Source organism: Pseudocoprococcus catus (assembly GCF_019734885.1).
Taxonomy (GTDB): Bacteria; Bacillota; Clostridia; order Lachnospirales; family Lachnospiraceae; genus Coprococcus_A; species Coprococcus_A catus.
This window is the reverse complement of the sequence record NZ_JAAXCM010000064.1, coordinates 57,672-115,342: the sequence shown is the minus strand read 5'-3', so window position 1 is coordinate 115,342 and position 57,671 is coordinate 57,672. Positions and strand designations below refer to the sequence as shown.

The following is a 57,671-nucleotide window of genomic DNA, read 5'->3' as shown; positions in this document are numbered from 1 at the left end:
AGAATATTGCCGAGCAGCTGCCGGATGGTGTTGTTTTCACTGATAAGGAAGCAACGGTGGCATTAGTTGTTGATATACAGAAGATTACAGAAACATCTTTTGAATTGCCTTTAAGTAAAGTTTCGTTGAAGGGGAGCAGTACAGATTATACTTACGAGAAAAGTGTAACCGGTTCTTCTGATAAAGCAGTTACACTTAAGGTCAAAGGTATTGCCAGTGAAGTCAATGCACTTACTGCAGATAACCTGACGGCATTGATCGATGTCAGTGATTACGGAGAAGGTGAGTATAATTTGCCATTAACGGTTATTTTTGATGATAATCTGGAATTGGCTGAAGATGCATATGTACACGTTGTGATTTCAAAGAGCAGCGGGGAATAGAGAATAAAGTATTCGGGGGGTACTAAAAATGGTAAGTGTAGAGATTGAATTACATAATCCATCAGGACTTCATCTGAGACCGGCAGGCATATTATGCAAAGCGGCAACAAAATTTCAGTCACATGTGGCAATTAGAACAGCTGATGGAACGGAGGTTAATGCCAAGAGTGTTTTAAGTGTTTTGTCGGCATGTATCAAAAACGGAGATGTGATCACGATGATTTGTGATGGAAGCGATGAGGCAGAAGCATTAGAAGATTTACGGCAGGTCATTCAGGAGGGACTCGGAGAGCTTTAGCAAATGGGCAGGGAAAAGATTCTTTTCCCTGCTTTTGTCGTTCCTGTAAAGCACATGCTTGACAGGAAAACTTTTTTCTGCTAAAGTAGTACATGGACAACTTTTGTCGTGGAATTAGGAATGAAAAGGAATGAAAGACATGGGGTTAGTATTTTAAGTCCGACACTGTTTAAATTAATTGTATATGGAGTGGTTCTTCGACTCCGTCACTCATAGATCGAGAGATAGAATTCGGAGGAAACTGCTGACTTATATAAAGCTGATGGAATTCTTTGGCTTTATTTTCATACAATGATTCAGATTTAAACGGAGGAAAGAATAATGTTAAATTATAAAAGATATAAAAGAGTACCTGTATTGAATTATCCTGAGAGACAGTGGCCGAATAAGGAAATCCAGAAGGCCCCGATCTGGTGCAGCGTTGACTTGAGAGATGGCAATCAGGCGCTGATTGAGCCGATGGTTGTAGAAGAAAAGATTGAGTTCTTCAAGCTGCTTGTAAAACTGGGATTTAAGGAAATCGAAGTCGGTTTTCCGGCTGCTTCCCAGATTGAATATGATTTTCTGAGAACACTGGTTGAACAGAATCTGATTCCGGACGATGTGAAGGTGCAGGTACTGATTCAGTGCAGAGAGCATCTGATCAAGAGAACATTTGAAGCTATTCAGGGCTGCAAGAATGTGATTATCCATATTTATAATTCAACATCTACGCTTCAGAGAGATGTTGTATTCGATATGAATCGTGAAGAAATCAAGCAGATTGCCATTGATGGTACAGAGATGGTCAAGAAATATATGAAGGGATTTGACGGCAATATCCAGTTGCAGTATTCACCAGAGAGCTTTACAGGAACTGAGATGGATTTTGCGCTTGAAATCTGTGAAGCTGTTAAGGATGTATGGCAGCCAACTGTTGAGAATCCGATTATTTTTAATCTGCCGGCAACCGTTGAGATGACGACACCGAATGTATATGCAGATCAGATTGAATGGATGTCTACACACTTTACAGATCGTGATAAGATTATCCTGAGTATTCATCCGCACAATGACAGAGGCTGCGGTGTAGCTGCATCAGAACTTGCTTTACTTGCAGGTGCCGATCGAATTGAAGGTACACTGTTCGGCAATGGTGAGCGTACAGGCAATGTCGATGTGCTGAATATTGCTTACAATATGTTTTCACAGGGAATCAATCCGGAACTGGATATTGAGAATGTGAATGAGATTATCGAAGTTTACGAGAGATGTACAAAGATGGATATTGATCCTCGCCATCCATATGCGGGTAAGCTTGTCTTTACTGCATTTTCCGGTTCACATCAGGATGCCATCAACAAAGGTGTCCATGCATTGGAGCAGAGAAAGTCCCCATACTGGGAAGTTCCGTATCTGCCGATCGATCCATCCGATCTCGGAAGGAAGTACGAGCCGATTGTTCGAATCAACAGTCAGTCCGGCAAGGGCGGTGTGGCATTCGTTATGGATCACTACTATGGCTTCAAGCTTCCAAAGGTGATGCACAAAGAGCTGTCTGATGAGATTCAGGCAATTTCGGAACGTCAGGGAGAAGTATCACCATCACAGATTATGGACAAGTTCAGAGAGATGTATATCAATGCCAAGTATCCTCTGCATTTCAGAAAGATGAGAACAGAAGATATCTCCGAAACAGTAGAAGGTTACGATACAAAGGTTGTTCTGACTTATACATTTAAGGACGAATTAAAGACAATCGAAGGTTTCGGCAACGGACCGATCGATGCTGTGAAGCATGCACTGTGCAATCAGGGTGGTTTCAAAACAAAACTGACGATGTATGAAGAACATGCACTGACGACAGGTTCAGACTCACAGGCAGCATCTTATATTGAATTGATGAATTCAGAGACTGGTGAGAGAGCTTTTGGTGTTGGTATTAGTTCCAATATTACACGTTCATCCGTTCGTGCGATTTTCAGTGCCATGAACAGACTTTTCTTCAGAAAGAAATAAATGAGATGAAACACGTTTTGCGAGTTTCACTCGTTATCGCGATATTCGGCAAGGATTCATGCAAGCATGGCTTTGCCTCATTATCCGCGTAAATAATAAAAACAGCTGTGGTGCTGCTGCATCACAGCTGTTTTTTACAGCTTTTCTGATAAAAATTAAATTTTTGTTACAAATCGACTTTTAAAATGTTAAATTTTATGATAGAATAAGTGCAGTTATGCGGATATATAGATAAATTCTTTATGTCGGTGAGAAAGATTTCAAAAAGACAAGAGAAAGGCAAGTGAGAAGAAGAAATATGAAAAAGAAAATACTGGCAATGTTAATGATTATGATTATGTGTGTACCTTTTGTGACACCGATTCAGGCAAATGCAGCCAGTCAGGCTTACAGGGAATGGTCACAGGCAGATCCGGAATGGGGAAGCATTCATTTGGGAGCCAGTCAGTACACGATGAAATCATCGGGATGTCTGGTTACAGCGATTGCAATGCTGATCTGTCATACCGGCAGTGCAGATGCATCCAGTTTTACACCGAAAACACTTGTTAATTATCTGAACAATAATGGTGGTTTTACTTCCGGCGGTGCATTGTATTGGGCGAAGGTTAATGGCGCTGCGGATGGCTTTACGCTTTATGAGAGTAAGGTCAGTATGGCGAATATGACAAAGGCCCAAAAGATTTCTACAATGGCCAAATATATTAAAGATGGTTATGGTGTTATTATTTCCGTACGCAATGGCGGACATTGGGTGACTCTTGACAGAATTGAAGGTGATACAGTTTATATGTTGGATCCGGGTGTCAGCAGCACAAATCTGTTTGATACATACAGCGAGTCATCCATTGACAGATTGGCTATTTACAAAGGAAAGAAGAGCGGCGGAACTGTTTCCGGAAATCCTTCCAACGGATCTTCTGATAATAATTCCTCAGAAGATTCAGACAAGGTTATTGCGACAGGTACAGTGAACTGTTCAAGTCTTTATGTAAGAAGCGGTGCCGGTACAGGCAACAGTATCATTACATCTATCAGCAAGGGTACAAAGGTAGATATTCTTGGTGAGGCAAAGGACAGCAAAGGTACAAAGTGGTACAAAGTGAAAGTCAGCGGCAAGACAGGCTATGCCTGTGCAGAATATATTACAGTTAGTTCTTCGAATGGCTCTGACAGCGGCAATGATACAACAGCTGCTTCGGGTACAGGTAAGGTTAATTGTTCTTCATTGAATGTGAGAAGCGGTGCCGGTACAAAGTACGATGTAGTGACAACTGTATCAAGAAACCAGGCTGTAACGATTACAGGAACCACTAAGGACAGCAGTGGCGACAAATGGTACAGTGTGACATTTTCTAAGAGCGGCAAGAGTTATAAGGGATATGTTTATGCAGAATATATTACCGTGACAAAGAATGACAGTAATAGCAACAATAGCAATAACAACAGCAATGACAATACAAATCAGGATACAATGTCAATTGCGGCAGTTGTTAACTGTGATGCTTTGAATATGCGTTCCGGCGCAGGCACAAACTATTCGGTTGTCACAACATTGACTAAGAATACTGCGGTTACAATTACTGCTGAGGCAAAAGACAGCAATGGTACGTTATGGTACAAGATTACAGCAGGAAATAAGAAGGGCTATGTGCATTCTTCTTATTTGACGAAGAAGAATGCAGGCAATTCCGGAAATAACGGCAGCAGTTCCGACACAGATTCAGATGTATCCGGCAAGACAATGAAGGTTGCATATGATGCTGTGAATGTGAGAAGCGGTGCAAGTACTTCAAAGGGTGTTGTGTGCGTTGTTTACCAGAATGAGACAGTGACTGTAACTGGTCAGACAAAAGACAGCAGCGGCAGCATCTGGTATAAGGTCAAGACTTCTGCGGGTAAGACAGGCTATATCCGTTCTGACCTTTTGAAGGATGCCACTACATCAGGCGGCAATAATTCAAAGAAAGATGATACAACGGATACGACTTCAGATATGAAGGGCCAGAAGATGCAGGTAGTGGATGATGGCGTGAATATGAGAAGCGGTGCAGGATTATCCAAGAGTGTTGTAGAAGTCATCTATATGGAAGATACCTTAACAGTACTTGGTGAGGCGAAAGACAGCAATGGTACGGTATGGTACAAAGTCAAAGCACAGTCCGGCAATTCAGGCTATATTCGTTCAGATATGCTGAAAAAGGCAAGTACTTCTTCAGACGGCAACAAGTCAGATGACGGCTCAGAAAGCAGTCAGACATCAACAGGTTATGTTATTGATGGTTCACTGAATGTGAGAAGCGGCGCTGGTACATCATATAAGGTTCTGGTTGTTCTTGATGAGGGAACAAAAGTTAATATAACTGGAAATGTACAGGATGAAGATGACGACAAATGGTACCATATCAATGTAAAATACAGTGGTACGAATTATGACGGCTATGTCTATGCACAGTACATTGAGATCAGGTAAATATTCAACAATTAAAGCTTCAAAACCTGTGGTAAATCTTGCATTTACCACAGGTTTTCATTGTTATTTTGACAAAATAAGATTATAATTAGAGTGCAGGAATTCGAATAATAAATGTGTCTGAGGAGCGGACACAGATTCTGTACTGAATTCACGGGCGAATTCTGAATTGTATTTTAAGGAGAAGAAGTAGTGGAAAACAGAGAACAATACAAACGCCTGATTATGTTTTTTGCATCAATGCTGATTTTGCTTGTGCAGGTTGCGATTTTCTATTATATCTGGCATCGATATTACAATTACAGGTCAGTTATTGGTGCACTGTATTGGAGACGAGGCAACTGGGCATTGATGGGGGTCTATGCATTTATTAATTTCTTTTTTTCAAAAATTTATGGCGCATATAAAGTAGGCTATCTGAAGGTATCAGATGTCATTGCCTCTCAGATACTTGCTGTTTTGTGCTGCAACGGTGTCACATATGTGCAGCTGGCATTGATTGGCCGCTGGCGTTTCAGCGCTTATCTTGAGCCGATTATCCAGATGACTATTTACGATATTGCGGCAGTGCTTATATGGGTCATTTTTATGAGATGGATCTATGTTAAAATTTATCCGCCGAGACAGCTGCTTTTGGTGTATGGAGATATTAATCCAAAGGCACTGATCAATAAGATGACATCCAGAACAGATAAATACAGTATTGTAGACATGATTAATATTTCTGAGGGTTATGATGCAGTTATTGAGCGGATCAGTTGCTATGAAGCGATTGTTATCGGAGATATTCCTTCAGTATACCGCAATAAATTTTTAAAGTTCTGCTATGCACATTCGATTCGATGTTATAGCATTCCTAAGATTTCAGATATTATGATTAAGAGCTCGACAACCATCAACCTGTTTGATACAGAACTCATGCTTTTCAGAAACCGTGGATTAACCGCGGAGCAGAAATTAATAAAGCGTATATCAGATATTGTCTTTTCATTGATCATATTGGTTGTCTTTTCACCAATACTGATCTTGGTAGCTGTTTTAATCAAAGTGTATGACGGTGGACCGATTTTCTACAAACAGGAGAGATTAACTTATGATCATAAAGTTTTTATGATTTATAAATTCAGGAGCATGAAAGTTGACTCTGAGAAGACAGGTGCACAGTTGGCGAAGAAAGATGATGACAGAATCACACCAGTAGGACATGTTATACGTGCCCTGCATATAGATGAATTACCGCAGCTTTTCAACATCCTGAAAGGCGATATGGCTTTTGTAGGGCCGCGTCCGGAACGTCCTGAAATTGCAGAATTGTACAAAAAGAGTATTCCGGAATTTGATTTCAGACTGAAGATGAAAGCCGGTCTTACAGGATATGCGCAGGTGTTTGGCAAATATAGCACAACACCGTATGATAAGTTGAAATTGGATTTAACGTATATTGAGAACTATACATTTGCATTGGATTTGATGATTATTATACAGACCGTCAAGATTCTGTTCCAAAAAGAGAATTCCGAAGGTGTGGATGGTGGACAGAAGACGGCACTGCGTACGGAGGATAAGAAGAATTGACACCAATTGTATCTGTGATTATGCCGGTTTATAATGGATCGGCATATATAGGGAAGGCAATAGAATCAGCACTTTTGCAGGGGGTTCCTCTGGAAATTATTGTGATAGACGATGGTTCTACAGATAATCTGGATGATGTATTGAAAAAGTATGCAGACACGGATGTGATTCGTGTCATACATAATAAACACAATATAGGTGTAGCCAGAAGCCGAAACAGAGGCGTTAGAGCTGCAAAGGGTGAATATATTGCATTTCTGGATTGTGATGACTGGTGGGAGCCGGGAAAGCTTAAAGCACAGCTTCATTTGATGAAAAAAACAGGCTGCGTTCTTTGCGCGACAGGTCGGAAGCTTGTCACTCCGGATGGACATTCAACAGAAAAATTTATTAGGGTAAAGGAACATTTGACTTACAGAGATTTGCTTGTTCAGAATCCGATTAATTGTTCATCCGTGGTTATTCGTAAGGATGTGGCAGCTGAATTTCCGATGGTACATGATGAGTGCCATGAAGATTACATTATGTGGCTTCAGATATTAAAGAAATATCGAAAGGCATGTGCAATCAACAAACCGCTGCTGAATTACCGACTAAGTAATACCGGCAAATCAGGGAGTAAGTTACAGTCAGCAAGAATGACATTTAAAGTCTATCGATATATGAATTTTGGGTATTTTAAATCTTTGATGTGTTTTGTGGGATACGCCTTTAATGGTGTGAAGAAGTATTATTTGCATACATAAAGTGATTAAATCATAAAAATTAAAATTTTTTTCTTTTTTTTCATTGTTTATGTCACAATCCGTCGAAAAGAACAGTATATATAGTATAAGAGCTCTGCAGGAGGCGAAACCATGACGGATGATTCGGGGACTAGGTATGATCAAAAGAATGAAGAAAAATTTACATTGTTGTTTGAGATGTATGGGAAGGCAATGAGAAGAAAAGCCTATGCCATTCTGAGAGACAGAGATTGGGCGGAAGATGCTGTTCAGATAGCATTTGAGAAAGTTTACCGCCACATCAACAACATTGAGGATCCATATAGTCATCGTACAAAAAGCTATTTGATTACGATTGTATCACATGACTGTTATGAGATGCTCAAGAAGAATCAGAAGTATTATCTGATGGACGATTGCACAATGCAGGCTGATTTCGGAACGCGTATGGTTAAAAATGACAATTCATCAGACAATCTCTATTATGAATCTCTTGTTAAAGAGATTTATAAGATGCCGGAGATTTATGCTGATTTGTTGATTATGCATGCGGTGCACCACTATACATTGCAGGAAATCAGTGAGATGATGGAATTGAAACCGGCAACGGTCAGAAAAAGAATGCAGAGAGGAAGAGAGCTTCTCTGGAAAATCGTGTATGGGGACAAGTAAACATCCCAATAAAAAACAGACCTTTTTAGGTCTGTTTTTTATTGACGTGAGTAATGAGCCAAAGTCTGTACTTACACGAGAACTTGGCGTTGCTAAGCGCCACTGGCGCTTAGCAACGACCGAAACGGAGTGTAGAGGCTGCGATAACCTGAGAAACTCGCGGAGCGTGTTTCTCTAGTTGAAAATATTAATAACCGGCTTCGTTATAAAGCTCATTACTGATTTCGTTAACTGTAGAAGATGGTGAATACTCCTCGTTATTGAAAAGATATGCATGAAGTTCCTTGACATTCTGTTCAAGACCTTCTGCAAAGACATAGCTGAGATCCTGATAGGAACTGGTTGTCTTCTCAAACGGCCAGCCGCTCTGATCCACAATATTGTAGCTGAATATATCCTTAGCCAGTGAGATAAGATCTGTGCTGGACATATTAGTATAAACTTCAGGAAGAATCGTATCAATGACGTTCAGTAAAGTTCCGATGTTGGCTGTTTTGGCCTGTTCAAATACTTTGGATAAAACAATACGCTGACGCTCAGCACGTTTGAAGTCGCTGTCGATCTTTCGGATACGGGCATAAGCGGTTGCCTGTGTACCGTTGACATGCTGAGTTCCGGGACCGTCCAGATAAGGTGAATCTGAACCGGTAACTCGATTCTGTTCTTTGATCAGAGGGTTGATCAGACTGAATTCTGCATCGCTGATATCAAGATCAATACCGCCGATGGCATCGATAATCTTGGCAAGTACGCCAAAATCAACAGTTGCAAATTCAGTGATATCCAAGTCAAGATTGGTGTTCAGCATACTCATTGCCAGTTCGGCACCGCCGTAGGCATAAGCATGGGTGGCCTTGGTGAAGCCATATCCGGGTACTTTCAGACATGTGTCTCGATAGATGCTGGTAATCTTCACATCCTTTGTTTCCTGATTAATACTGATTACCATGATACTGTCAGAACGTGCACCGGTCTGAAGTGAACCGTCACGGGAGTCAACACCGAAAAAGGCAATGTTGCGGTAGCCCTTTAAAGCTTTCTGAGTTGTGACGTCTACGTCGTTGTTGATGACGATATTAGCCTTGTTGACTTCATCTGCTGTTGCAGTTTTGACAAGAGAGAGCTTGGCATAAACAAACACAACAGGAATCAGGATCAGAATCAGAATCAGTTCAACGGCAAAAATAATGCCCCAACGCTTGGCTTTGGATGACTTCCTTTTCTTTCTTCGTTTACTCATTGTAGAAATCCTCACTTTGTAATCGTTATGTACTTTCGATTGGTTAAAATAAATCTGTATTTATTTTGTAAATTGTATGGCTTAAAAAGCATAAACAATCTTAATAATACTCTAAAAATGCTGATATGACAAGCTTTTTCTCTATATCTAAATAAATCTTATAACATAAATTTTTCATTTTTGGTTCACAATCTTAACACAATTAGGTGTTAGTATTAAGCCATAAAAAGAAATTAAGACGAAAGGGGTTTTCTATTATGGCATTTGATGATCAGGATAGAGTTAATCATACAGATACAGAGAATCGTTCAGAAGAACATACGACAGTGGAAGGAACACAGCAGAAGAATGAGGAAGCAGAGTCTTCGGGGTTATACAGAATGACAAGAGAGGATCTTAAAAATTCTACACTGTATACAGAGCCGGTCCACAGCAGCACGACAGCTTCAGAAAACGTGGGTGAAACCGGACGTTCAGCCGGACATACAGGCAGCTCTTATGCAACAGGCAATGACTACAGTTATTATCATGCACCTCAGAACAGCAGCAACAGCGGTAATGGCGGTAATGGCGGCAACGGAGGATATAACGGAGGCGGAGCGGGTTCCCATGGCGGTCCGGAGAAGAAACATACACATAAGAAAGGCGGATTTGGTAAGACAGTGGCTAAGGCAGCTTGTCTGGGTGTTGTCTTCGGGCTGGCAGCATCAGCCGTTATGTTTGGTGTGAACAAGGCTACCGGTATATCTTCATCAGCCAATAACAGCAGTACAGCAGCTTATAATGTCAATATAGTGAAGACATCTGCAGCTGGTGTGGAAACAACAGATTCAAAGGATGTATCAGATATTGTGTCTAATGTTATGCCGGGAATTGTTGCAGTGAATACAACGGTTGAATCGACTTCAACAGACTGGTTCGGCAGACAGTATACGCAGGAATCCAAGGGTGCCGGTTCCGGTATGATCATCAGTGAAGAGAATAATACTTTATATGTGATGACCAATTATCATGTTGTTGAAGGTGCCAAAGAAGTATCTGTTCAGTTTAATGATGGCAATTCAGCAACAGCAACCGTTAAGGGATATGATGAAGACAAAGATGTCGCAGTATTGACAATTGATATGTCTCAGTTATCAGAAGATACAAAGAATGCCATTGCAGTGATGGTAATGGGTGATTCAGATCAGCTGAAAGCCGGAGAAAGTGCCATTGCCATTGGTAATGCATTGGGTTATGGACAGTCTGTAACAACCGGTGTCATCAGTGCGGTCAGCAGAGAAGTATCATTAACAGATAAGACAATGACACTGGTTCAGACAAGTGCAGCAATCAACCCAGGCAACAGCGGCGGCGCATTATTGAACGGCAAAGGTGAAGTCATTGGTATGAATACTGTAAAGTATTCCGATACATCTGTTGAAGGTATGGGCTATGCAATTCCTATCAATACAGCTTTGGAGACAGCAAAGGGTATCATTGATGGTACAATCGTTGCAAAGACAGATGAGACAACGGCATTCCTTGGTATTACAGGCGGTACATTGGATGAGGATACAGCTTCTGCTTATAACGCACCGGCCGGTATCTATGTCAGCAATGTAGCATCCGGTTCAGCGGCACAGCGTGCAGGTTTGCAGGCAGGATGCATCATTACAGGCTTCAATGGTGAAGACGTTTCAACAATGGAAGATCTGCAGAAACTGATCCAGAATTGTGCACCTGGTGACAGTGTAACAATTACAGCACAGTTCCCGGACAGTAACGGCAATTATTCAGAACAGACACTGACAACGATTATGGGTTCAAAGGCTGATGCAGAAGACAGCAGCCAGAGCACACAGCAGAACGGGCAGAATCAGCAGAATGGCCAGTATGGTCAGGGTCAGCAGTATGGTCAGTAATTAATAAAATGATCAATATAAGAATAAAATAAATAAATGAAAGCTGCGCAGAATGTATAATTGCATTCTGTGCGGCTTTTTGGCATGGAAAAAAGAAAATGATGACTGAAATAGCGTCTATTTAATCGACAAAATTAAGAAAAATGTAAATTGAACGCTGGCATAGATTAGGCTATAATAGATGTTAATACAGGAGGATGATCAAATTTCATGAGTGATTACAATAAAGATGATATAAAGAACACAGAAGATGAACCAAAATACGAGGATGTCTGCTATATGTGCCGACGTCCTGAGAGTAAGACAGGACGTATGCTGCATATTCCGAATATGAACAATATGTGTATCTGTATTGACTGCATGGAACGCAGTTTCAGAGTAATGGATGGCAGCAACTATGCGGATCTGATGCAGGGAATGAATATTCAGGATCTTTTTCCCGGCGGTATGAATATGGATGACATGATGAATGTCCAGAACCAGATTCCAAAGAGGCAGAAATTGAAGAAGAAGGCCAAAGACGATGAGAAGGTGCAGCCTGAATTTGATATTAAGAATATTCCGGCACCTCATATCCTGAAAGCAAAACTGGATGAGTATGTGATCGGGCAGGATCGGGCGAAGAAAGCTATTGCTGTTGCTGTTTATAATCACTATAAGCGTGTGGCAACCAATACGATGGATGATATAGAAATTGAGAAGTCCAACATTCTCATGATCGGCCCAACAGGATGCGGCAAGACATATCTGGTCAAGACACTGGCAAGACTCCTGGATGTGCCGCTGGCCATTACAGATGCCACATCACTGACAGAAGCCGGATATATCGGCGATGATATTGAAAGTGTTGTATCGAAGCTTCTGGCAGCTGCTGACAATGATACAGAACGCGCAGAGCGCGGCATTATTTTTATTGACGAGATTGACAAGATTGCCAAGAAGAAGAACACTACGGCCAGGGATGTCAGCGGTGAATCTGTACAGCAGGGACTCTTGAAGCTGTTGGAAGGCAGTGAGGTGGAGGTACCTGTAGGCGCTACAAGCAAGAATGCCATGGTACCCCTTGTAACCATTGATACAAGGAATATATTATTTATCTGCGGCGGTGCATTTCCGGATCTTGAGAATATTGTCAAAGAGCGTCTGACAAGTCATAGTTCCATTGGGTTCAGTGCTGAGCTGAAAGATAAGTACGATCAGGACAGGAATATTGTCAGCAAAGTGACCATTGATGACCTCAGAGCATTTGGCATGATCCCTGAATTTATCGGACGTCTGCCGATCACAGTGACTCTGGAAGGTTTGAACCGCGATATGATGGTACGAATTTTGAAGGAGCCGAAGAATGCAATCCTCAGACAGTATCAGAAACTGCTGGCACTGGATGAGGTAGACCTGAGATTTGATGATGAGGCCCTTGGTGTGATCGCAGATAAGGCCATCGCCAAGAAAACCGGAGCCAGAGCACTTCGTTCCATTATCGAAGAATTTATGCTGGATATCATGTACGAGATTCCGAAGGATGACAACATCGGTACTGTTACAATCACCAAGGCTTATATTGAAGGCAAAGGCAGTCCGATGATCACCATGCGCGGAACACCGGCGCTTCCGGATAGCCCGTTGGCCAATAACTAGGAGAGGAACACCGCTGGTCATAATCGTGAAGGAACATGCATATAGTCTGATAAAACAAGCAGGTGGGAAATGTTATGCCGGAAGATCAGGATACTGTGTTTTGTGAAGATGTGATCTACAGTGAAGATTACAGAGACTATATTAAAGAATATTTTCAGGATTTTTCCAGTATTATCCGTACATACCAACCGGTGTGTATTGAAGCTGTCGGAGGAAGGTATGCAGTGATGCACCTGGCAGGTGAGACTTCTATGCAGACGATTCTGGAAGATTATAATATCAGCATGATACCGGCACTGTATGGTTTGCTGGATACAGCTGGTCTGGAAGATACCGGTATTTTATATATGCACAGAAACCCTTATCTGAATCTGAGGGGATCCGGTGTGATGATCGGGATCATAGATACAGGGATAGATTATACACATCCGGCTTTTGTCTATGAAGACCGTTCAACGAAGATTTATGCTATATGGGATCAGACAGTCCGGGAGGGACAGAAGCCGGAAGGATTTTTGTACGGGACAGAGTATACAGAAGAACAGATCAATCAGGCACTGGCGTCGGAGGAAAAACTTGCGGTGATCCCTTCGGTGGATGAGAATGGTCATGGGACATTCCTGGCAGGTGTGGCAGCCGGAAGAGTCGCTGAAACGGAAGCATTTTCGGGAGCTGCTCCCAATGCCTCACTGTGCGTTGTGAAGTTAAAACCATGTAAGCAGTATCTGAGACAGTTCTATGGTTTGATGACGGGGGTACCGGCCTATCAGGAGAATGATATTATGGCGGGCATCAGCTATTGCGTCGGGAAAGCCCGTCAGGCAGAAATGCCTTTGATCATTTTGCTCGGGGTCGGAACCAGCAGCGGAGGACATACAGGACAGTCTTATTTGAGTCAGATGGTGAATGATGTGTCCGGGTTCAGCGGTGTCTGTGTTGTCACAGCGGCCGGCAATGAGGCCAATACAAGGCATCATTTTGCAGGTATACTTCCGCAGGGGCAGGACCGTGCAGAAGCGGAGATCAGAGTGGATGAGAAGGAGAAATCTTTTTCCCTGGAGCTGTGGGCGCAGTATCCGGATATTTATAACATTGGCATTGAATCTCCGGCTGGTGAGCGGATCGATCGTGTGACTCCGGCTGGCGGGAAAAGTCAGACAATTCGTCTGATATTTGATCAGACAGAAATATTCGTATACAATCAGCAGGTTGAGTCTCAGTCAGGACAACAGGTGATTTTTCTGAGATTTCGTGCGCCGACAGCGGGTATATGGAAAGTATATATATACGGTGCAGCGGCTGTGAACAGGCGCTTCCATATATGGCTGCCTATGCAACAGTTTATTTCAGAGGGAACGTATTTCCTGAGATCGGATCCGGATGTGACACTTTCGGATGCAGCCTGTGCGGATGACGGTATTTCCGTGGGTGCCTTCAATAATGTGAACAATAGTCTGTATGCCGCATCAGGCAGAGGATTTACGGTTGACAGCCGTATCAAACCGGATCTTGTGGCTCCGGGGGTCAATTTGTCTGGACCGGTTCCCGGTGGGAGATACGGCATACGGACAGGTACAAGTGTATCAGCGGCTCTGGCAGCAGGAGCAGCCGCTATGTTGATGGAATGGGGCCTTTTAAAGGGCAATGACCTGCAGTTGAACAGTCATAAGATGATCAAATATCTGACACTTGGGGCCATGCGCAGCGAAGATATGGTTTACCCGGATAAAGCATGGGGATATGGTCGGCTGAATCTTCTGAAAACTTTTCATGAACTGGTGACAGGACGCAGATAAAGGGTTATAATAAGAAATGAAGACAAAAAGTTTTCGACTATATAGAGTGATAGTTGGGAATAGTATACATAATTTATACAGGAGGGCAAAATTATGGCATTTTTTGATGAACTTAAGAAAAATTTATCAGGCGTAACAGACACAGTAGCAAAAACTTCAGAAAGTGTAATGAAGAAATCAAGTACTGCCATTGAGATTCAGAAGGCAAAATTGAAGAAAGTTTCTTTGGAAGGGGATATGAAATCTTTATATGAATCTCTGGGACAATTATATTTTGAAAAGTATGCAGATGGTGATATGCCAAAAGAAATGGCAGAACTTTGTGAGAAGATTACATCCTGCCAGCATGCAATCAACGAAGCTGAACAGAGAGCCGCTCTCTTAAAAGGTGTTGTCATCTGTTCTAACTGCCAGGCGGAAGTAGATAAGGATGCATCCTATTGCCCGAAATGCGGTGCAGAGATTATCCATGTGGTTGAGGAGGATGAAGATGACAGCGTAGATGCTGAAGATGAGAATGAAGAAAGTGCAGATGAAGCATCTGATACAGCAGCTGAGGAACCGGAAGCAGCTGAGGATGCCGGGGAATCAGAAGAAGAATCTGCATCGGATGCTGCAGCTGAAGAAACTCATAAAGAAGAGGGAGAAACTTCAGACGAATGCACAGAATAAATGAAACAAATGATGAAGACAGCTGTTTTGTAAATCACAGCAATAAGAAGGAGAAGAATATGAAAGGGCTGAAAAGGCTGGCAGGCGTTCTCGGAGTGATCGTCCTGTTGTGCGGTATGCTGACGGGATGTTCAGGTAAGAAATTATACTCCGAAGAAGAATTAACACAGATCCATGATGTGATCGGTACAGTTGAGCAGATGACAAAGGAGTTTCAAAATGTTATCACCGACAGCCTGCCGACTTTATTAGGCGATATGTCTTCATCCAGTGATGAGCTGATGGATTTTATTTCCACCAGAAAATATGACCCAAACAAGAAGATCATTGCATTAACCTTTGATGATGGTCCGAGTACAGATGAGACAAATGGTACCAGTGATCTGTTGGATCTTCTTGAACAGTATGACAGCAAAGCAACATTTTTTTGCTTGGGCAACAGACTCAATGATGAATCTGCGCCTTTGCTGAAAAGAATGGTTGAACTTGGCTGTGAGATCGGCAATCATAGTTATGACCATACACAGCTGACAAGATTGGATGCACAGGGCGTTCGTGATCAGATAGATAAGACGAATGAACTGATCAAGCAGTACTCCGGCAAGGCCTGCCGTTTGGTCAGACCGCCGTATGGTGATGCAAACAATGATATTGTACCGGCCAATGTATCACAGCCTTTTATTATGTGGGATGTGGATACATTAGATTGGAAGAATAAGAATACAGCCAGTGTCATTTCACTTGTGGAAAAGTATAAGGAGCAGGACTGGGATGGCGCTGTTATACTGATGCATGATATCCATTCGACAACAATTGAAGCCTGTAAGACAATAATACCTGAACTGGTGAATGACGGATATCAGTTGGTTACGATATCAGAGTTGGCTTACCTGAAGGGTGTTAAACTGGAGCCAGGCAAGAGCTACTGGGGCATTGCAGAAAAATCAACAGTAACAGACTATTAGCAGAGCGAGTTCAATCTGCATAATTAAGAAAGAGACCGCTATATAAAAAGTGAAAGCTCCCTGAAAACGTTTCGTGCGGGTGCACGTTGTTTTCAGGGAGCTTTCACTTTTTATCACCAGCGGCCGAACTCGGAAAGTTCAAGACCTTTATTCTTATCTAATACAGACTGTACTGCCCATTCATGAACAAAGAGCAGCAGTGGGTTGCCTTTCAGATCCTTGATGCGCTTCATATCGGATGTACCGATAATCTTATTCGTATCAAAGTCCTCTTTATTGGCAATCCAGCGGATGTATTCATGAGGCATTGTCTCAAGTCGGATCTCAACGCCGTATTCATTGAGCAGACGGTGCTTCAGAACGTCGAACTGAAGGACACCGACAACGCCCACGATGATCTCTTCCATACCGGTGTTATATTCCTGGAAGATCTGGATGGCACCTTCCTGGGCAATCTGGGAGATACCTTTGATGAACTGCTTACGCTTCATGGTATCTACCTGACGAACCTTGGCAAAATGCTCAGGTGCGAAAGTCGGAATACCTTCAAAGGCGAATTTCTTGCCGGGTGTACAGACGGTATCTCCGATGGAGAAAATACCCGGGTCAAAGACACCGATGATATCCCCGGCATAGGCTTCGCTGATAACCTTACGTTCCTGAGCCATCAGCTGCTGCGGCTGGGAAAGACGGAGCTTCTTCTTGCCCTGCACATGATAAACTTCCTTGTCAGCGTCAAACTTGCCGGAACAGATACGCATGAAAGCAATTCGGTCGCGGTGTGCCTTGTTCATATTGGCCTGGATCTTGAATACAAAAGCTGAGAAGTCCGGGCTGAAGGTATCGATGAGACCGGAGTCAGACATTCTCGGCAACGGAGAGCTTGTCATCTCCAGAAAGTAATTCAGGAAAAGCTCAATACCGAAGTTATTCAGGGCAGAACCGAAGAAGACAGGAGAGAGCTGACCTTTGGAGACAAGATCCATATCCAGTTCATCGCTGGCACCATCTAAAAGTTCAATATCATCTACAAGTCTTTCATAAAGTTCGGATCCAAGTTCCTGCTCAAGTTCAGGAGAATCCATGGTCAGATCCCTGTCGGATGCAGCTTTCATACCGTTGTTATTCTCAGTGAAAGCATGGATATGATGTGTCTGACGGTCGTAGACACCCTTAAATTCCTTACCGCTGCCGATAGGCCAGTTGATCGGGCATGTATGGATACCGAGGACGGATTCGATATCTTCCATCAGGTCAAAAGGATCCTGGGCTTCACGGTCCAGCTTGTTAATAAATGTAAAAATCGGAATATGGCGCAGCACACAAACCTTGAAAAGCTTGATGGTCTGTGCCTCAACACCCTTGGAAGCATCAATGACCATGACAGCGGAGTCAGCGGCCATCAGTGTACGATAGGTATCTTCAGAGAAATCCTGATGTCCCGGTGTGTCCAGAATGTTGATACAATAATCTTTATAGTTAAACTGCATAACGGAAGAGGTAACAGAAATACCTCTTTCCTTCTCAATTTCCATCCAGTCGGAGACAGCATGCTTTGCTGTTTTCTTTCCCTTTACGGAGCCGGCCAGATTGATGGCACCGCCATAGAGCAGGAATTTCTCAGTCAATGTCGTCTTACCGGCATCGGGATGAGAAATAATTGCAAATGTACGGCGTCTTTCTATTTCCTTTTTAAAATCAGCCATTTTAAATCCTCCATTCAATCTCTGATATTTTAGCGTGAACAGGGCCACCTTGTCAAGAAAAAGGCGGATATCCTTGCAAAATAGCGATTTTTACGGTATATTAGACAAGTAAACTGCTTTTGATTTGGTCTGAGATTGAACTCTGGCCGGAATGGAAGCAATGCTGCGCAGACTTGCGTAAGTGTGTAAAAGGAATAAAAATAAGGAGGATTAGCCAATGGCAAAAATCGCTATTGTGACAGACAGTAACAGCGGCATCACCCAGGCAGAAGGAAAGCAGCTAGGTGTTTATGTATTACCGATGCCTTTTGATATAGATGGACAGCAGTATTTTGAGGATATTAATCTGACACAGGAACAATTTTATGAGAAGCTGACGGGAGATGCAGATGTATCCACATCACAGCCTTCACCGGATGCAGTCATGTCTCTGTGGGATGACCTTTTGAAGAATAAAGGGTATGATGAGATCGTCCACATTCCGATGTCAAGCGGGCTCAGCAGTTCCTGTGCTACAGCCATGATGCTGGCTCAAGACTATGACGGCAAGGTTCAGGTTGTGGACAACCAGAGAATTTCCGTGACCATGAAGCTTTCTGCACTGGATGCCATGAAGATGGCGGAAGACGGTTTTTCAGCAGCAGAGATCAAGCGGATACTGGAGGAGCAGAAGTTTAATTCCAGCATTTATATTATGGTAGATACATTGAAGTATCTGAAGAAAGGCGGACGTATCACACCGGCAGCAGCAGCCCTTGGTACATTGCTCAGACTGAAGCCGGTTCTGCAGATCCAGGGCGAGAAGCTGGATGCTTTTGCAAAGGCCAGAACCGTGAAGCAGGCCAAGAGAATTATGCTTGATGCGATTCACAAGGACATCGAGACACGTATGGGCGGCGAGGCGAATATGGATAATCTCCACATTGCAGCTGCTTATACACCGGGTGAAGGTGTTGAACAGTGGCTTGAAGAAATCCGCAGGGAATTCCCGGACAAGGAGATTATAGTAGATCCGCTTTCATTAAGTATATCCTGTCATATCGGACCGGGTGCTCTGGCTGTAACAGTGACAAAGAAGACGGAATATTAGAAATGCGTACATATACTCATGTGGTACATGATCTGACACCCGTTTATGATGAGCATTCGCGGATATTGATACTTGGATCGCTGCCTTCGGTGAAATCCCGGGGGCAGTTTTTTTATAATCATCCGCAGAATCGTTTCTGGAAAGTGCTGGCAGCGGTGACAGATCATGCGCCGTTAGAAAATGTGGAACAAAAGAAACAATTTTTGCTGGAACATCAGATTGCCCTGTGGGATGTGATTGCCAGTTGTGATATTATCGGCTCCAGCGACAGTAGTATAAAAAATGTTGTAGCCAATGATATCGGCAGGGTTCTCTCGATAGCACCAATCCGGCAGATATTTGTCAATGGCCAGACAGCGTTTAAACTCTATAAGAAATATGTTCTTCCGGAAACCGGAGTGATGCCGGTGTGTCTGCCTTCCACCAGTCCGGCCAATGCGGCCTGGAATATGGAGAAACTGACAGAGGCATGGCAGGTGATTGTTAGAGAATCGTAAGGCTTCCTCCGTTGTTTTCATGCATCAGGTATGTTATAATCTGAATATAAGATGCATGAAAATGGGGACAAGGACTGGGCTTTGGGGCACAGGGAGAAAGGAAAAGGGGAAGTATGAAGAAGCGATTCTTGGGCATGGTGACGGCAGGAATTTTGGCAGCAGTTATGTTGGCGGGCTGCGGAGCATCCGCATCAAAGGTAACTGCAGAATCTTTATTGCAGGAAGTCAAGAGTAAATGTGATGCAATGAAGTCTTTGGAGACACACACAACAGCGGAGATCACACTTGAGGCAGAAGCCCTTGGCGGAACCATGGATCTGACCATGGACATGACCATGCAGACAACCACAGAGCCGGTTGCTAACTACTTGAAGGAAAATATCAGTATTCCGAGGCTGGGTACAGCGATGGATATGGAGAATTACACAGTGGTCCAGGATGACCAGATTCTTTCTTATGCCGGTATGGCGGGCCAATGGATGGTGTCGAAGATGGCCTATGACAAGGATTCTGTAGAGAGAATCAATGCTGCAGCAGAAGATCTGCTTAAGAGCAAGAATTCTCTGAAGTTAGCAGACGAGACAGAAGATGTCAATGGAACAGAAGCTTACATCATTACAGGCAGTATTTCAGGTGAAGATGTGAAGAACCTGATGGGTTCCATGGAGCGCACCCTCGGCAATCTGACGGGGAATACAGATATGGATTTGGAAGATATTTCTGTTGATTTTACTTACGCCATCAGCAAGGCAGATAAGAATCCGTTGTATATGGATATGACTTTCAATGGAATGACAGCCGGCGAAGGCGATGAACAGGTGACATTCAGCAAGTTCAATATGAAGATGGAATATACAAACTTTGACACAGTGGATGCCATCACAGTTCCTCAGGATGTTGTTGATTCTGCAATCGATGTGACAGATTATCTGAATGATCTTCAGAATGAGACATCTACAGAAACAGAGACTCAGACTGAGAGTGAATCAGCAGCATAAATTGAATCTGAAGACTTGAAGAAGACTTTATATGATGAAAATAACCGGGCAGTTTAATCTGTCTGGTTATTTTTGCGTTTGCGTTTCAGATCATCTGTCCGATGAATAAATTTATTGACACTGCCACATACTACCTGTATAAGATGTGTGGGAATTCAGATGAAAATGATGTCTGTGCAGCAGACCGGAATTCCGTATCGGGACCCATGGGCGGGTCACGGATGAAAATAGACAGTAAACAGGAGGAATGGCATTATGAAGGCGACAGGAATTGTAAGACGTATCGATGATCTGGGGCGGGTGGTTGTGCCGAAAGAAATCAGAAGAACGCTGAGAATCCGGGAGGGCGACCCGTTGGAAATTTATACAGACAGGGAAGGCGGTATTATTCTCCGAAAATATTCACCGATCGGTGAATTGAGCCAGTTTTCAAAACAATATGCGGAAGCACTGGCTCAAAATACAGGATATATCGTCAGTATTACAGATAGAGATCAGCACATTGCTGTGGCTGGTGCAGGGAAAAAGGATCTGGCCAAGAAGGCGATCAGCCGGCAGATGGATACATTGATGAACCAGCGAGAAAGCCTGTTGGCTGTCAAAGGAGAACGGAAGTTTATTCCCATCACAGAGGATGGCGGAGAAAATTATACAGCACAGGTCATCTATCCGATTATCGCAGAGGGGGATGCCATTGGCACCGTTATTCTGACGACAAAGGATGACAAAGTACGGATGGGTGAGATGGAGATGAAACTGGCTGCTTCAGCTGCCAGCTTTCTCGGAAGACAGTTGGAACAATAAGACGGGCGGCGGGGTACAAGCGGCACAGGCAAAGTTGCAGAGAACATAATTTTCTTGATTTTAGCCTGTGCCATTGTTATAATCAGAAAAGAAATTTCTTGAACAGAGGAAAAAGGCAATGAGTGAGAACCAATTATATTTTGCACCCATGGAGGGGATTACAGGCAGCATTTACCGAAGAGCCCATCATCGGATATTCGGCGGTGTGGACAGATATTATGCACCGTTTATATTTACCAATCCAAAAGGAAAAATCAGCAAAAAGGATTTATTGGAAATTGCGCCGGAGTACAATGAGGGATGTTGGGTTGTTCCACAGCTTTTGTCAAATTGTGCAGAGGATTTTATAGCCACAGCCCATACATTAAAAAGGATGGGGTATGATGAAGTGAACCTGAATCTGGGGTGCCCATCGAGTACAGTGGCATCAAAGGGGCGCGGCTCAGGATTCCTTGGAGAAAAGGAGGCGCTGAAAGCTTTCTTGGCAGATATTTTTGAAAAAACAGATATGAAGATTTCTTTGAAGACAAGGATCGGGCTGAACCGTGCGGATGAGTTTGATGACATCCTTGACATTTATGAAGCCTTTCCGGTGGAAATGCTGATCGTGCATCCGAGAATCAGAATGGACTATTACAGCGGTAAGCCGGATATGGAAGCCTTTGAGAAAGCGAGTGCCAGGATGCCTTTTCCTGTTTGCTATAATGGGGATATATTTACAGCAGCAGCTTATGGATGTGTCAGTGAAAAATATTCAGATATCCGTCACTGGATGATGGGCCGGGGACTTTTGTCTAATCCGGCATTGTGCCGTGAAATTCGAGGCGGGGATTGTGCGTCCCGGGAAGAACTGGCGGATTATTATCATACAATGCGGGATGAATATGAAGTACGCCTGCAGGGAAATAAGAAAGTCGTTTTTCTGATGAAGGAATTCTGGCATTATATCAGCTGGATCCTTTCAGAGGAGGACCGACAGGAGATTGATGTGCTGATGCATCTGAGAGATGGGGCGGAATTCTTCAGGAAAGCGGAAGAAATTGCGTCAAACTGTACAGTAGTGAAAGGACAGGGGTTTCATTCTGAGATGGAAGTACATAAGTTTTAGGGTAAATGGCAGTATAATAAAAGGACGGTGGAAGCCGTCCTTTTATTTGTTGACATCAATATAGCTGTAAAGTGTATATTTGGAGATGCCGAAAAAGTTTGAAATTTTGTCTCCGGATTTTGTAATGAGAAATGCACCGGCATCATTCAGAAATTGAATGGCACGCACTTTATCATCCTTGGTCATCATGGCCACCGGTTTGCCGACCAGGGTAACAGACTGGCGAATCAGATCTTCCAACAGATCATTCACATTCTGAGGGATACTTTCAGGTTCCTTCTTATCATCCTCATTGGCAACCAGGGATTTCAGCGCCTGTTCAGCCAACAGCATGCTTGTAATATCGTAATTGATAGACAGAATACCGGTAATCTTCTGCTCGGTGTCATCATGAATATAGATTGTACTGGCGCCTGTTTTGGTCAGGTATGCCAGGTGATCTGGTGGAGTAGAACCCTGAGCTCCCATTGCTTTCATGGCTTCCAGAACAACGTGTGAAGGACCGTCTCCGACTGCACGATGCGTCACATGTCCGTTTTCAACAAGGACAACGGAATGCTCAATATCTGTAGATGTCAGGTCGTGGAGAACGACTTCGCAGTTATCACCAAACTGTTTGGCAAGCGCTTTTGCTAACTGCCTGAAAAATGGCAGATTGAGTGTCATAAAATTGTGTCTCCTTCCTGCAAATATGATTAAAATGAACATTAATATTATAATAATATATCAATTTTTGTTAAAAATTGCAAGGGATAAGACAAAAAAGTTTTTGGAAGCAACAATTTTTTTGTTATGTTGATTCAGCAGAAGGCGAGATGGAGAAGGAACAGTTTCACACAGAGATACAGGGAGAGACTATGCATGGTGTGGATGTATCGCTGCAAACCCTCAATTAAATAAAAATTGCTTGAGAGTTTATGGAAAAAGCTTGATATTGCCTATAAAATATGCTATCTTTTTTTCATAGCAAAGGGCAAAGGCGTCTACTACAGGCGTGTTTTGTCCTTTTTTTGTTACCATATTTTGGAAATGATAATTTTATACATAGAAGAAAGGTAGTGAGTGATAATGGAACAGCAGAAGAAACCGGCTTTATATGATCCGTCTTTTGAACATGATGCATGTGGTATCGGTGCAGTTGTGAATATTAAGGGTATCAAGACACATAAGACTGTTGAGGATGCACTGACCATCGTAGAAACACTGGAACATCGTGCAGGTAAGGATGCCGAGGGCAAGACCGGTGATGGTGTTGGTATTATGCTTCAGATTTCTCACAGATTTTTTAAGAAAGTGACTGAGGAACTGGGTTTTGATATTGGTGAAGAACGGGAATACGGTGTTGGTATGTTTTTCTTCCCGCATGATGAGCTGAGAAAGAATCAGGCCAAGAAGATGTTTGAGATCATTGTGGCAAAGGAAGGTCTTGAATTCCTCGGATGGCGTACAGTACCGACGAATCCATCCGTACTGGGACAGAAAGCATTGGACAAGATGCCATATATTATGCAGGGCTTTGTAAAGAAACCGGCAGATGTGGTCAAGGGCATTGATTTTGATCGTAAGCTGTACATTGCAAGACGTGTTTTTGAACAGAGTAATGATAATACCTATGTCTGTTCTTTATCCAGCCGTACTATTGTCTATAAAGGTATGTTCCTGGTAGGCGAGCTGAGAAAGTTCTTTGATGATCTTCAGGATGAGGATTATGAATCAGCCATTGCAACGGTACATTCACGTTTCAGTACGAATACGAATCCAAGCTGGATGCGTGCGCATCCAAACCGTTTGATTGTCCATAACGGCGAGATCAATACAATCCGTGGCAATGCAGATACCATGTTGGCCCGTGAGGAAACGATGTCTTCCGGTGTCCTGAAGGGTGAGATGCATAAGGTACTGCCGGTGATCAATTCTTCAGGTTCTGATTCCGCGATGCTGGATAATACGTTGGAATTTCTGATGATGAGCGGTATGCCGCTGCCGAAGGCTGTCATGATCACAATCCCTGAACCATGGGAGAATGACAAGAGCATGAGCCAGACAAAGAGAGATTTCTATCAGTACTATGCAACGATGCTGGAGCCATGGGATGGCCCTGCTTCTATCGTCTTTTCAGATGGTGATCTTCTTGGTGCGGTGCTTGACCGAAACGGTCTGCGTCCGTCCAGATATTATGTGACAGATGATGATTACATGATTCTGTCTTCAGAAGTTGGTGCACTGCCTGTACCGGAAGAACATATTGTTTTAAAGGATCGTCTGCGTCCGGGAAAGATGCTGCTGGTAGATACTGTTCAGGGCCGTTTGATCTCTGATGATGAGCTGAAGGAGACATATGCTCAGAGCCAGCCTTATGGTGAATGGGTGGATGCCAACCTTGTTAAGCTTGAAGATTTGAAGATCCCAAATGAACGTGTGCCGGAATATACAAGGGATGAGCGTATCAGACTGCAGAAGGCATTCGGCTATACATATGAAGAGTTAAAGGATACCATCCTTCCGATGGCCAAGAATGGTGCAGAGCCAATTGCTGCCATGGGTGTGGATACACCGCTTTCTGTTCTGAGCAATCAGCCGAAGCCACTGTTTTCTTATTTTAAACAGATGTTTGCACAGGTAACCAATCCGCCAATCGATGCTATCCGTGAGGAAATTGTGACATCTACAACGGTTTATATCGGACCGGACGGCAATCTTCTGGAAGAAGAAGCAGAAAACTGCAAGATGGTACAGATCCACAATCCGATTCTGACGAACACAGATCTGCTGAAGATCAAATCCATGAATATAGAAGGATTCAAAGTAGCGACAATTCCAATCACCTACTATGTCAATACACCCCTTGAACGTGCATTGGATCATCTGTTTGTGGAAGTAGACAGAGCTTACAGAGACGGTGTGAATATTCTGATCCTTTCCGACAGAGGCATCGATGAGAACCATGTGGCGATTCCTTCCCTGCTGGCTGTATCTGCCCTTGAGCATTATCTTGTCAGAACAAAGAAGAGAACAGCGGTTGCTGTGATCCTTGAGAGTGCAGAGCCAAGAGAAGTACATCATTTTGCAACGCTGCTGGGGTATGGTGCCTGCGCCATCAACCCATATCTGGCTCAGGAATCCATCAAAGAACTGATCGACCTGCATATGCTTGACAAGGATTATTATGCAGCTGTCAGTGATTACAATTCAGCGGTTCTTCACGGCATTGTCAAGATTGCTTCCAAAATGGGTATTTCAACGATCCAGTCTTATCAGGGCTCTCAGATCTTTGAAGCCATTGGTATCAGCAAAGAAGTCATTGATACATATTTTACGAATACAGTTAGCCGTATCGGCGGCATAACATTAAAAGACATTGAGCGCGCTATGAATACATGGCATATGCGTGCATTTGATCCGCTGGGGTTGGATGTGGATCTGTCTCTGGACAGCATCGGCGGTCATAAGATGCGAAGCGGCAAAGAGGAACATCTTTATAATGCGAGAACCATTCATTTGCTTCAGGAATCCACAAAACGCGGAGATTATGAGATGTTTAAAGAGTATTCTCATAATATTAATGAAGAAACACGCCTGATGAACCTGAGAGGTCTTCTGGAGTTCAAGTTTGACGAAGAAGGCGGTATTCCGATTGAAGAAGTAGAGAGTGTAGATGAGATTGTGAAGCGCTTCAAGACAGGTGCCATGTCCTATGGCTCCATTTCTCAGGAAGCTCATGAGACACTGGCTATTGCCATGAATATGATCCATGGCAAATCCAATTCCGGTGAAGGCGGCGAGAGTCTTGAACGTCTCACCATCGGACCGGATGGACTTAACCGGTGTTCTGCTATCAAACAGGTGGCTTCGGGTCGATTTGGTGTGACTTCCAGATACCTTGTCAGCGCCAACGAGATCCAGATTAAAATGGCTCAGGGTGCAAAACCGGGTGAAGGCGGTCATCTTCCGGGCGGAAAAGTTTATCCGTGGATTGCAAAGACAAGACTTTCCACACCGGGTGTGGCATTGATCTCACCACCGCCGCATCATGATATTTATTCCATCGAGGATCTGGCACAGCTGATCTACGATTTAAAGAATGCGAATCGTTCGGCAAGAATTTCTGTCAAACTGGTATCTGAAGCTGGTGTTGGTACTGTTGCAGCCGGTGTTGCCAAAGCAGGTGCACAGGTTATCCTGATTTCCGGTTATGACGGCGGTACAGGTGCAGCACCTCGAACATCTATCCACAATGCAGGTCTTCCATGGGAGATTGGTCTGGCAGAAACACATCAGACACTGATCATGAATGGTCTTCGTTCAAGAGTCCGTCTTGAAACGGACGGCAAGCTGATGACAGGCCGTGATGTAGCAATGGCAGCGATCCTTGGTGCAGAGGAATTTGGTTTTGCTACAGCACCCCTTGTGACAATGGGATGCGTCATGATGCGTGTATGTAATCTGGATACATGTCCGGTGGGTATTGCTACACAGAACCCTGAACTGCGCAAACGTTTCAGAGGCAAACCAGAATATGTGGTCAACTTTATGAAATTTGTTGCCCAGGAACTGCGTGAGATCATGGCAAAACTGGGTGTGCATAACCTGGATGAATTAGTGGGACGTTCTGATCTGATCAAAGTCAGAGAAGATGTGGATCCTCAGATTTACGGTAAATTGGATCTTTCAGCCATTGTTGAGAATCCGTATCTGCATGAAGAAAAACATCTGTTTATGCCGCAGGATGTCTATGATTTTGGTCTTCAGAAGACCATTGATGAGAAAGTCTTCCTGAAAGAATTTAAGTCTGCACTGGCAGGCAAGAAGAAAAAGAAGATTGAGATTAATGTACGCAATACAGACCGCACACTGGGTACAATTTTCGGTTCCGAGATCACCAAGAAGTATGGCGATACATTGCCGGAAGATCAGTACATTGTGAAGTGCAACGGCAGCGGCGGACAGAGCTTTGGTGCTTTCATCCCTAAGGGACTGACACTGGAACTGTGCGGCGACAGCAATGATTATTTCGGCAAAGGTCTTTCAGGGGGTAAACTGGTGCTTTATCCACCAAAGAATATCAAGTTTGAGTCCAATGAAAATATCATCGTCGGTAATGTTGCCCTTTACGGTGCCACAAGCGGCAAGGCTTATATCAGCGGTGTGGCAGGCGAACGTTTCTGCGTTCGTAATTCAGGTGCTACAGCGGTTGTTGAAGGCGTCGGTGACCATGGCTGTGAATATATGACAGGCGGCCGTGTGGTTGTTCTCGGACGCACAGGCAAGAATTTTGCAGCCGGTATGAGCGGCGGTATTGCCTATGTTCTGGATGAAAACAGAGATTTATATAAACGTGTCAATAAAGAATTAGTTTCCATTGATACGGTGACATCCAAATATGACGTTATGGAGCTGAGAGATATGATCCAGGCGCATGTGGATAATACAGGCTCTGCCATCGGTAAAGAGATTCTTGACAACTTCTCTGAATATTTGCCGAAGTTCAAGAAGATTATTCCGCATGATTACAGCCATATGCAGACAGCCATTGTCCATATGGAAGAAAAAGGTCTGACATTTGACCAGGCACAGATTGAAGCATTTTACGCAAGCAAGAGAGGATAGGAGGGGATAACAATGGGAAAACCAACCGGATTTTTAGAATATGAGAGAGAAACAGGGTGTGTCATTTCACCTGAGGAACGTATTCAGAATTTTAACGAATTCCATATCCCTCTGAGCAGTGAAATGCAGCAGAAGCAGGGCGCAAGGTGTATGGACTGCGGTGTACCGTTTTGTCAGTCAGGTATGATGATCGGCGGTATGGTATCTGGCTGTCCGCTGAATAACCTTGTACCGGAATGGAATGATCTGATTTATAACGGCAACTGGGAACAGGCATGGCGCCGTTTGATGAAGACAAACAGCTTTCCTGAATTCACATCACGTGTCTGCCCGGCTTTGTGCGAGGCAGCGTGTACTTGCAATTTAAACGGAGCCCCGGTTTCTGTTAAGGAAAATGAACACGGTATTATTGAATACGGTTATGAACATGGTTTGATGAAAGCAGATCCGCCGAAGGTAAGAACCGGCAAGCGAATCGCAGTTGTGGGTTCCGGCCCTTCCGGACTGGCAGCCGCAGATCAGCTGAACAAACGTGGCCATCAGGTGACAGTTTTCGAGAGAAGTGACCGTATAGGCGGTCTTCTGATGTACGGTATTCCGAATATGAAACTGGACAAAGCGGTCATCGAACGCCGTATTGACATTATGAAAGAAGAAGGCATCGAATTCGTAACAGGTGCGGATATCGGCAATAATTATAAGGCTTCCAGACTGCTCAAAGAGTATGACAGCGTGATCCTGGCCTGTGGTGCATCGAATCCGAGAGATATCAATGTGCCGGGTCGTGAAGCAAAAGGTATCTATTTTGCCGTTGATTTCCTGAAGAAGACAACAAAGAGTCTTTTGGATTCAAATTTTGAGGACGGCAATTTCATTTCCGCCAAAGGCAAAAATGTGCTTGTTATCGGCGGCGGTGATACAGGCAATGACTGTGTGGGCACATCTATCCGTCTGGGGGCTCAGAATGTCATTCAGCTGGAAATGATGCCGAAGGCACCGGATCAGCGTGCAGAGAGCAATCCATGGCCGGAATGGCCGAAAATCTGCAAGACAGATTACGGCCAGGAGGAAGCCATTGCATTATATGGTCACGATCCTCGAATTTATGAGACAACGGTGAAATCCTTTATCGCCAATGATAATGGTGAAGTCTGTGCTGCAGAATTAGTGAAACTGTCATGGCAGAAAGACCCTGAGTCAGGACGTATGGTGATGCATGAAATCGAAGGCAGCAATGAGATTATTCCAGTGGATCTGGTGCTTATTGCAGCAGGTTTTCTTGGCAGCCAGAGTTATGTCACAGATGCTTTTGGTGTAGAGGTGGACGGCAGAACCAATGTCAAAACAGAACCGGGACATTATCATACAAGCGAAGAGAAGGTCTATGTGGCCGGAGATATGCATAGAGGGCAGTCACTGGTCGTATGGGCGATCAGAGAAGGCAGAGAAGCTGCAAAATGCGTGGACATTAATCTGATGGGGTATACGAACCTTGATTAGGCGATACGCAGATTGACGGTGGTTGACGGCGGTTAACGGCGTGCAGTTGAAGATTATAATACGAAATGAAGAATGAGCCTATTCAACACAGGTACACTCGTGTTGCCCGAAACTGGCAGCGGTACATAAGATGCTAAAGGACAGCATCTAAGTACCGGCCGTTTCGGAAGCACCTGTGTTTGAATAGGTTCATTCTTCATTTCTTTTTTAGATTTTGACTGCACGCCTGTTTAATTGGTCAGCGAAAGGTTTTGAGCATCGATTAAAATCAAATGGTTCATATGATTTATTTTGAAGTATAAGGCTGTTTTTATTTAATGATGGCATATTTTTATATACGTGGACAGAGATGGCTTTTGGATAAGGGGTATGGTAGAATAGTTGATAGTACAGGTATTTTGAGGAAGTTGGAGAGAAGATAGGAGTATAGGCATGACTTTTGAAAAAACAGTTACATTAAAGGATGGCAGAAACTGCCTTTTGAGGAATGGCGTTACCAGTGATGGGAAGGCAGTTCTGGATGTTTTTAATCGGACTCATGAGGAGACGGATTATCTGCTGACTTATTCGGATGAGAATCGTTTTACGGCTTCTCAGGAAGCAGATTTTCTGCAGAGGAAAACGGATAGTACGAATACCGTTGAGATTATTGCGGTTGTGGATGGTGTTGTTGCCGGGACTGCAGGGATTGATACTTTGGGAATGATGGATAAAATCAAGCATCGTGCGGTTTTTGGCATTGCCATTACAAAGAAATTCTGGGGACTGGGTATCGGAAAGTTTCTGATGGAGGCCTGCATTGAGTGTGCCAGAGAAGCCGGGTATCTTCAGCTGGAACTGGAAGTTGTTGCTGGGAATGAGAGAGCAGTCGAAATGTATAAGAGAGCAGGTTTCATTGAATATGGAAGAAATCCGAAGGCTTTTCGTCTGAGAACAGGGGAATATCAGGAATTGATTGACATGCGTCTGGAATTAAAATAAAATGAATCTTGATATTTCCATGTTAAAAAAGCAACGATATTTGCAAATTTTTAATACTTTTTTATAATAATTTAATGGTAACGGTTGACTTTCCTAAAAAAATCGGATAATATTTAAGGCATGACTAGTATGCAGATTGTATGATTACATCTGCATAATTTATGCTCAAAATTAAACGTTTAAGAAAGAGAAAGGAGTTTAATTATGAATCTCATGTATGTCGCAGTTATCTGCGCACTCATCGGTCTGGTATTCGCCTTTGTTTTGACAAAGAGAGTTAATTCTGTAGATGCCGGTACAGACCGTATGAAAGAAATCGCTTCTGCTATCGCAGAAGGTGCAAGAGCATTCCTTTTTGCTGAATACAGAATTCTTGCAATCTTTATCGTAGTGCTCTTCGTTGTTCTTTGCTTCTTAAGAAATCCACTTACAGCAGTTTGCTTCCTTTGCGGTGCTGTTCTTTCTATCATCGCCGGTTATTGTGGTATGACAGTAGCTACTAAGGCGAATGTCAGAACAGCCAATGCAGCAAGAACAAGTGGTATGAACAAAGCACTTAATGTTGCATTCTCCGGTGGTGCCGTTATGGGTATGTGTGTTGCAGGCCTTGGTCTTCTTGGTGTAGCTGGTCTGTATGTAATCACAGGTGATGCAGATGTTCTTTTCGGTTTCTCCCTTGGTGCATCTTCTATCGCTCTTTTTGCCCGTGTTGGTGGTGGTATTTATACAAAAGCTGCTGACGTTGGTGCTGACCTTGTAGGTAAGGTAGAAGCTGGTATCCCTGAGGATGACCCTCGTAATCCTGCTACAATCGCCGATAACGTAGGTGATAACGTAGGTGACGTTGCCGGTATGGGTGCTGACCTTTTCGAGTCTTATGCAGGTTCTCTTATTTCTGCTATCACTCTTGGCCTTGCAGGTTCTTTCGGTGCAATCACACTGGATACAGCGAAAGCTGCAATCTTCCCTGCAATCTTATCTGCTCTGGGTATCATTGCTTCTGTTATCGGTACATTCATGGTACAGGGTAAAGAAGGCGGTAACCCACAGAAAGCCCTTAACAGAGGTGAATATACAGCTGATGCCATCGTTGTTATCGGTGCCATTGCATTGTCTGTATATTATCTTGGTTCTATCATGCCTGCTGTTGCTATTATCGCCGGTCTGATCGTTGGTCTGATCATCGGTATTATCACAGAGGTTTATACATCCGGTGATTATGGCTCAGTTAAGAAGATTGCTGAACAGTCTGAAACTGGTGCTGCTACAACAATTATTTCCGGTCTTGCTGTAGGTATGCAGTCCACAGCTATTCCGCTTGTACTGATCTGTGTAGGTATCTTTGTTGCTTACAAGTGCTGCGGCCTTTACGGTATCGCACTTGCAGCTGTAGGTATGCTTTCTACAACAGGTATCACAGTTGCTGTTGACGCTTATGGTCCTATCGCTGATAATGCCGGTGGTATCGCAGAAATGTCTTACCTCGATGAGTCCGTTCGTGAAATCACAGACTCCCTTGATGCTGTAGGTAACACAACAGCTGCTATGGGTAAAGGTTTCGCTATCGGTTCTGCTGCACTGACAGCTATGGCACTTTTCATGTCCTACGCTCAGCAGGTTAACCTTTCAGCAATCAACATTCTTTCTTATACAACAATTATCGGTCTTCTGATCGGTGGTATGCTGCCATTCCTTTTCTCAGCTTTCACAATGGAATCTGTATCTAAGGCTGCATATTCTATGATCGAGGAAGTTCGTAGACAGTTCAGAGAAATTCCTGGTATCATGGAAGGTAAGAGCAAACCTGATTATACAAAGTGTGTAGATATTTCTACAAAGGCTGCCCTTCGTGAAATGATTATTCCTGGCGTTATGGCAGTTGTTGCTCCAATCATCATTGGTTTCCTTCTTGGTACAGAAGCTGTAGGCGGTATGCTTGCAGGTTCCCTTGTAACAGGTGTTATGATGGCAATCTTCATGTCAAACGCAGGTGGTGCTTGGGATAATGCTAAGAAATACATTGAGAACGGCAATCACGGCGGCAAGGGTTCTGAAGCTCATAAAGCTGCAGTTGTTGGTGATACAGTCGGTGACCCATTCAAGGATACATCAGGCCCTGCTATCAACATCCTGATCAAACTGATGACAATCGTTGCATTAGTATTCTCTTCAGTATTTATCGGTATTCTTAACTAATTATGAATCATCACTACATAGAATCTATGTAGACAACATAAAAGCGGTATCGTTTATTTGAACGGTATCGCTTTTTTTTGTTTTTTGGTGTATACTTAATAACAGCGGCCCGGAGATTTGGATGAACACTATGTCTGCGGAGCAGACCCGGGTTTCATACGAAAATGCGCGGGTAAATCTTGAATTATCATGGAGGTTCTATCAAATGAGCGAAGTTATCAATAATATGAAGACAAGAAGAAGTATCAGAAAATATAAACCGGATATGATTCCGGAGGATGTGCTCAATCGGATTATCGAAGCGGGCACCTATGTAGCAACGGGTATGGGCAAGCAGTCACCCATCATTATTGCGGTGACGAATAAAGAAATCCGTGACAAGTTTTCGAAGATGAATGCCGAGATCATGGGTGTGGATTCTGATCCATTTTATGGTGCACCGGTTGTGCTGATTGTTCTGGCAGATAAAGCAAGGCCAACCTATGTTTATGACGGCAGTCTGGTGATGGGCAACCTCATGCTTGCTGCTCACGCAGAAGGTATCGGCAGCTGCTGGATCCACAGAGCCAAAGAAGAATTTGAATCCGCAGAAGGCAAGGCATTCCTGAAATCCCTTGGCATCGAAGGTGACTATGAAGGTATCGGCCACTGTGTCCTCGGCTATGTAGACGGCGAAGAACCAAAAGCCATGCCTAGAAAAGAGAATTACGTTTACTGCGTCAAATAAAAAGGAAGCGGGGAAATAGAGAATGAGAGCTTATGAACGTTTATTAAATTATGTCGTTGTCCACACAGCCAGTGATGAATTCAGTGAGACAACACCGACCACACAGCGTCAGTTTGATCTGGCGAACATGCTGGTTCCTGAAATGAAGGCACTTGGCATTGAAGATGCACGTGTCAGTGATTTATGCTGTGTGTACGGCACATTGCCGGCCACACCGGGATGCGAAGATGCAGCTGCCATCGGTCTGATCGCCCATCTGGATACAGTGCCGGATTTCTGTGGTGAGCATGTGAAACCGAGAATTATTGAGAATTATGACGGTGGGGACATCGTGCTGGGAGACAGTGGAAGAACACTGAGCCCGGCACAGTTTCCACATCTGCCGTCTTTAAAGGGCAGAACTCTGATTGTAACAGATGGTACAACAGTGCTTGGTGCGGATGACAAAGCCGGTATTGCGGAAATCATGACAGTTGTTGAACATCTGATCAAAGAAAACATTCCGCACGGCAAGATCTGTATTGCTTTTACACCGGATGAAGAAGTGGGAAGCGGTGCCTCAGCCCTTGATCTGGAGACATTTGGTGCGGATTATGCCTATACCATAGACGGCGGCGAAGAAGGAGAGATCACCTATGAGAATTTCAATGCCTGTGCAGCTAAATTTGTGATCAACGGTTTCAATGTCCATCCGGGAAGTGCCAAAGATACGATGGTCAATGCATTGAACGTGGCATGGGAGCTGCATCAGATGCTGCCGGCAGCGGACAGACCGGAACATACGGAAGGCTATGAAGGCTTCTATCATCTGACAGATATGAGCGGTAATGTAGAAAAGGCCGAGATGCAGTATATTGTCAGAGATCATGATCTGGCGGTCTTTGAACTGCGCAAAAAAGAACTGCAGCATATCCAGGCTATCTTAAATGGCCGTTATGGTGAGGGAACTGTGGAACTGACCATTACAGAGCAGTACCGCAATATGTCCGAGAAGATTATGCCGCATTTCCATCTGATCGAGAATGCGAAAGCAGCTGCTGAGGAAATTGGCCTGAAACCGCTGATCGTGCCTGTCAGAGGCGGTACAGACGGTGCACAGCTCAGTTTCAGGGGACTGCCTTGTCCGGATATCGGTACAGGTGGTTATGCTTATCATGGTCCTTATGAGCATATCACAGCAGAGGGCATGGATCTGTCTGTTGATCTGATCCTCGGCGTTTTGAAGCGCTACGCATCTTTTAAGGCTGGTGAATAAGTTGAAACAGGAAGTTTCATTTCGAATGGAAAGACCGGATCTTCTGAAGGCTGGTGATGAAGTGGAGATGAGCGAATCCAAGCTGAACACTCTGGCAGGCACCATGTATTATTATACAATTGAACCGGCACTGGCCATGAGCGACAATATTCCGGCACTTCGGAGATTGACAAGCCTGCATGCCACAGTCAAGGAAGTCAAGTATGAAAACAGTGTCTATACGGTGGTTGCATATTGTGAGTAGACCGACCGGAATGCTGTTTTGGGAATGTGTCGGACCATTGAAGAAAATGGCGAAAAAAGGGCATTTCTGCGATATTTTTAAGCCTTTTGGTATTCAAGAATATAGGAATTCCTTTGACTTTTGAAGTTAAGTATGGTATGCTGAACATGCTGCAAGAATAACCTGCAGTAAGACCCATTTTTAATTTTTGGAGGACTTTGGAATGAACAAAGGTACAGTAAAGTGGTTCAACAATCAGAAGGGATTCGGTTTTATTTCCGATGAGCAGGGCAATGATGTATTCGTACATTATTCAGGCATCCAGTCCAATGGCTTTAAGTCACTGGAAGAAGGTCAGGAAGTAGAATTCGAAGTCATCGAAGGCCAGAAGGGACCACAGGCAGTGAATGTCGTTAAGTTATAATCCTTCATGCAGTGTGCCTTTTCTAAGATATATTATATTGATTACGAAGTTTGTATTTTTTATTTTAAATGTTAGAATAAGCAGTTGTTTAGAGCGATTATCAGAGAGGGCTATCCGGTTGGATAGCCCTTTTTGCAATGATGCACAGGCAGATTCGCTGAGATGGGCGAAAACCTTTGTGCAGCGCAGGGGTGCATCCATTCTGTATTGACTTTTTTTGAAACTCCATATATGATGATAAGAGGAATTTAAGCGATATTTTAAGATGAAAAAGAGAGGATTAAATGTTTAGAAATTATCTTGATAAAATAGAACGTGATGAGGATGTGCGTAAGAATCTGATCGAGCTGCGCAAACTTTTAAAAACAGAACCTGGCAGTGCAGCCTGGCAGCGTGATCGCCAGAGATGCCTGTCTCTGATGCTGAAGCTTTTGAAGCATGAAGATGCCAAAGTCAGGAAGAATGCGGCATTGATTCTTGGCGAGATGGGATGTCAGGATGCATTGGATGCCCTGTTTTATGCTTATGAATGCGAGGAGAAGCTTTTTGTAAAGAGTGCTTATCTGACAGCCATGAGTCAGTTGGATTACAGGACGTATTTAAACGCTTTCAGGGAGCGGATGGAAGAACTGATGCAGATGGAGATGACGCCAGAGAATCAGAAGCATCTGAATGAGGAATTGAAGCTTTTAAGGGATATGCTGTTGATTGTGGAGAAGCCGGTGAAGCATACATTTACAGGCTATTCGGTGCCTTCAGAGATGATTTTGCTGACCAGTCCCGGGATGGAGCAGCTGACCATTGATGTGATGCCGAGAAATGTGAGAGATGCGGCCAAGGCAATGAGAGGCGGTGTGCGCATTCTGGCAGAACGTCCGGGAGAACTTTTCGGTATCCGTACAGTGAAGGGCTTTATGTTCCGCTTCTGTGCCAATCCGTTGAAGGCAACAGACTATCAGGCTGTTGCAGCAGCCATTTACAGTGCCGGACTGACGGACTATCTGAAGAAGCGCCATGAAGGTGACGGACCCTTTTATTTCAGAATTGATTTGCGGACGAAGCTGGTTTTGAATGAAAAGAGTCAGTATGTGAAGCGTCTGGGGGCAGAACTGGAACGTTTGTCCGGACATCATCTGCAGAATTCCGCGTCCAATTATGAATGTGAACTGCGGATCACAGAGAATAAGCAGGGACAGTACAGTGTTTATTTGATTTTACATACGATAGCAGACAGTAGGTTCAGCTATCGCCGCAATGCTATTGCCACATCGATGCACCCGGTGAAAGCAGCGGAAGTTGTTTCAATTGCCTCTGAATATCTGGCGGATGATGCGGATGTGTTGGACCCATTCTGTGGTACAGCGACACTTCTGATTGAACGTTATCGCAGAAAGAAAGCTGCCCATCTTTATGGTGTGGATATTTTTGGTGAAGCCATAGAAGGTGCCAGAGAGAATGCAGGAAAGGCCAATGTGCCGAGCTATTTTATCAATAAAGACTTTGTGGAATTTTCCCACAGCTATACCTTTGATGAAGTCATTACAGAACTGCCGGCGGGAAGTGACAAGATGACACCGGATGTGCTGATGACTTTATATAAGAACTTTGTCCGGAAGCTGAACCAGTGGATGACTCCGGGAGGCTATGTGATTGTTGTGACAACAGAGAAGGAATATCTCTTATCTCTGGCTGCAAGGTCCGGCTATCTGAAAGCAGAGAAAGAGTGGGCATTGTCCGGCAAGAAAGAACAGTATGTGGTTGTTTTAAGATACAGAGGTTAATGGGATGGACAGGCTGTATTCAATCGGTGATGTGCATGAGATGACGGGGATTTCGGTATCGGCCCTGCGTTATTATGCTGATATGAAGATTGTCTGTCCGGCAAAAATCGACAGACAGACCGGATACCGCTATTATGATTTTGATGATATTCAGCGCCTGAAAACAGTGGGATATCTGAAGAAAGCCGGATTTTCCCTGGCGGAAATTACAGCGGTGATGGAGGCAGCTTCGGAGGAAGAACGGCGGAGTCTGATGTCGGAGCGGATGGAACAGACCAAAAAGCAGATGAATCGTCTGAAAGAACGTATGTCCATGATGGAGTGGCTGACAAGTCAGAATCCGGTGCCGGAAGAAGGGCAGGAGGGCTACAGAATTCATCAGAAACAGATGGATTCGCGAAGAGTTTGGATGACGGAAACGCCAAAGGCCTGCCGGGTGGAGGATTTTTACCGTCAGACAGGTGAATTGATGGCTGAAGAAATGACGGATTTTGGAAAAATGCGAGGATATCTGTTGGATGAGTGTGATTTTATGAAGCACAGACAGCTGTCCATAGAAGGTAGTTTTATTGCGCATGAGGAATCACAGCCAACAGGAGACAATAGTCTGTCAATTCTGCCGAAGGGGAATTACATCTGCATGACCACGGCTATTTTCAGGGATGATAAGTGGATTCGCGCCCTTTCGAGATATTTTATGGAAAAAGACATGCCTCCCCGGATCATCCTGGCTGTTTTAAAGCACAAAGATTTTTATAACTGGAGGCATTCTCTGTACGAAGTGCAGATACTGGTATAACAGGCGGTGTATCATTTCTAATTGCCGTATGCCGGGCAGCTTTGTTACAGAGAGATAAATCAATGAATATACAATTATTAGGCATTAGCCACAAAACAGCGCCTGTACAGATACGGGCTCTGTTTGCGTTTACAGATGAAAATAAAAAAGAACTGATGATGCGCATCTGCACTCAGGAGGGAATTCGGGAATGTGTACTGCTCTCAACTTGCAATCGGACAGAGTTGTATACCGTTAGCGAAGAAAAAATTTCTGTGCGCAGCGTAATGACTGCAATGCAGCGGATCCTGCTAGATATGGCGGGAATCGGAGATGCCAGCCAGGTGTCGGAGCATTTGCGGTTTTATCAGGGAACACAGGCAGTACGGCATTTATTTTATGTGGCAGCAGGCCTGGATTCCATGGTTTTGGGTGAGGATCAGATTCTGGGGCAGGTCAAAGAGGCTCATAAGGCAGCCATGGAGGAAGGTTTCAGCGGCACTTGGAGCAACAGTCTTTTCAGGATGGCAGTGACGGCGGCCAAGAGAGTCAAAACCGAAACGAATCTATCGGGAATTTCAGTCTCAACAGCTACGCTGGCGGTGAAAGCGGCGGAGATGTATTTCGGCAGTCTGAAGGATAAGAAGATTCTTATTATTGGTGCTACAGGCAAAATCGGTCAGATTATGATGAAAAATATCGCTGCGGATCATCAGGTGCAGTTATATGCTGCTTCCAGACAGATGAAATCGGGAGAGCGGGCTGTTGCGGGAACGGATACGTTGTCTGATGGTCATGGTACAAGGCATCAGCAGACACAAAGTTATACACAGATAGCCTATACAGACCGGTATCACCTGGCCAATGAGATGGATGTGGTTATCAGTGCCACAGCCAGTCCCCATTATACTTTGACAAAAGAAGCATGGCAGTCTAATATTACCAGGAAGCGCAGAAGAATCCTCATTGATATGGCAGTGCCTATGGATATTGAGGAAGGTCTTGGGGATGCGGATAACTATGTCTGTCATCTGGATGAGCTGACAACGCTGTCTGAGAAGAATCAGCATCTGCGGTTTGAAGCGGCCGACCAGGCCAGGGAAATGTTGGAGGAGGATATTGCTGATTTTAGGCGGTGGGCGCTGTTTCAGCAGAATCGGCCTTTGATGGCTGCATTTAGGGAACACTTGCTGGAAGATATGTTGTCAGATCCGGAAAAGGGACTTAACAAATTCCTTTACCGGGCCAGAGAAGCGGCGGAGCCGGAACAGCTGGAAATGTTTTTCGAGGTTTTGAGACGGTCTGAGGAGGAACGGGGAAATGGCTGATTTTCCGTTGTTTATTAACATGGAGGGGCGAAATGTTATCGTTATCGGCGGCGGTTCGGTAGCCCTTCGGAAAATCCGTATTTTGATAGAATATGGTGCAGATATACGGATGATTTCATCAAAGATCACGGATGAGTTAAAACTTCTGGCAGATAAGAAATATATAGTCTGGACAAATGAAAATCTGACAGAACACAATCTGGACTATCTGGCCGAAGCATTTCTGGTAATCTGTGCCTCTGATGATAAGGCATTGAATAAGATGGCAGTGGATTATTGCCAGATGAGGCATATACTGGTGGATTGTGCCAATCCGGGGGAGGTCTCGGACTGTGTGTTTCCATCGGTGGTCAGACGGGGCAATGTGGTCATTGGTATCAGTACATCCGGCGGTGTGCCTGCACTGACCAGATATTTGCGGGGGAAAATCGAAGCATTGATACCGGAATGGTACGGTGAACTGGAAATAGAGCTTCGCCAGAAGCGCAGAGAGTTGAAAATGTCCGGGCTCGGTCAGTCAGACAGAAAAAAATATCTGAGACAGTGGATTGCAAAAGAAGAGAAAATCAGAGAGGAGGGCAAGGGCCAATATGAAAATCGGAACGAGGAAGAGCCGTCTGGCCATGGTGCAGACGGAAATGGCGGCGGAGGCCATTAAGAAGGTTTTTCCATCCATAGAGATAGAGATTGCCGGATTTGAGACAAAGGGTGATCTGCATCTGGATAAATCCCTGTCAGCTTTCGGCAGCAAAGGGGCTTTTACAAAGGAGCTTGAAGGGGCTATGATGGATGGCCGGATCGATCTGGCCGTTCATAGTGCCAAGGATCTTCCTGTTGAATTGCCGGAAGGACTGACAGTGGGAGCTGTGCTTAAAAGAGGTGACAGCCGGGATGTATGGGTGAGTCTTCGGCGGGAATTTTCTATCATAGAAGAATGCAAAGAAAAGACAGTTGTAGGAACAGGCAGTTTAAGACGTGCTCTTCAGATTCAGCAGATATGTCCCGGTGTTGATATCAGAGATATCAGAGGCAATGTGCCAACACGGCTGAAAAAACTGTCAGATGGCATGTATGACGGTATTATTCTGGCAGCGGCGGGATTAAAACGTTTAGGATATCTTTCAGAGGATTGTGAAACAGAAGGCAGTTTCGAAGCGGAAGAACAGACATTTTTTTATGAAATCCTGTCTAAGGAGCAATTTCTTCCGGCAGCAGGTCAGGGAATCATTGCACTTGAAACAAGACAGAAGGACTGTGAGGACTGCATGCAGGCCATTCATGATGAGGATACCTGGCAGATGTTTCTGACAGAGCGCAGCTTTCTGAGAGCCATTGGCGGCGGCTGCAATGAGGCAGCGGCGGTGGATGTCAGGATGGATGGACAGAAGGTATCTGTGCGGGCCAGATATGCAGGGGATGGCCTCCATATGAAAGAAAAGACGGTGACAGGTACACGATGCGGTAATATAGAAGAAGACCGCAAACTGGCAGTTTCACTGGGAGAACAGATAGCGGCAAGGCTTCAGAACGGCAAAGTTTATCTGATCGGTGCAGGACCGGGAGATATAGGCCTGATAACAATGAAAGGCATGGAAGCCCTGAAAGAAGCCGATGTGATTGTCTATGACCATCTGGCATCCCCATCTCTTCTAAATACAACCAAAGATGAGGCTGAATGGATAGATGCGAGCAAGTTTGCAGGGCATCACCGGATGAAACAGGCAGAAATCGAAGAACTGCTGATTGAAAAAGCCATGGAAGGTCAGACTGTTGCCAGACTAAAGGGCGGGGATCCTTTTATATTCGGCCGGGGCGGTGAAGAAGCACTGGCGTTGACAGCGGCGGGAATTGAATATGAAGTGATACCTGGGGTGTCATCGGCCTACAGTGCACCGGCTTATGCGGGCATCCCCATCACCCACCGGGGAAAAGCATCGTCTTTTCATGTGATCACCGGTCATGAGGATCCGACAAAAGAAAATAGTTCGCTGGATTATGAGATTTTGGCCAGAGAGGAAGGCACTCTTGTTTTTCTTATGGGGCTTTCCAGACTGCACCAGATTAGTGAGCGGTTGATAGCCAATGGCAAAGATGCCCATACCCCGGCGGCGGTGATTGCATCGGGAACAACAGCCAGACAGCGCTGTGTAACGGGGGAACTCGGCAGAATTGCTGCGATATCAGAAAAAGCGGACATTCAGCCTCCGGCGATCCTGGTTGTGGGGGATGTGGTCAGCCTGAAGAAAGAAATTGACTGGCAGCAGGCGGGGTCCCTTTCCGGGAAGAAAATTCTTGTGACGGCAACGGAAATTATTGCTGAACCATTGGCTGAGAAAATCAGGAAGCTTGGCGGTGAACCGGTGGTGATGAGCCTGATTTCTGTGAGAGCCGAGAAAATGTATGGACTCAAAGAAGTGTTGGTTCGTCCGGGAAAACGCTGGCTTGTATTTACCAGCAGAAACGGTGTACGATTCTTTTTTGAGCAGATGAAAAAGGAACGGATAGATATTAGAATCCTTGGCATCTGCAGGATTGCGGTGATGGGGGCAGGAACCCGCAGAGAACTGGAAAATTGGGGATGTTACGCAGATTTGTTGCCGGAGCAGTCCTGCAGTGAATCCTTGGCAAAAGCCTTGTGTGAGAATGTTCAGTATGATGAAGAAATTTGTCTGTTCAGAGCCGAAGAGGCCTCAGATGTACTGATAAAACGCCTGCGGGAAAAAGGATTTTTTGTGGTGGATACACCAATGTATCATACAGAAAAAATGTGGAAAAAAGCATCACTTTTAAAGGAAGTGCTGGAGGATATGGATGCAGTGACATTCTGCAGTGCTTCAGCCGTCAGGGCTTTTGCACAGATGACAGAAGGACAGCGTTTTGCGGCAAAGAATGTCTGCATCGGGCCGGTGACAGCAGAAGCGGCTGAAAAAGCAGATATTTCTATAGATAAAATTGCGGGACAGTATGATTTGGAGGGACTGACAGCGGCACTTTGTGATATACTGTGTAGGAACGAGTCTTGAATGTGAGAATTCAGCAAAATGTTCGGAGCTGCATCGGCACTGAACGATGACATAAAATGAGGTGAAGGAAAGATGAATTTAACCAGAAGACCAAGACGTTTAAGAAGAACAGCCCAGATCAGAGATATGGTTCATGAGGTAGATGTCAGATGTGATGATCTGATTTATCCGATTTTTGTGACGGAGGGTGAGAATGTCCAGTCACCTATTGAATCCATGCCGGGAATTTATCATTATTCCCTGGACAGACTGGCCATTCATATGAAAGAAGTGTGGGATAAAGGTGTGCGTGCCGTTATCTTTTTCGGTGTACCGGATCATAAGGATGCCTGCGGAAGCGGTGCTTACGACCCGGATGGGATTGTACAGCGTGCCTTGAGAATAACAAAGGAGCTTCATCCGGAGATGATCTGTATTGCGGATATCTGCCTTTGTGAATACACCGACCATGGCCACTGCGGCGTCATTAAAGACGGAGAAGTACTAAATGACGAGACACTGGAACTTTTGTCAAAGGCGGCAGTCAGCTGTGCAGCAGCAGGTGCAGATATTGTGGCTCCATCGGATATGATGGACGGCAGAATCGGGCATATGCGGCATGCATTGGATGAGGCAGGATATGAGCATACATTGATCATGGCTTACAGTGTCAAATATGCCTCTGCTTTTTATGGTCCCTTCAGGGAAGCCGCAGACTCTGCACCGGCTTTTGGCGACAGAAAGAGCTATCAGATGGATTTCAGAAACCGGAAGGAAGCCCTTGTGGAAACGGAACTGGATGTGGAGGAAGGTGCAGATATCCTCATGGTGAAGCCGGCTCTGGCTTATCTGGATATTGTCCATATGGTGAATGAGACCTTTGATCAGCCTTTGTGCACCTATAGTGTCAGCGGTGAATATGCCATGATGAAAGCTGCGGCTATGAATGGATGGATTGACGAGAAACGTGTGGTCATGGAAAGCATGATTGCTATGAAACGTGCCGGCGCGAAGATGATTATTACTTATTATGCGCCGCAGATTGCAGAGTGGCTGCGGGAAGATGAGGAACAGAGATAATGAACAGTCAGGAAATATTTTCAAAGGCATGCGAGTTGATGCCGGGGGGCGTCAACAGCCCTGTACGGGCCTACAGAGCGGTGGGAATGACACCGCCTTTTATCGAGAGAGCAGAAGAATCACACATCTTTGATGTAGACGGCAATAAATACGTAGATTATGTGGGATCATGGGGACCGATGATTCTGGGACATGCCAGAGAGGAAGTTGTCCGTGCAGTGATAACAGCGGCAGTTCGTGGAACCAGTTTTGGAGCACCTACCAATGGGGAAGTTGAACTGGCACAGATGATCCGGAATGCAGTTCCATCCATGGAAATGATGCGTATGGTCAATTCCGGCACAGAGGCAGTGATGAGCGCAATACGTGCAGCAAGAGGCTATACAGGCAGGGATTATATAGTGAAATTTGAAGGCTGCTACCACGGTCATTCGGATGGACTGCTGGTGAAAGCAGGTTCAGGCCTTCTGACAGAGAATGTGCCGGACAGTGCCGGCGTGCCGAAGGCTTTTACAGATACAACACTTATTGCCAGATACAATGATTTGGAAAGTGTACAGCGGTTATTTGACCAGTATGGTGAAAAGATTGCAGCATTGATCGTTGAGCCTGTAGCTGCCAATATGGGAGTTGTACCGCCGGAAGAAGGATTTCTGCAGGGACTGCGTGATATTACCAAACAGTATGGAACCGTTTTGATTTTTGATGAAGTGATTACAGGATTTCGTCTGGCCTTGGGGGGTGCACAGGACTATTACGGTGTTACACCGGATATGACCACCTTCGGCAAAATTGTCGGCGGCGGTATGCCAATGGCTGTTTACGGCGGGCGGAGAGAGATTATGGATTGTATTTCACCGACGGGACCGGTTTATCAGGCAGGAACTCTTTCAGGTAATCCTGTGGCTGTGGCTGCAGGAACTGCCATGCTGAAACTTCTGATGGGTGATACCGCCGTTTATGAGCGTCTGGAAGAAAAATCTGCCAGAATTGAGAATGCTTTCAGAACAGCTGTGGAAAAATATCATATAAAGGCTCAGGTGAACAGAGTCGGTTCACTGATGAGTATTTTCTTCACCGACAGACCGGTAAAGAGTTTTGATGATGTACAGACTTCTGATTTGGCACAGTTTGCAAAATATTTCAGAGTAATGAAAGCACACAGTATGTATATTGCGCCGTCTCAGTATGAAGCGTTTTTTGTCAATGATGCTCTTTCAGAGGCTGATCTTCAGATGACGGAAAGAGCCATTGATGCAGCATTGTCCAAATTATTTGATGCATGAAGATAATCAGAGAATGAGTCAGACACTGATAGGGTGTTTGACTCATTTGAAATATTCCAAAAGGAACAGGTAGAATTTATGAAAAGAATATTGTTGATGGTCATTAAACTACTGGGGCATGTTCCTGTCTGGTTCTGGCGTATCTGCTCTTTTGCGAAGGATACAGAAGAACAGCGGTATAGCATAGAGGAAAAATATAACTATATCCGGGAAATTGCCATCAAAGCCAATAAAGCGGGAAGAGTGACCATTGTCAGCAGCGGAGAAGAAAATCTGCCGGAAGAGGACGGTTATATTCTCTATCCGAATCATCAGGGAATGTTTGATGTGCTGGCTTTTCTGGAAACCATGAAACGGCCTTTTTCCCTGGTGTTTAAACAGGAAGTGAAGGATATTATTCTATTGAAGCAGATTAGAGAGGCACTTCACTATATTCCTATGGACAGAAGTGATCTGAAACAGTCAATGAAGGTGATTCTGGAAGCAGCCAAACGTGTGAAAGCAGGAGAAAACTTCCTGATTTTTGCTGAAGGGACAAGAAGCCGGAATGGCAATGAAATCCTTCCTTTTAAGGCGGGGGCTTTTAAAGCTGCCACAAAGGCGAAAGCGCCGATTGTACCGGTGGCGCTGCTTGACAGCTATGCACCATTTGATACAAATTCCACAGCACCGGCAGAGGTTCAGATTCATTATCTGAAGCCGATGTATTATGAAGAATATGTGGATATGAAGACAACAGAGATAGCACTGGAAGTAGAGAAGCGTATAAGAGAAGAAATTTATAAACATATGAAGGCAGAATAGTTGTTCAGAGCTGAACATCCGTAATATAAAATGATATTTGGCTCTGAATAAAAAAACAGTGCAGCTTTTAGCTGCACTGTTAAAAAATCAATTTTTAATTGTTGATGAAATTCTGTTCAAATTAGATCAGACCTACTACAACGAATGTTGCACAAACAATGATACCTGTTAAGATAAGGTCAACAACACAGAATCCCATGATATCTCTTGCACCAAGACCTGCGATACCAAGAGCTGGCAGAGCCCAGAATGGCTGAAGAAGGTTTGTCCAAGCATCGCCCCAGGCAATAGCCATACAGGAAACTGCAGGGTCAAGACCCATTTTAACAGTTGCAGGTAATACGATAGGAGCCTGTACTGCCCACTGGCCGCCGCCTGATGGTACGAAGAAGTTTACAATACCGGCGCTCAGGAATGTAAGCAGAGGGAATGTGATGTTATTGGAAATATCAACGAAGAAGTTACTGATAACACCGGCCAGTGAAGGACCGCCTTCTGTAACTGCACCTGTCATGATACCCATGATACCAGCGTAGAATGGGAACTGAAGAACGATACCGCCGGCGCCCTTAACAGCGTCATTAACAGCCTTAACGTAGTTCAGAGGTGTACCATTCAGTAAAACACCGAGTACAAGGAAGATCAGGTTAACGATGTTCAGGTTCAGTGCGTTCAGAGGATTGCCTGCTGCTGCGAAATACTGAACAAGGTAAACAACACCGATGATAACAACGAGCCATGATAATAGTTTGCAATCTTCAAGTTTTTCAGCCGGAGTAGAAGCTTTTCTAACTGTGACTTCTTCTTCAACAAGTAACTTAGGATCAACTGTAACAACTTCATCTGCTGCCGGATGCATCTTAGCATTCAGTAAAGGCATAAGAATCAGGATAACCAGGCAGGCAATTAAGTTCCATGGAGAAAGAACTGTTCTGTCCATACCGATGGATTCTGTCAGAGCACCACCTGTAGCAGCTGTAACAGCTTCTGTAACTTCTGTGATTGTCAGAGGAATAGAACCTGACAGACCAGCATGCCATACAACGAAGCCTGAGTATGCAGAAGCGATCAACAGACGGTAGTCAACGCCTTTAACCTTCTTGGCAATAGATTTTGCAAGAAGAGCACCAACAACCAGACCGAAGCCCCAGTTTAACCATGATGCAACAGTACCAACTACAGTTACAAGAACGATAGCTGAGAAAGGTGTCTTAGCAATGCCTGCAATCTTGTCAAGGAGTCTCTTGACAGGAGGTGCAGTAGCCATAGCTGTACCAAGTACGAGTACGAGAGCCATCTGCATTGAGAATGCTAACAGACTCCAGATGCTCGTGCCCCAGAAGCCTACAACCTGAAGTGGTGTAGCGCCTGCAGCAGGAATTGCTGCGATGAATACAACGATTGTTAATAAGATACAGAAGATAAATGGATCAGGCAAGTATCTCTGTACGATATGTACACAACCATTAGAAATTTTCTTGAGCATAAAAAATTCCTCCCTTTAATTTGAATTGTGCTCTTTGTTATTTTGCAAACAATCTGGTATTATTATAAAACTTTTCTAAACAAATTGAAACTCTAAAAATATGTAATACTATAAAAATATTGAACTTAAAAGGTAAAAAAAGAGATGAAAAAAACCAAATTAACAGAAAAGAATGACAATTTCAGAAAATTAAGTATATATATTGATAACATTATACGCAAAATGGAGAGTTGTGACCGCCAGACACGCTTATTTTTTGATTGTTATGCAATTGTCATTGTGCGCAGCGGAAAACTGCATATTGAAGAGAACGGACAGCAAATTTTGCTGAGACAACATGAGGCGGTCATTTTTGAAAAGGGAAGAATGGCTGTGGGAAAAGCCCTTCAGGATGAAGAATGCTGGATCACATTGATTTTGTTTAATGGTTTAGGGGTGCCGGCCATGCTTGAATATCTTGAAATTGGCGACAGAGAGCGATTTAATATTAACGGGAATGTTTTGTCGGCAGAACTGGATGCCATGATCCAAACCTGGGAGGCCGGAGAGTATTTTCGGTCATCTGTGATGCTTCAGTCGCTGCTTCTGACGGTGAAGAATACTGAAAAGGCCAATTATCAGGATTCGAATCTGAACGAAATTTATCAATATATCCAGGAACATTATGCGGATCCGATGGATCTTAACAGCCTGGCTCAGTTGTATGGTGCCAGTGTCAGCTATTTTTCCAGAGCTTTTAGGCAGCATTTCGGGACATCTCCTATGACATTTGTGAATGAAGTGCGGATGCATTATGCCAGACTGTTTCTGACAGCCACAGAGATGAAGATCCAGGAAATTGCCGGACACTGCGGTTTTGAAAAAATGGAATATTTCTGCTATGTATTCAAGAAAACAGAAGGATGTACACCGTCGCAATATCGCATGAATCGCCGACACGCGGACAAAATTCATCAGGTGGAAGATATTGAACCGGAAGACCGGGTGGATGTGAAGCTCTAAAATTTCGCGACGTGCATGCATAATTTTATAAAGATTTTAGAAATAACTATAGACTTTAATCCTCTAAAATGATAAAATGTGTTTGTGTGTCTCGGACAAGGTTATTGAAGTCCGAACAAATAGAATGAATGATTATTATATAATGAAGGGGATTTGTGACGACATGAACAAAAAAATTAAAACGCCGGAAGTTGAGCAGTTATTCAAAGGCATGCTTTGTCTGAAGAGCGTGGAAGAGTGCTATGAATTCTTCGAGGATATCTGTACGATCAATGAACTGCTGTCATTGTCACAGCGCTTTGAAGTGGCCAGAATGCTTCGCGAGAAGAAGACATACCTTGAGATTGCGGAAAAGACAGGTGCTTCTACTGCAACGATCAGCCGTGTCAACCGTTCACTGAATTATGGCAATGACGGTTATGATATGGTTTTGAATCGTCTGAATGAAGAATAAATATCCAAAATAAAAGGAATGCATAAGCATTCCTTTTATTTTGTTTTCGGGCGTTTGTCCAGAATGGCTTCTATGACCTGCTTTTTGATATAGATATCAAGACAAAGCATACAGATAAAGGTAAATTCACGGAGAGATTCCTGATCTTCCTTCGGTGCATCAGGAAAGAGATCTTCTGACATATGAAATTGAGCCATGACATCCTCAAGTATTTCATGTACAAATATGTCTTCCTTGGAAAACAGTGTTGTGTAAATGGACTCTAGATTTAACTCCGTGTCCTTGTGAAAGTATTTGTCTGTCAGGGGTCCGAGAATCGTCTGTATATCGCTGATCGGCAGGAAATTCTTAAAATAATAGATAAAGATCATGAGCAGAATGTGATCCCTGGAATATTTCTTCCGGTCAGGAGGCGGGAGCAGGTGGTTTTTGGTGTAATTGTTGATCATTGTCTTGGTCATAATCTTGTCATCTTCAAAACGGGTTGTTTTGGAAAGATGCCGTGTAAGAAATGTGGTGATCTGGTCTACATAGAGATCAAGGTCCGGCAGCATGGAGGCTTTAATATAACTGCCGTCGGTGTAGCGGCTGAACACTTCTTCAATGATTGTCTGAATCGCGTTATCTTTTTCCATGATAGAGCTGGGTCCTTTCATAATGTTCGAAATTAAGTATAGCAGCAGGAAAATCCTGAAAATTATCGGGTATCTCTATATAGTATAGTCTATGAAGTGGCTAAAGGTCAATTAAAAAATGTAGGATGTAGTAATGGAAACCATATAGAGGAAGGACTTGCATTCATTGCGTACAGATGGTATGCTAAAAGATGTAATATCCGGTCTTTGAAAGGCAGGACAAGAGGAATGAACAGGAGGTATACAACAATGGTTAAACGTGCGGAAGATATGGTGAAATTATATAATGAGCATATGCGCGGCGGTGATGGAACAGTGGAGATCATCCGTTATCTTGAACCGGAAGAATTCAATGGCAATGCGAAAATGATCGCAAAACTGGTGTTTAAGCCTGGATGTTCCATTGGTGAACATATACATGAAGGAGAAGAAGAGATTATCTGTATTGCAAAGGGAACAGCAATCTACAATGACAACGGTACAATGACAACACTGCATGAAGGGGATTCCTGTGTTTGTCTTGGTGGACAGACACATGGTATCAGAAATGCATCTGAGACAGAGGATCTGGAAGCCTTTGCAGTAATACTTCTGTATTAGGTTATGCAGGATATGAAGAGAATGAAGACTGGAAGAACACGGACTCTTCTGATCGTTCTGACACTGATTGTTATTCTGGCCGGGTGCGGTAAGGATAACAGTCAGGCAACAGAAGTTCCGGTAGATCTGGTTTCTGAGATTGCAGGGGAGATCAGCAGCGAAGCCGAGACTATGGCCATGGATGAGACTGTTCAGAATAATTACAGGGTTCTTCTGGATGGTGCGTCAGATACGGATGCGGTGTATTATCTTGTGGACATTACCGGTGATGGTTCACCGGAGTTGATTGTCGGTACAGAGATGATGAATGTGTACTCATGCAATCAGGGAGCAGTAACGACAATTGGTTCTATGACGATCAATACGGCTTATTTGTCACAGCAGTATGGTTTTCTTGCCTTCATCAAGAAAGATGATCAGTACGAACTGGTACAGTATAAGTATAACGGAGAGATGATTACAGAAAACATCCTTGTTTCTGCTGTCTCTGAGTCAGATTACAGGGATCAGGCATCCCGGTATCTGTCCGATGCCAGAGAAATGAAAGCGTATGCGTTGGATGACAGAACGCCTTTCGGTGATGAAGCTGCCGAATAGACCGCAGTGCTTGAAGATAATAAACAGAGCATTTATCAATACAAAAAATTATTGACAAATGCTCTGAAAGTATGTATGATAAATTTAAATGAATACGGAGCTTGTCTCGGCAAACGAATAATGAAGGCTATAGATTTCTACTGTTTCTGAACATAACAGTTAAGTCTATAGTTTTTTTTATGCAGATAATGAGTGCGATTGGTTAAGAGCAGATTGTTTTCGTTTGTTTTAGTATCCGTACAGAAAGAGGTTATAGCAATGGGAAGAATGGGATGGATAAAAAAGATAATGATTATTGTGCTGGGATCGATGCTTGCAGCATATGGCATCACGTTGGCCTTGTATGCAGGATTTGGAGGGGCGACCCTCGCAATCGTATGGCAGGGCATGTCAAAAACATTTCATATAAGTATTGGTATGGCTTCTTTGATAGTGGCTTTGATAATGATAGTTTTTGTATTTTTTTATGATCGTTCACAGCTGAATATCGGCACAATCTTGTATCAGTTTGTGTACAGTTTTTGTGTAGATTTATTTGCAGATGCCCATGTATATAGTTCACATTTATGGCTAAATGCAATCATTATGATATTAGGAGTTATGTTGTTTGCTGTCGGTACCGGATTTTATGCATCAGCGTCTATGGGGCGGGGCTCGTATGAGGCTCTAACTTTTTCGCTTGCCGAGAAGAATCACTGGCAGGTGAAAGGTGTGCGGATGGTACTGGATGTTTTGATGGTGATTGTCGGTGTTGTATTAGGCGGAAAGTTTGGTATATGTGCAATAGCCACTATTCTGTTTTCTGGTCCGGTTATTCAGTTTACAACTGCAAAAACAAAAAAGTTATTAGCAATATAACACGAGGTACTTTAAAGTGAATTTTGAGAAAATAAATAACAGTCAGTGGGATATGAATTATGCGAGTGTATCATTTGTTATTCAGTGGATAAATAGTACAGGACATTTGGATATTGTTGATATGGGGTGGTCGAAAAATCTGATATTACGTCGTTTGACTGCTGTGATAAAAACGCAGTTTATAAGCCCGACAAATCAAATATATGAAAAATATCTTGTAAAAAATACAACGGTAAAAGAAAGAAAAAGATATGTTGAGAAGCTGAACGGAAGATGGTATTCAATAACAGCACCTTTTAATGGATATATTAAGGGAAAATGTGAAATTGATGAAGGATTTAAGCTGATTTGGAGAGAATTTCTGCGGGAAGAGAAGAAAAAACTTGAAATATCGGATGTCAGACGACAAAGCAGAGTATCCAGGGCGTTTGATGAGATAGGAGAGATACTTGCAGCAATGACAGAAAATTGCAAAGGCCAGGAGAAGGACAGTCAAAATAGCTGTGATGAGTTTGCAGAAAGGATACGTGCAGTCAGTGCAGGAAAATCAGAAGAAGCGTTTGTGGACAGACTGATTTCTTTTTACTGTTATGAAATAGAGAAAGCCTGTGCAAACCGAGATATGGCATTACTGGAAGAACTGACTATGGACTGGTGTCCGAATGGGCTGCTGCATGATTATGTGTGGCAAAAAATAAAAGTTGCGGGTCAGTAATTTTGGCATCAAAATAACCTCAAAATCCAAAATCAGTTTTTGAATAGGATGGATTTTGGATTTTGAGGTTACTGCTGTTTAAAAGAGATATTTATCTCGGAGATTTAGTGTTATTTCATTCTTGAACAGCTTTTTCAGCAAATTCTGTTGTAATAAGAGTATCATAATCTATCCGCTTAGTCAGTTCACCGGCCTGGTCAAGGATGTTCTGTAGCAGTGTAAAGGATTTTTCAGTGAAAACACAGTCTTCTTTCCAGGTATCCTGTGCAGCATAGCGGTCGATGATAGCAACAAGCTTGTTATTATCGGTTTCTGCAAACTGAGGCTGGATGATATCAGCGATTTCTGCAGGAGTGTGGCTGCTAACGTAATCAAGACCTTTTTGGATGGCATTGGTAAATGCCTGGATGATGTCAGGATGAGTCTTAATATAGCTTTCAAGGGCCGAGAAACAGGTATATGGGACATAGCCGGAGTCTTCACCGAGAGAAGCAATGACATGACCATTGTCGTTCATTTCCAGAGAAGTGGCGAATGGTTCAAATTCAACAGTATAATCAGCGGTGCCACTGGCGAATGCTTCAGCAGTCAGGCCGAAATCCACATTCTGGATGATGGTTAGGTCAGTTTTCGGGTCAATATTGTTCAGGGTTAAAACATATTCAAAAATCATTTCTGGCATGCCACCTGCCCTGCCACCCAGAACGGTTTTGCCTTTTAAATCCTGCCATGTGAAGTCTGGTTCTTTATCCCTTGCAACAAGGAAGTTGCCGGCACGTTGGGTCAGCTGGGCAAAATTGACAGCATAGTTCTGTGCCCCTTGGTTATAGACATAGATAGTGGCTTCGGGCCCCATAAAGCCAATATCCGCGTCGCCGGATATGAGAGATGTCATTACATTATCTGCACCGGAACCGTTCACCAGAGTAATATCCAGGCCTTCATCGGCAAAGTAGCCTTTTTCGATAGCCACATACATGGGAGCATAGAAGATGGAATGGGCCACTTCATTGAGGGTGACCGGTGTCAGGTCAGAGTTTTTTTGTGAGCAGCTTGTAAAGACCATGGTGAGGCAGCCAAGCAGTGCAGCCACGGAGAAGAATTTTTTTAAATGCATACGGAAGATACCTCTAGGAAATTCTACTTTAATAGTATGACTTTCGAATAAAAGAGTGAAACCAATGATTTTATAAAATTTTTACTTGTGAAATGCCCTGCGGTAGTGTACTCTTAGAAGAAGACATCATGTCGAATAGTAAATGGATAAATGGAGGATTTTTCAATCATGGAAAATACAATGACAGGACGCAACGTAGGTAAAACATGCCGTACCCATTATAGAGGTACTTTTAACGACGGCACACAGTTTGATTCATCTTATGATCGTGGTGAACCGCTGGAATTCGTATGCGGTGCGGGACAGATGATCAAAGGCTTTGATGCAGCAGTGGCAGATATGGAAGTCGGTGAGATCAAAGAAATCCATCTGATGCCGGAAGAAGCTTATGGTATGCCGGATCCTAATGCAATTATTGAAGTTGAGATTGCACAGCTGCCTGGTTCAGAGGACCTGGAAGTTGGCCAGCAGGTTTATCTGACAAATCAGTATGGCCAGCCTTTCCTTGTAAAGGTAACTGGCAAGGACGAAAAGATGATTACTTTTGATGCTAATCATGAGATGGCAGGCAAAGAACTGAATTTCAAAATCGAACTTGTAGAAGTGAAATAAGAAAGTTAAATAGAATACAGGTTTGATCTGTATAAGATACGAATGTGAAAAAGTGCCCTGAAGGTAGATTCAGGACACTTTTTTTCCATAGGTATTATTGCCTGTAAGATATAAAGGATAGATAAAAAATGAAAAGAAGTGGGCTTATTTAAAGTGTCATCGGTTCCATATGTTCTGTCTGTTCTTCTTTGATAAACATCATAAGAAATCCGATTAGAAGAAGCATACAGGAAATCCATATGGTTCGCATGCCGAAAATTGTAATGCCGTAACCGCCGATACCTGCACCGATGGCAAAGAGTAAAATGATTCCCCAGTAGCACAGGGATTTGCGCAGAGTGTTTTTATCACGGGTACGGATAAAAGCACATAAGGCATCTGTGCCGCTTCGGATGTTGCCGATGCACATGGTGCTGGCGAAAGCATATCCGTTGACTTTACGAAAGCTCTGAACCTGCATGGCACATGAGAATGAAACCATGGCATTGGCTAGCAGATTCAGTCTTGTCGGCAGAAATCCAACAACCAGCAAAAGAAGAATCTCAAGTACGAGAACCAGTTGGCGCCAATGGATATGTTGGATACGCTGAAATTTGACGTGGATACATTCAGCGATGGCGATGCCCAGGGCAAAAAACAAGAGAGGCACAAGGTAATGGATGGCCCGGCCAAAGTCTTTATCGATAATGCTTTGGCTCAGCAGGACAATATTGCCTGTCTGGGCATTGGCAAAGACTTTTCCACGAAAAATATAAGTATAAGCGTCCTGCAATCCTCCTGACACTGACAAAAAGGCAGCAGTCAGGAAAGATTCGGACATTTGTTTGTGGTGCTTGAAACTCATTGATGATTCCTCCAGTAAAAATTATCAGTTATTGTCTTAGTACTTGCCGGGTTAAGTACAATAACGGAATGTGCGGTCAGTCAGGATTCTTGCGAAGATTAGGCCAAGGGGGAGAGCGGCTATGATCATAATCGCTGCTGCAAACCACGAAACGGATTCGTTCAGGGACATAATGCCAAGATTATAGATGGCACGATAAAGGTAAAGCCCCGGAACCATGATCACAATGGAAGGAACAGTGATAGATATTCTTGGATAACCATGATTTCGTTTAATAATGGATGCAAGTAAACCTGCTGTCAGTGCGCCGATGAAAGCGGCTTCCGCAGATGGCATCTGGGTGAAATCAATGAGTTCAAGTCGTAATGTGTTGGCAGCAGCGCCAATTAGTGCAGCAGTGGCTGCGATAGGAATGGCGCTGTTGAACATGATCGAGAAACCGAAAACGCCGCAGAAGCTAGTAATGATCCGAAGAAACATATGTAAGATGGGATCAATGTTCATGGCAGCAAAATCAACGGGTTTCAATTTCAGTAGTAAAGCCATGATCCATGCAAACATTGTGGCAACAAGCACAATAATGATCGCGTAGGTCAGACGTTCCAGACCGGAACGAAGATCCAGTTTGGCAAGGTCAATGCCGCTTGTAATAAAGGGAAAGCCCGGAATGATAAATAACATGGAACAGATATAGCCTGCTTCATGGAATGAGGAGATGCCGAAGCAGACCTCAGACAACTTCAAAAGCAGTGCATAAACCAGGCAGGCAGCCGATATGGAGGCTGCAATATTTAAAAACAATGTATAGTGGTGTTTAATCAGCTTTGTACGGATAAAATTACCGATACCGGCTGCAATAAAGGCCAGTATCATTTCCACAGGGCCGCCGCCAAGTAAAAATGTAAAGGCGCTGCAGGCCAGTGCTGCTGCAAAACCAAGTTTTACAGGTGAATACAGACCGTGGATTTCTTCAATTTCATCCAGTCTTTTATGGATTTCTTCACCGGTAAGTTTGGCTTCCATTGTCGGAAAAGAATCTACGAATTGTTCCATTCGATACAGCTTAGATGTATTGACACCGGTATTGGCGATGCTGAGAGACTGTGAAACGCAGTCTTTGCCGTCAAAGCAGTTGAATGAAATGGACATTAATCCAACATCAACAGTACAGGTCACACCAAGTTCTTTGGACAAACGGTTCATGGAAGTACGGACGCGCCATGCACCGGTGCCGCAGGAAAGCATGATCAGACCTACACGGCCGATGACAGAGGATTTCTCAATCAATCCAGTCTGACTGATGATAACATGGCTGTCAGCATCTGCATAATCATGCCATGGAATTTCCATATGGTTTTTTTCCATGATATCAACATAAGAAGCGGCAGATGCTGATGCAGTATTATTTTTGCGCATAGATAATCGCCTCGGCTTTTTCAATATGTTTCTCCAGATGTTTCAGAAAATGAGAGTTCGGTAAAAATATGCCGATTTCGTCATATCGTTTATTATGTTCTACCAGTGTGTCCTGTCCATAAAAGACATAGGCCATCGGCAGCTCTTTTTCCAGTGCGATCATGATATCCCAGACAGCAGCATAGGCCTCTGCCTCGGTTTCTTTGAGTTTTACTGTGTCCGGAAGTTCACGGATCAGAAGAATGCCTGTTGTGATCTCAAGAATCTTCTGCTCGATATTCATATGGTTTGGACCGTAATCATGGCTGTAGCGATAGGCTTGAGCCAGAAAAATGTTTCTATCTGATTCAAGAGCATGATAAATTTTCTGGAAAGAAGTGTATTCTTTTTTATAAAAAGGATTAGCATATTCTGGTAATAAAAGACCTTTTTCATCGGTCATGATAATCGGATTCTGTTTGCCGTCTGCATTGAAACGGTAAGGAATCAGAAAAGAATTCCGAAGAAGGTCAAAAATAGTATTCTGGCAAATGCCCATCAAAAATGCGGACAAATCTCTATTCTTATAGGATTCAAATAAAGCTTTGGAAAATTCTTCGGGTGAAAGGGGATGATCAAATTCATCATTACAAAATAGAAAATCGCAGAATGTTGCCTGAAGTTTTTCACAAGCCCATGGATCATTTAAAATTTTTTGAAATAATATATCTGAATGCTCTTCCCGAGGAAAAATCGTTTTTTCTTCCATTATTTATTACACGTCCTTCCTTGATTTTCATATTTTGTTCGATTATACTATGAATGTAGAAATAAGTAAAAACTATAATTGATATGATATCGATTATGTTTTGATATGTCTGGAGTAAAAGTATGAATGTCAATTTTGAGTATTATCGGATTTTTTATTATGTGGCCAAGTACCGCAATTTTACAAAGGCGGCCAGAGTCCTGGGAAATAGTCAGCCGAATATTACGAGAGCGATGAACTGTCTGGAGCAGCAGGTACATGCGACGTTGTTTATTCGGACAAACAGAGGTGTTCAGCTGACATCGGAAGGAGAGGAACTTTATAATTATGTATCTGCTGCGATGATTCAGATTTTTGCGGCGGAAAAGGCTCTTTCGGAAAATGATGGCCTGCTGCACGGTAAAATCGCAGTGGGAACAAGTGAGACGGCTTTGAATATCTTTCTTCTGGATAAGCTCAAAGCATTTCATCAGGAGTATCCGGGTATCCGGTTGAAGTTGTATAATTATTCGACACCGCAGGCTATGGAGGCGATTAGGAGCGGGAAGGTTGACTTTGCTGTTGTGACGACACCGGTAGAGGCGACAGGACCTCTGAAAGTCGTGACACTGCAGTCTTTTAATGAAATCCTTGTGAGCGGAAGAACATTTGACAGATTAAAGGATCGAATCGTTAGTCTGACCGATTTGAAAGACGATTCATTGATCGGACTCGGAAGAGAAACAATGACATTTAAGTTTTATAATCAGTTTTTTCTGGAGCACGGCCTTGAATTTGTGCCAGACATTGAAGTGGCAACCTCCGATCAGATTCTTCCGATGGTCAAGTCTGAACTTGGACTTGCATTTATACCGGAACCGATGGCACGGGAGGCGGTTAAGAAGCAGGAAGTTGTCAAGATTCCGCTTCAGGAAGAGATACCAAAGCGGGAGATATGTCTGGTATATGATTATCAGCATCCCCTTAATTCAGCAGCAAGACAGTTTATTGCAATGTGCAGGGAGATCTGAAGGGCAATGATGGGAAAATTGGATCATAAGCATTCTTATATGCCAATTTTTTGGGTATCTCTT

49 protein-coding genes and 1 pseudogene (1 of these 50 only partly in view) are annotated in these 57,671 nt (G+C 43.7%); 41 read left to right on the top strand and 9 right to left on the bottom strand.

Annotation, left to right across the window (positions count from 1 at the left end):
• The 7 genes from HED67_RS16315 to HED67_RS16285 all read left to right on the top strand — a co-directional run.
• On the top strand, positions 1-383 hold the end of the coding sequence (locus tag HED67_RS16315) for a CdaR family protein (protein ID WP_221718907.1). The gene continues 877 nt to the left of window position 1, outside the view; only the last 383 of its 1,260 coding nucleotides appear in the window; its start codon lies off the left edge, out of view; it ends in the stop codon at positions 381-383.
• Positions 384-411: 28 nt separating this feature from the next.
• Positions 412-681, top strand: a complete 270-nt coding sequence (locus HED67_RS16310) for an HPr family phosphocarrier protein (protein ID WP_178437795.1) — start codon at positions 412-414, stop codon at positions 679-681.
• A gap of 321 nt (positions 682-1,002) precedes the next feature.
• Positions 1,003-2,679 (top strand): 2-isopropylmalate synthase, encoded by a 1,677-nt coding sequence (leuA, locus tag HED67_RS16305; RefSeq protein WP_221718906.1) that lies wholly within the window; start codon positions 1,003-1,005, stop codon positions 2,677-2,679.
• A gap of 298 nt (positions 2,680-2,977) precedes the next feature.
• Positions 2,978-5,152 carry an SH3 domain-containing protein gene (locus HED67_RS16300; protein WP_178437791.1) on the top strand — a complete coding sequence of 725 codons (2,175 nt, stop codon included), beginning with the start codon at positions 2,978-2,980 and terminating at the stop codon, positions 5,150-5,152.
• Between the two features lie 192 nt (positions 5,153-5,344).
• On the top strand, positions 5,345-6,727 hold the full coding sequence (locus HED67_RS16295) for a sugar transferase (protein WP_178437789.1): 1,383 nt from the start codon (positions 5,345-5,347) through the stop codon (positions 6,725-6,727).
• Positions 6,724-7,473, top strand: a complete 750-nt coding sequence (locus tag HED67_RS16290; RefSeq protein WP_246612273.1) for a glycosyltransferase family 2 protein — start codon at positions 6,724-6,726, stop codon at positions 7,471-7,473. The genes HED67_RS16295 and HED67_RS16290 overlap by 4 nt, the downstream gene beginning before the upstream one ends.
• A gap of 111 nt (positions 7,474-7,584) precedes the next feature.
• Entirely contained in the window at positions 7,585-8,124 is a 540-nt protein-coding gene (locus tag HED67_RS16285; RefSeq protein WP_178437781.1) for an RNA polymerase sigma factor, read from the top strand.
• 187 nt (positions 8,125-8,311) lie between these two features.
• Here the strand turns inward: HED67_RS16285 and HED67_RS16280 are convergent, their stop codons facing one another.
• Entirely contained in the window at positions 8,312-9,364 is a 1,053-nt protein-coding gene (locus HED67_RS16280) for an LCP family protein (protein WP_221718905.1), read from the bottom strand.
• Positions 9,365-9,621: 257 nt separating this feature from the next.
• On the opposite strand from HED67_RS16280, the gene HED67_RS16275 reads away from it, so the two are divergent.
• From HED67_RS16275 to HED67_RS16255, 5 genes are all read left to right on the top strand, one after another.
• Complete coding sequence (locus HED67_RS16275; protein ID WP_221718904.1) at positions 9,622-11,268, top strand: S1C family serine protease; 1,647 nt, start codon at positions 9,622-9,624, stop codon at positions 11,266-11,268.
• A 210-nt stretch (positions 11,269-11,478) separates the two neighbouring features.
• Complete coding sequence (gene clpX, locus HED67_RS16270) at positions 11,479-12,906, top strand: ATP-dependent Clp protease ATP-binding subunit ClpX (protein ID WP_178437775.1); 1,428 nt, start codon at positions 11,479-11,481, stop codon at positions 12,904-12,906.
• Between the two features lie 74 nt (positions 12,907-12,980).
• Positions 12,981-14,702, top strand: a complete 1,722-nt coding sequence (locus HED67_RS16265) for a S8 family peptidase (RefSeq protein WP_221718903.1) — start codon at positions 12,981-12,983, stop codon at positions 14,700-14,702.
• A gap of 93 nt (positions 14,703-14,795) precedes the next feature.
• Complete coding sequence (locus tag HED67_RS16260; protein WP_221718902.1) at positions 14,796-15,374, top strand: zinc ribbon domain-containing protein; 579 nt, start codon at positions 14,796-14,798, stop codon at positions 15,372-15,374.
• Positions 15,362-16,339 carry a polysaccharide deacetylase family protein gene (locus HED67_RS16255; RefSeq protein ID WP_221718901.1) on the top strand — a complete coding sequence of 326 codons (978 nt, stop codon included), beginning with the start codon at positions 15,362-15,364 and terminating at the stop codon, positions 16,337-16,339. The genes HED67_RS16260 and HED67_RS16255 overlap by 13 nt, the downstream gene beginning before the upstream one ends.
• A gap of 113 nt (positions 16,340-16,452) precedes the next feature.
• Here HED67_RS16255 and HED67_RS16250 read toward each other — a convergent pair whose 3' ends face one another.
• Positions 16,453-18,045, bottom strand: coding sequence for a peptide chain release factor 3 (locus tag HED67_RS16250; protein ID WP_221718900.1), 1,593 nt, complete (start codon positions 18,043-18,045; stop codon positions 16,453-16,455).
• Positions 18,046-18,262: 217 nt separating this feature from the next.
• On the opposite strand from HED67_RS16250, the gene HED67_RS16245 reads away from it, so the two are divergent.
• The 5 genes from HED67_RS16245 (at position 18,263) to HED67_RS16225 (ending at position 22,542) form a co-directional block, all read left to right on the top strand.
• Positions 18,263-19,135, top strand: coding sequence for a DegV family protein (locus HED67_RS16245; RefSeq protein WP_221718899.1), 873 nt, complete (start codon positions 18,263-18,265; stop codon positions 19,133-19,135).
• A 2-nt stretch (positions 19,136-19,137) separates the two neighbouring features.
• Positions 19,138-19,632, top strand: a complete 495-nt coding sequence (locus tag HED67_RS16240; protein WP_221718898.1) for a DNA-deoxyinosine glycosylase — start codon at positions 19,138-19,140, stop codon at positions 19,630-19,632.
• A gap of 113 nt (positions 19,633-19,745) precedes the next feature.
• Positions 19,746-20,630, top strand: a complete 885-nt coding sequence (locus HED67_RS16235) for a DUF6612 family protein (RefSeq protein WP_221718897.1) — start codon at positions 19,746-19,748, stop codon at positions 20,628-20,630.
• Between the two features lie 255 nt (positions 20,631-20,885).
• Positions 20,886-21,434 (top strand): stage V sporulation protein T, encoded by a 549-nt coding sequence (spoVT, locus tag HED67_RS16230; RefSeq protein ID WP_221718896.1) that lies wholly within the window; start codon positions 20,886-20,888, stop codon positions 21,432-21,434.
• A gap of 118 nt (positions 21,435-21,552) precedes the next feature.
• Entirely contained in the window at positions 21,553-22,542 is a 990-nt protein-coding gene (locus tag HED67_RS16225; RefSeq protein ID WP_221718895.1) for a tRNA dihydrouridine synthase, read from the top strand.
• A 42-nt stretch (positions 22,543-22,584) separates the two neighbouring features.
• On the opposite strand, the gene HED67_RS16220 is transcribed toward HED67_RS16225, so the two are convergent.
• Positions 22,585-23,208 carry a helix-turn-helix transcriptional regulator gene (locus HED67_RS16220; protein ID WP_221718894.1) on the bottom strand — a complete coding sequence of 208 codons (624 nt, stop codon included), beginning with the start codon at positions 23,206-23,208 and terminating at the stop codon, positions 22,585-22,587.
• Positions 23,209-23,610: 402 nt separating this feature from the next.
• Here HED67_RS16220 and gltB point away from each other — a divergent pair, with 402 nt between their 5' ends.
• The 16 genes from gltB to HED67_RS16140 all read left to right on the top strand — a co-directional run bounded on the left by gltB (position 23,611) and on the right by HED67_RS16140 (position 45,514).
• On the top strand, positions 23,611-28,149 hold the full coding sequence (gene gltB / locus HED67_RS16215) for a glutamate synthase large subunit (protein WP_221718893.1): 4,539 nt from the start codon (positions 23,611-23,613) through the stop codon (positions 28,147-28,149).
• 12 nt (positions 28,150-28,161) lie between these two features.
• The gene (locus HED67_RS16210) at positions 28,162-29,649 is read left to right on the top strand and encodes a glutamate synthase subunit beta (RefSeq protein ID WP_221718892.1); all 1,488 of its coding nucleotides are present in this window, start codon (positions 28,162-28,164) and stop codon (positions 29,647-29,649) included.
• Positions 29,650-30,081: 432 nt separating this feature from the next.
• Positions 30,082-30,630, top strand: coding sequence for a GNAT family N-acetyltransferase (locus tag HED67_RS16205; protein ID WP_221718891.1), 549 nt, complete (start codon positions 30,082-30,084; stop codon positions 30,628-30,630).
• 204 nt (positions 30,631-30,834) lie between these two features.
• Positions 30,835-32,826 (top strand): sodium-translocating pyrophosphatase, encoded by a 1,992-nt coding sequence (locus HED67_RS16200; RefSeq protein WP_246612272.1) that lies wholly within the window; start codon positions 30,835-30,837, stop codon positions 32,824-32,826.
• Between the two features lie 205 nt (positions 32,827-33,031).
• On the top strand, positions 33,032-33,553 hold the full coding sequence (locus HED67_RS16195) for a nitroreductase (RefSeq protein ID WP_221718890.1): 522 nt from the start codon (positions 33,032-33,034) through the stop codon (positions 33,551-33,553).
• Between the two features lie 22 nt (positions 33,554-33,575).
• Positions 33,576-34,808, top strand: coding sequence for a peptidase T (gene pepT / locus HED67_RS16190; RefSeq protein WP_221718889.1), 1,233 nt, complete (start codon positions 33,576-33,578; stop codon positions 34,806-34,808).
• A 25-nt stretch (positions 34,809-34,833) separates the two neighbouring features.
• Positions 34,834-35,052 carry a hypothetical protein gene (locus HED67_RS16185; protein WP_015515332.1) on the top strand — a complete coding sequence of 73 codons (219 nt, stop codon included), beginning with the start codon at positions 34,834-34,836 and terminating at the stop codon, positions 35,050-35,052.
• A gap of 202 nt (positions 35,053-35,254) precedes the next feature.
• Positions 35,255-35,455, top strand: a complete 201-nt coding sequence (locus HED67_RS16180) for a cold-shock protein (protein ID WP_015515333.1) — start codon at positions 35,255-35,257, stop codon at positions 35,453-35,455.
• Between the two features lie 284 nt (positions 35,456-35,739).
• Entirely contained in the window at positions 35,740-37,236 is a 1,497-nt protein-coding gene (locus tag HED67_RS16175; RefSeq protein WP_221718888.1) for a HEAT repeat domain-containing protein, read from the top strand.
• Positions 37,237-37,240: 4 nt separating this feature from the next.
• On the top strand, positions 37,241-38,035 hold the full coding sequence (locus tag HED67_RS16170) for a MerR family transcriptional regulator (RefSeq protein ID WP_221718887.1): 795 nt from the start codon (positions 37,241-37,243) through the stop codon (positions 38,033-38,035).
• 62 nt (positions 38,036-38,097) lie between these two features.
• Positions 38,098-39,342: a glutamyl-tRNA reductase gene (gene hemA, locus HED67_RS16165; protein ID WP_221718886.1), complete on the top strand. Its 1,245-nt coding sequence runs from the start codon at positions 38,098-38,100 to the stop codon at positions 39,340-39,342.
• Positions 39,335-40,000: a precorrin-2 dehydrogenase/sirohydrochlorin ferrochelatase family protein gene (locus tag HED67_RS16160; RefSeq protein ID WP_221718885.1), complete on the top strand. Its 666-nt coding sequence runs from the start codon at positions 39,335-39,337 to the stop codon at positions 39,998-40,000. Before hemA ends, HED67_RS16160 begins: the two co-directional genes overlap by 8 nt.
• Positions 39,933-42,365, top strand: a complete 2,433-nt coding sequence (gene cobA / locus HED67_RS16155) for a uroporphyrinogen-III C-methyltransferase (RefSeq protein WP_221718884.1) — start codon at positions 39,933-39,935, stop codon at positions 42,363-42,365. Before HED67_RS16160 ends, cobA begins: the two co-directional genes overlap by 68 nt.
• A 72-nt stretch (positions 42,366-42,437) precedes the next feature.
• Positions 42,438-43,424: a porphobilinogen synthase gene (gene hemB, locus HED67_RS16150; RefSeq protein WP_221718883.1), complete on the top strand. Its 987-nt coding sequence runs from the start codon at positions 42,438-42,440 to the stop codon at positions 43,422-43,424.
• Positions 43,424-44,710 (top strand): glutamate-1-semialdehyde 2,1-aminomutase, encoded by a 1,287-nt coding sequence (gene hemL / locus HED67_RS16145; protein ID WP_215633269.1) that lies wholly within the window; start codon positions 43,424-43,426, stop codon positions 44,708-44,710. Before hemB ends, hemL begins: the two co-directional genes overlap by 1 nt.
• 78 nt (positions 44,711-44,788) lie before the next feature.
• Positions 44,789-45,514 carry a lysophospholipid acyltransferase family protein gene (locus tag HED67_RS16140; RefSeq protein ID WP_221718882.1) on the top strand — a complete coding sequence of 242 codons (726 nt, stop codon included), beginning with the start codon at positions 44,789-44,791 and terminating at the stop codon, positions 45,512-45,514.
• A 121-nt stretch (positions 45,515-45,635) separates the two neighbouring features.
• Here the strand turns inward: HED67_RS16140 and HED67_RS16135 are convergent, their stop codons facing one another.
• A complete protein-coding gene (locus HED67_RS16135) occupies positions 45,636-47,000 on the bottom strand; it encodes a short-chain fatty acid transporter (protein ID WP_221718881.1) in 1,365 nt (454 codons plus the stop codon).
• Positions 47,001-47,144: 144 nt separating this feature from the next.
• Here HED67_RS16135 and HED67_RS16130 point away from each other — a divergent pair, with 144 nt between their 5' ends.
• Both HED67_RS16130 and HED67_RS16125 read left to right on the top strand, forming a co-directional pair.
• Positions 47,145-48,002 carry a helix-turn-helix transcriptional regulator gene (locus HED67_RS16130; protein WP_178440398.1) on the top strand — a complete coding sequence of 286 codons (858 nt, stop codon included), beginning with the start codon at positions 47,145-47,147 and terminating at the stop codon, positions 48,000-48,002.
• 163 nt (positions 48,003-48,165) lie between these two features.
• Entirely contained in the window at positions 48,166-48,456 is a 291-nt protein-coding gene (locus HED67_RS16125; protein WP_178440400.1) for a YerC/YecD family TrpR-related protein, read from the top strand.
• 35 nt (positions 48,457-48,491) lie between these two features.
• On the opposite strand, the gene HED67_RS16120 is transcribed toward HED67_RS16125, so the two are convergent.
• Positions 48,492-49,091, bottom strand: a complete 600-nt coding sequence (locus tag HED67_RS16120) for a DUF1836 domain-containing protein (protein ID WP_221718880.1) — start codon at positions 49,089-49,091, stop codon at positions 48,492-48,494.
• A gap of 249 nt (positions 49,092-49,340) precedes the next feature.
• On the opposite strand from HED67_RS16120, the gene HED67_RS16115 reads away from it, so the two are divergent.
• From HED67_RS16115 to HED67_RS16100, 4 genes are all read left to right on the top strand, one after another.
• Entirely contained in the window at positions 49,341-49,691 is a 351-nt protein-coding gene (locus HED67_RS16115) for a cupin domain-containing protein (protein WP_178440403.1), read from the top strand.
• Positions 49,692-49,712: 21 nt separating this feature from the next.
• Positions 49,713-50,288, top strand: coding sequence for a hypothetical protein (locus tag HED67_RS16110; protein ID WP_221718879.1), 576 nt, complete (start codon positions 49,713-49,715; stop codon positions 50,286-50,288).
• A gap of 258 nt (positions 50,289-50,546) precedes the next feature.
• Positions 50,547-51,146 (top strand): YczE/YyaS/YitT family protein, encoded by a 600-nt coding sequence (locus tag HED67_RS16105; protein WP_221718878.1) that lies wholly within the window; start codon positions 50,547-50,549, stop codon positions 51,144-51,146.
• A gap of 16 nt (positions 51,147-51,162) precedes the next feature.
• Entirely contained in the window at positions 51,163-51,861 is a 699-nt protein-coding gene (locus HED67_RS16100) for a hypothetical protein (RefSeq protein WP_221718877.1), read from the top strand.
• A 115-nt stretch (positions 51,862-51,976) separates the two neighbouring features.
• Here HED67_RS16100 and HED67_RS16095 read toward each other — a convergent pair whose 3' ends face one another.
• The gene (locus HED67_RS16095; protein WP_178440407.1) at positions 51,977-52,978 is read right to left on the bottom strand and encodes an ABC transporter substrate-binding protein; all 1,002 of its coding nucleotides are present in this window, start codon (positions 52,976-52,978) and stop codon (positions 51,977-51,979) included.
• 180 nt (positions 52,979-53,158) lie between these two features.
• Here HED67_RS16095 and HED67_RS16090 point away from each other — a divergent pair.
• Positions 53,159-53,590: pseudogene (locus HED67_RS16090) on the top strand (FKBP-type peptidyl-prolyl cis-trans isomerase); the annotation flags it as partial.
• A 148-nt stretch (positions 53,591-53,738) separates the two neighbouring features.
• Here HED67_RS16090 and HED67_RS16085 read toward each other — a convergent pair.
• The 3 genes from HED67_RS16085 to HED67_RS16075 are packed head-to-tail and all read right to left on the bottom strand — an operon-like array spanning position 53,739 to position 56,598.
• Positions 53,739-54,434: a YoaK family protein gene (locus HED67_RS16085; protein ID WP_178440411.1), complete on the bottom strand. Its 696-nt coding sequence runs from the start codon at positions 54,432-54,434 to the stop codon at positions 53,739-53,741.
• 51 nt (positions 54,435-54,485) lie between these two features.
• On the bottom strand, positions 54,486-55,850 hold the full coding sequence (locus tag HED67_RS16080; RefSeq protein ID WP_221718876.1) for a threonine/serine exporter family protein: 1,365 nt from the start codon (positions 55,848-55,850) through the stop codon (positions 54,486-54,488).
• Positions 55,837-56,598: a DUF4866 domain-containing protein gene (locus tag HED67_RS16075; protein WP_178440413.1), complete on the bottom strand. Its 762-nt coding sequence runs from the start codon at positions 56,596-56,598 to the stop codon at positions 55,837-55,839. Before HED67_RS16075 ends, HED67_RS16080 begins: the two co-directional genes overlap by 14 nt.
• A gap of 122 nt (positions 56,599-56,720) precedes the next feature.
• Between HED67_RS16075 and HED67_RS16070 the strand changes: the two genes are divergently transcribed.
• Positions 56,721-57,608, top strand: coding sequence for a LysR family transcriptional regulator (locus tag HED67_RS16070; RefSeq protein ID WP_178440415.1), 888 nt, complete (start codon positions 56,721-56,723; stop codon positions 57,606-57,608).
• Positions 57,609-57,671: the final 63 nt, after the last annotated feature.

Excerpts from the sequence above, each read along its gene's own strand:
- HED67_RS16310 (WP_178437795.1), top strand. The coding sequence starts at position 412 with ATGGTAAGTGTAGAGATTGAATTACATAATCCATCAGGACTTCATCTG.
- leuA (WP_221718906.1), top strand. The coding sequence starts at position 1,003 with ATGTTAAATTATAAAAGATATAAAAGAGTACCTGTATTGAATTATCCT.
- HED67_RS16300 (WP_178437791.1), top strand. The coding sequence starts at position 2,978 with ATGAAAAAGAAAATACTGGCAATGTTAATGATTATGATTATGTGTGTA.
- HED67_RS16285 (WP_178437781.1), top strand. The coding sequence starts at position 7,585 with ATGACGGATGATTCGGGGACTAGGTATGATCAAAAGAATGAAGAAAAA.
- HED67_RS16280 (WP_221718905.1), bottom strand. The coding sequence starts at position 9,364 with ATGAGTAAACGAAGAAAGAAAAGGAAGTCATCCAAAGCCAAGCGTTGG.
- HED67_RS16275 (WP_221718904.1), top strand. The coding sequence starts at position 9,622 with ATGGCATTTGATGATCAGGATAGAGTTAATCATACAGATACAGAGAAT.
- clpX (WP_178437775.1), top strand. The coding sequence starts at position 11,479 with ATGAGTGATTACAATAAAGATGATATAAAGAACACAGAAGATGAACCA.
- HED67_RS16265 (WP_221718903.1), top strand. The coding sequence starts at position 12,981 with ATGCCGGAAGATCAGGATACTGTGTTTTGTGAAGATGTGATCTACAGT.
- HED67_RS16260 (WP_221718902.1), top strand. The coding sequence starts at position 14,796 with ATGGCATTTTTTGATGAACTTAAGAAAAATTTATCAGGCGTAACAGAC.
- HED67_RS16255 (WP_221718901.1), top strand. The coding sequence starts at position 15,362 with ATGCACAGAATAAATGAAACAAATGATGAAGACAGCTGTTTTGTAAAT.
- HED67_RS16250 (WP_221718900.1), bottom strand. The coding sequence starts at position 18,045 with ATGGCTGATTTTAAAAAGGAAATAGAAAGACGCCGTACATTTGCAATT.
- HED67_RS16245 (WP_221718899.1), top strand. The coding sequence starts at position 18,263 with ATGGCAAAAATCGCTATTGTGACAGACAGTAACAGCGGCATCACCCAG.
- HED67_RS16240 (WP_221718898.1), top strand. The coding sequence starts at position 19,138 with ATGCGTACATATACTCATGTGGTACATGATCTGACACCCGTTTATGAT.
- HED67_RS16235 (WP_221718897.1), top strand. The coding sequence starts at position 19,746 with ATGAAGAAGCGATTCTTGGGCATGGTGACGGCAGGAATTTTGGCAGCA.
- spoVT (WP_221718896.1), top strand. The coding sequence starts at position 20,886 with ATGAAGGCGACAGGAATTGTAAGACGTATCGATGATCTGGGGCGGGTG.
- HED67_RS16225 (WP_221718895.1), top strand. The coding sequence starts at position 21,553 with ATGAGTGAGAACCAATTATATTTTGCACCCATGGAGGGGATTACAGGC.
- HED67_RS16220 (WP_221718894.1), bottom strand. The coding sequence starts at position 23,208 with ATGACACTCAATCTGCCATTTTTCAGGCAGTTAGCAAAAGCGCTTGCC.
- gltB (WP_221718893.1), top strand. The coding sequence starts at position 23,611 with ATGGAACAGCAGAAGAAACCGGCTTTATATGATCCGTCTTTTGAACAT.
- HED67_RS16210 (WP_221718892.1), top strand. The coding sequence starts at position 28,162 with ATGGGAAAACCAACCGGATTTTTAGAATATGAGAGAGAAACAGGGTGT.
- HED67_RS16205 (WP_221718891.1), top strand. The coding sequence starts at position 30,082 with ATGACTTTTGAAAAAACAGTTACATTAAAGGATGGCAGAAACTGCCTT.
- HED67_RS16200 (WP_246612272.1), top strand. The coding sequence starts at position 30,835 with ATGAATCTCATGTATGTCGCAGTTATCTGCGCACTCATCGGTCTGGTA.
- HED67_RS16195 (WP_221718890.1), top strand. The coding sequence starts at position 33,032 with ATGAGCGAAGTTATCAATAATATGAAGACAAGAAGAAGTATCAGAAAA.
- pepT (WP_221718889.1), top strand. The coding sequence starts at position 33,576 with ATGAGAGCTTATGAACGTTTATTAAATTATGTCGTTGTCCACACAGCC.
- HED67_RS16185 (WP_015515332.1), top strand. The coding sequence starts at position 34,834 with ATGGAAAGACCGGATCTTCTGAAGGCTGGTGATGAAGTGGAGATGAGC.
- HED67_RS16180 (WP_015515333.1), top strand. The coding sequence starts at position 35,255 with ATGAACAAAGGTACAGTAAAGTGGTTCAACAATCAGAAGGGATTCGGT.
- HED67_RS16175 (WP_221718888.1), top strand. The coding sequence starts at position 35,740 with ATGTTTAGAAATTATCTTGATAAAATAGAACGTGATGAGGATGTGCGT.
- HED67_RS16170 (WP_221718887.1), top strand. The coding sequence starts at position 37,241 with ATGGACAGGCTGTATTCAATCGGTGATGTGCATGAGATGACGGGGATT.
- hemA (WP_221718886.1), top strand. The coding sequence starts at position 38,098 with ATGAATATACAATTATTAGGCATTAGCCACAAAACAGCGCCTGTACAG.
- HED67_RS16160 (WP_221718885.1), top strand. The coding sequence starts at position 39,335 with ATGGCTGATTTTCCGTTGTTTATTAACATGGAGGGGCGAAATGTTATC.
- cobA (WP_221718884.1), top strand. The coding sequence starts at position 39,933 with ATGAAAATCGGAACGAGGAAGAGCCGTCTGGCCATGGTGCAGACGGAA.
- hemB (WP_221718883.1), top strand. The coding sequence starts at position 42,438 with ATGAATTTAACCAGAAGACCAAGACGTTTAAGAAGAACAGCCCAGATC.
- hemL (WP_215633269.1), top strand. The coding sequence starts at position 43,424 with ATGAACAGTCAGGAAATATTTTCAAAGGCATGCGAGTTGATGCCGGGG.
- HED67_RS16140 (WP_221718882.1), top strand. The coding sequence starts at position 44,789 with ATGAAAAGAATATTGTTGATGGTCATTAAACTACTGGGGCATGTTCCT.
- HED67_RS16135 (WP_221718881.1), bottom strand. The coding sequence starts at position 47,000 with ATGCTCAAGAAAATTTCTAATGGTTGTGTACATATCGTACAGAGATAC.
- HED67_RS16130 (WP_178440398.1), top strand. The coding sequence starts at position 47,145 with ATGAAAAAAACCAAATTAACAGAAAAGAATGACAATTTCAGAAAATTA.
- HED67_RS16125 (WP_178440400.1), top strand. The coding sequence starts at position 48,166 with ATGAACAAAAAAATTAAAACGCCGGAAGTTGAGCAGTTATTCAAAGGC.
- HED67_RS16120 (WP_221718880.1), bottom strand. The coding sequence starts at position 49,091 with ATGGAAAAAGATAACGCGATTCAGACAATCATTGAAGAAGTGTTCAGC.
- HED67_RS16115 (WP_178440403.1), top strand. The coding sequence starts at position 49,341 with ATGGTTAAACGTGCGGAAGATATGGTGAAATTATATAATGAGCATATG.
- HED67_RS16110 (WP_221718879.1), top strand. The coding sequence starts at position 49,713 with ATGAAGACTGGAAGAACACGGACTCTTCTGATCGTTCTGACACTGATT.
- HED67_RS16105 (WP_221718878.1), top strand. The coding sequence starts at position 50,547 with ATGGGAAGAATGGGATGGATAAAAAAGATAATGATTATTGTGCTGGGA.
- HED67_RS16095 (WP_178440407.1), bottom strand. The coding sequence starts at position 52,978 with ATGCATTTAAAAAAATTCTTCTCCGTGGCTGCACTGCTTGGCTGCCTC.
- HED67_RS16085 (WP_178440411.1), bottom strand. The coding sequence starts at position 54,434 with ATGAGTTTCAAGCACCACAAACAAATGTCCGAATCTTTCCTGACTGCT.
- HED67_RS16080 (WP_221718876.1), bottom strand. The coding sequence starts at position 55,850 with ATGCGCAAAAATAATACTGCATCAGCATCTGCCGCTTCTTATGTTGAT.
- HED67_RS16075 (WP_178440413.1), bottom strand. The coding sequence starts at position 56,598 with ATGGAAGAAAAAACGATTTTTCCTCGGGAAGAGCATTCAGATATATTA.
- HED67_RS16070 (WP_178440415.1), top strand. The coding sequence starts at position 56,721 with ATGAATGTCAATTTTGAGTATTATCGGATTTTTTATTATGTGGCCAAG.